The organism is Listeria goaensis (genome assembly GCF_900186125.1).
In the GTDB taxonomy this organism is placed as follows: Bacteria; Bacillota; Bacilli; order Lactobacillales; family Listeriaceae; genus Listeria; species Listeria goaensis.
Genome location: NZ_FYBQ01000003.1, coordinates 171,011 through 228,681, shown reverse-complemented (window position 1 = coordinate 228,681; position 57,671 = coordinate 171,011). Strand labels below are relative to the sequence as shown.

Annotated in this window: 62 protein-coding genes and 1 riboswitch (2 of these 63 running past the window's edge); of the genes, 54 read left to right on the top strand and 8 right to left on the bottom strand. The window is 39.8% G+C overall.

The genetic code is table 11. The features are described 5' to 3' along the window. From CFT42_RS05820 to CFT42_RS05730, 19 genes are all read left to right on the top strand, one after another. Window positions 1-4,442: the 3' portion of a DNRLRE domain-containing protein gene (locus tag CFT42_RS05820; protein WP_088815637.1), read on the top strand. 2,122 nt of this gene lie to the left of the window's left edge; 4,442 of the gene's 6,564 nt are visible here — the last part of the coding sequence; its start codon lies beyond the left edge, outside the window; the stop codon is at window positions 4,440-4,442. Window positions 4,443-4,476: 34 nt separating this feature from the next. Beyond that, window positions 4,477-4,746, top strand: coding sequence for a hypothetical protein (locus tag CFT42_RS05815; protein ID WP_159458149.1), 270 nt, complete (start codon window positions 4,477-4,479; stop codon window positions 4,744-4,746). 560 nt (window positions 4,747-5,306) lie between these two features. Then, on the top strand, window positions 5,307-5,483 hold the full coding sequence (locus tag CFT42_RS14955) for a hypothetical protein (protein ID WP_244169935.1): 177 nt from the start codon (window positions 5,307-5,309) through the stop codon (window positions 5,481-5,483). Continuing rightward, a complete protein-coding gene (locus tag CFT42_RS14740; protein ID WP_159458148.1) occupies window positions 5,417-5,836 on the top strand; it encodes a hypothetical protein in 420 nt (139 codons plus the stop codon). Before CFT42_RS14955 ends, CFT42_RS14740 begins: the two co-directional genes overlap by 67 nt. Before the next feature lies 1 nt (window position 5,837). Further along, entirely contained in the window at window positions 5,838-6,047 is a 210-nt protein-coding gene (locus CFT42_RS05800; RefSeq protein ID WP_088810278.1) for a hypothetical protein, read from the top strand. A 154-nt stretch (window positions 6,048-6,201) separates the two neighbouring features. Next, window positions 6,202-6,390: a hypothetical protein gene (locus CFT42_RS05795; protein ID WP_088810279.1), complete on the top strand. Its 189-nt coding sequence runs from the start codon at window positions 6,202-6,204 to the stop codon at window positions 6,388-6,390. 189 nt (window positions 6,391-6,579) lie between these two features. After that, entirely contained in the window at window positions 6,580-7,062 is a 483-nt protein-coding gene (locus tag CFT42_RS05790; protein WP_088815629.1) for a hypothetical protein, read from the top strand. Next, window positions 7,055-8,062, top strand: a complete 1,008-nt coding sequence (locus CFT42_RS05785; protein ID WP_088815627.1) for a hypothetical protein — start codon at window positions 7,055-7,057, stop codon at window positions 8,060-8,062. The genes CFT42_RS05790 and CFT42_RS05785 overlap by 8 nt, the downstream gene beginning before the upstream one ends. A gap of 146 nt (window positions 8,063-8,208) precedes the next feature. Further along, entirely contained in the window at window positions 8,209-8,985 is a 777-nt protein-coding gene (locus CFT42_RS05780; RefSeq protein WP_244169934.1) for a Crp/Fnr family transcriptional regulator, read from the top strand. 77 nt (window positions 8,986-9,062) lie between these two features. Further along, complete coding sequence (locus CFT42_RS05775; protein ID WP_159458147.1) at window positions 9,063-11,843, top strand: immunoglobulin-like domain-containing protein; 2,781 nt, start codon at window positions 9,063-9,065, stop codon at window positions 11,841-11,843. Between the two features lie 610 nt (window positions 11,844-12,453). After that, window positions 12,454-13,176 (top strand): Crp/Fnr family transcriptional regulator, encoded by a 723-nt coding sequence (locus CFT42_RS05770; protein WP_179946385.1) that lies wholly within the window; start codon window positions 12,454-12,456, stop codon window positions 13,174-13,176. Between the two features lie 205 nt (window positions 13,177-13,381). Continuing rightward, window positions 13,382-13,879 (top strand): DUF4352 domain-containing protein, encoded by a 498-nt coding sequence (locus CFT42_RS05765; RefSeq protein WP_088815624.1) that lies wholly within the window; start codon window positions 13,382-13,384, stop codon window positions 13,877-13,879. Window positions 13,880-13,905: 26 nt separating this feature from the next. Continuing rightward, window positions 13,906-15,192 (top strand): nucleotide sugar dehydrogenase, encoded by a 1,287-nt coding sequence (locus CFT42_RS05760; RefSeq protein WP_088815623.1) that lies wholly within the window; start codon window positions 13,906-13,908, stop codon window positions 15,190-15,192. Between the two features lie 15 nt (window positions 15,193-15,207). Next, a complete protein-coding gene (locus tag CFT42_RS05755; protein WP_088810288.1) occupies window positions 15,208-15,936 on the top strand; it encodes a YveK family protein in 729 nt (242 codons plus the stop codon). Window positions 15,937-15,942: 6 nt separating this feature from the next. Then, window positions 15,943-16,620, top strand: coding sequence for a CpsD/CapB family tyrosine-protein kinase (locus CFT42_RS05750; RefSeq protein WP_088810290.1), 678 nt, complete (start codon window positions 15,943-15,945; stop codon window positions 16,618-16,620). Between the two features lie 14 nt (window positions 16,621-16,634). After that, window positions 16,635-17,288 (top strand): sugar transferase, encoded by a 654-nt coding sequence (locus CFT42_RS05745; RefSeq protein ID WP_088810292.1) that lies wholly within the window; start codon window positions 16,635-16,637, stop codon window positions 17,286-17,288. Window positions 17,289-17,311: 23 nt separating this feature from the next. Then, window positions 17,312-18,046 (top strand): WecB/TagA/CpsF family glycosyltransferase, encoded by a 735-nt coding sequence (locus CFT42_RS05740; protein ID WP_088810294.1) that lies wholly within the window; start codon window positions 17,312-17,314, stop codon window positions 18,044-18,046. Continuing rightward, complete coding sequence (locus tag CFT42_RS05735; protein WP_088815621.1) at window positions 18,046-18,555, top strand: acyltransferase; 510 nt, start codon at window positions 18,046-18,048, stop codon at window positions 18,553-18,555. Before CFT42_RS05740 ends, CFT42_RS05735 begins: the two co-directional genes overlap by 1 nt. Window positions 18,556-18,686: 131 nt before the next feature. After that, window positions 18,687-19,763 (top strand): glycosyltransferase, encoded by a 1,077-nt coding sequence (locus CFT42_RS05730; protein WP_088810297.1) that lies wholly within the window; start codon window positions 18,687-18,689, stop codon window positions 19,761-19,763. Window positions 19,764-19,847: 84 nt separating this feature from the next. Here the strand turns inward: CFT42_RS05730 and CFT42_RS05725 are convergent, their stop codons facing one another. The 3 genes from CFT42_RS05725 to CFT42_RS05715 form a co-directional block, all read right to left on the bottom strand. Next, window positions 19,848-20,066 carry a helix-turn-helix domain-containing protein gene (locus CFT42_RS05725; RefSeq protein WP_088810299.1) on the bottom strand — a complete coding sequence of 73 codons (219 nt, stop codon included), beginning with the start codon at window positions 20,064-20,066 and terminating at the stop codon, window positions 19,848-19,850. 9 nt (window positions 20,067-20,075) lie between these two features. Next, window positions 20,076-20,555: a DUF2975 domain-containing protein gene (locus tag CFT42_RS05720; RefSeq protein ID WP_088810301.1), complete on the bottom strand. Its 480-nt coding sequence runs from the start codon at window positions 20,553-20,555 to the stop codon at window positions 20,076-20,078. A 69-nt stretch (window positions 20,556-20,624) separates the two neighbouring features. Next, a complete protein-coding gene (locus CFT42_RS05715) occupies window positions 20,625-20,936 on the bottom strand; it encodes an SdpI family protein (protein WP_088810303.1) in 312 nt (103 codons plus the stop codon). Between the two features lie 101 nt (window positions 20,937-21,037). Here CFT42_RS05715 and CFT42_RS05710 point away from each other — a divergent pair, with 101 nt between their 5' ends. The 22 genes from CFT42_RS05710 (at window position 21,038) to CFT42_RS05610 (ending at window position 38,983) form a co-directional block, all read left to right on the top strand. Beyond that, complete coding sequence (locus tag CFT42_RS05710; RefSeq protein WP_088815620.1) at window positions 21,038-22,006, top strand: ABC transporter substrate-binding protein; 969 nt, start codon at window positions 21,038-21,040, stop codon at window positions 22,004-22,006. After that, window positions 22,003-23,007 (top strand): FecCD family ABC transporter permease, encoded by a 1,005-nt coding sequence (locus tag CFT42_RS05705; protein ID WP_088810307.1) that lies wholly within the window; start codon window positions 22,003-22,005, stop codon window positions 23,005-23,007. Before CFT42_RS05710 ends, CFT42_RS05705 begins: the two co-directional genes overlap by 4 nt. After that, on the top strand, window positions 23,004-23,792 hold the full coding sequence (locus CFT42_RS05700) for an ABC transporter ATP-binding protein (RefSeq protein ID WP_088810308.1): 789 nt from the start codon (window positions 23,004-23,006) through the stop codon (window positions 23,790-23,792). The genes CFT42_RS05705 and CFT42_RS05700 overlap by 4 nt, the downstream gene beginning before the upstream one ends. A 160-nt stretch (window positions 23,793-23,952) precedes the next feature. After that, a complete protein-coding gene (rodA, locus tag CFT42_RS05695; protein ID WP_088810310.1) occupies window positions 23,953-25,125 on the top strand; it encodes a rod shape-determining protein RodA in 1,173 nt (390 codons plus the stop codon). Window positions 25,126-25,185: 60 nt separating this feature from the next. Next, the gene (locus CFT42_RS05690) at window positions 25,186-25,584 is read left to right on the top strand and encodes a GFA family protein (RefSeq protein ID WP_088815619.1); all 399 of its coding nucleotides are present in this window, start codon (window positions 25,186-25,188) and stop codon (window positions 25,582-25,584) included. 137 nt (window positions 25,585-25,721) lie between these two features. Further along, on the top strand, window positions 25,722-26,075 hold the full coding sequence (locus CFT42_RS05685; protein ID WP_088810388.1) for an arsenate reductase family protein: 354 nt from the start codon (window positions 25,722-25,724) through the stop codon (window positions 26,073-26,075). Window positions 26,076-26,111: 36 nt separating this feature from the next. Next, entirely contained in the window at window positions 26,112-26,492 is a 381-nt protein-coding gene (gcvH, locus tag CFT42_RS05680) for a glycine cleavage system protein GcvH (RefSeq protein ID WP_088810314.1), read from the top strand. A gap of 46 nt (window positions 26,493-26,538) precedes the next feature. Next, entirely contained in the window at window positions 26,539-26,847 is a 309-nt protein-coding gene (locus CFT42_RS05675; protein WP_088815618.1) for a thioredoxin family protein, read from the top strand. Window positions 26,848-26,968: 121 nt separating this feature from the next. Further along, the gene (locus CFT42_RS05670; RefSeq protein WP_088815616.1) at window positions 26,969-27,847 is read left to right on the top strand and encodes a cation diffusion facilitator family transporter; all 879 of its coding nucleotides are present in this window, start codon (window positions 26,969-26,971) and stop codon (window positions 27,845-27,847) included. A gap of 78 nt (window positions 27,848-27,925) precedes the next feature. After that, the gene (locus tag CFT42_RS05665; RefSeq protein WP_088810319.1) at window positions 27,926-28,618 is read left to right on the top strand and encodes a response regulator transcription factor; all 693 of its coding nucleotides are present in this window, start codon (window positions 27,926-27,928) and stop codon (window positions 28,616-28,618) included. Then, window positions 28,602-29,744, top strand: a complete 1,143-nt coding sequence (locus tag CFT42_RS05660) for a sensor histidine kinase (protein ID WP_240310311.1) — start codon at window positions 28,602-28,604, stop codon at window positions 29,742-29,744. The genes CFT42_RS05665 and CFT42_RS05660 overlap by 17 nt, the downstream gene beginning before the upstream one ends. 106 nt (window positions 29,745-29,850) lie before the next feature. Beyond that, window positions 29,851-29,985 (top strand): hypothetical protein, encoded by a 135-nt coding sequence (locus tag CFT42_RS15050; RefSeq protein ID WP_255377318.1) that lies wholly within the window; start codon window positions 29,851-29,853, stop codon window positions 29,983-29,985. Between the two features lie 67 nt (window positions 29,986-30,052). Beyond that, window positions 30,053-30,158: riboswitch (SAM riboswitch) on the top strand. Window positions 30,159-30,237: 79 nt separating this feature from the next. Continuing rightward, on the top strand, window positions 30,238-31,260 hold the full coding sequence (locus CFT42_RS05655) for a methionine ABC transporter ATP-binding protein (protein WP_088810323.1): 1,023 nt from the start codon (window positions 30,238-30,240) through the stop codon (window positions 31,258-31,260). Beyond that, the gene (locus tag CFT42_RS05650; protein WP_088810325.1) at window positions 31,257-31,922 is read left to right on the top strand and encodes a methionine ABC transporter permease; all 666 of its coding nucleotides are present in this window, start codon (window positions 31,257-31,259) and stop codon (window positions 31,920-31,922) included. The genes CFT42_RS05655 and CFT42_RS05650 overlap by 4 nt, the downstream gene beginning before the upstream one ends. A gap of 17 nt (window positions 31,923-31,939) precedes the next feature. After that, window positions 31,940-32,773 carry a MetQ/NlpA family ABC transporter substrate-binding protein gene (locus CFT42_RS05645; RefSeq protein ID WP_088810326.1) on the top strand — a complete coding sequence of 278 codons (834 nt, stop codon included), beginning with the start codon at window positions 31,940-31,942 and terminating at the stop codon, window positions 32,771-32,773. Between the two features lie 208 nt (window positions 32,774-32,981). Continuing rightward, window positions 32,982-33,692 carry an N-acetylmannosamine-6-phosphate 2-epimerase gene (locus CFT42_RS05640; protein ID WP_088815614.1) on the top strand — a complete coding sequence of 237 codons (711 nt, stop codon included), beginning with the start codon at window positions 32,982-32,984 and terminating at the stop codon, window positions 33,690-33,692. Between the two features lies 1 nt (window position 33,693). Then, the gene (locus tag CFT42_RS05635) at window positions 33,694-34,695 is read left to right on the top strand and encodes a Gfo/Idh/MocA family protein (RefSeq protein WP_088810330.1); all 1,002 of its coding nucleotides are present in this window, start codon (window positions 33,694-33,696) and stop codon (window positions 34,693-34,695) included. A 29-nt stretch (window positions 34,696-34,724) separates the two neighbouring features. Then, window positions 34,725-36,131: a PTS mannitol transporter subunit IIBC gene (locus CFT42_RS05630; protein WP_088810332.1), complete on the top strand. Its 1,407-nt coding sequence runs from the start codon at window positions 34,725-34,727 to the stop codon at window positions 36,129-36,131. Between the two features lie 60 nt (window positions 36,132-36,191). Beyond that, complete coding sequence (locus tag CFT42_RS05625; protein ID WP_088815612.1) at window positions 36,192-36,860, top strand: HAD family hydrolase; 669 nt, start codon at window positions 36,192-36,194, stop codon at window positions 36,858-36,860. Next, complete coding sequence (locus CFT42_RS05620; protein WP_088815610.1) at window positions 36,847-37,290, top strand: PTS sugar transporter subunit IIA; 444 nt, start codon at window positions 36,847-36,849, stop codon at window positions 37,288-37,290. Before CFT42_RS05625 ends, CFT42_RS05620 begins: the two co-directional genes overlap by 14 nt. Before the next feature lie 5 nt (window positions 37,291-37,295). Further along, a complete protein-coding gene (locus CFT42_RS05615; RefSeq protein WP_088810389.1) occupies window positions 37,296-38,177 on the top strand; it encodes an ROK family protein in 882 nt (293 codons plus the stop codon). Beyond that, window positions 38,177-38,983 (top strand): MurR/RpiR family transcriptional regulator, encoded by an 807-nt coding sequence (locus tag CFT42_RS05610; protein WP_088810336.1) that lies wholly within the window; start codon window positions 38,177-38,179, stop codon window positions 38,981-38,983. Before CFT42_RS05615 ends, CFT42_RS05610 begins: the two co-directional genes overlap by 1 nt. 42 nt (window positions 38,984-39,025) lie before the next feature. Here CFT42_RS05610 and CFT42_RS05605 read toward each other — a convergent pair whose 3' ends face one another. After that, window positions 39,026-40,084, bottom strand: a complete 1,059-nt coding sequence (locus CFT42_RS05605) for an Lmo2079 family surface lipoprotein (RefSeq protein ID WP_088815608.1) — start codon at window positions 40,082-40,084, stop codon at window positions 39,026-39,028. A gap of 349 nt (window positions 40,085-40,433) precedes the next feature. Here CFT42_RS05605 and sufC point away from each other — a divergent pair, with 349 nt between their 5' ends. The 11 genes from sufC (at window position 40,434) to CFT42_RS05550 (ending at window position 53,184) form a co-directional block, all read left to right on the top strand. Next, a complete protein-coding gene (gene sufC, locus CFT42_RS05600; protein ID WP_088815607.1) occupies window positions 40,434-41,219 on the top strand; it encodes a Fe-S cluster assembly ATPase SufC in 786 nt (261 codons plus the stop codon). Between the two features lie 19 nt (window positions 41,220-41,238). After that, window positions 41,239-42,540, top strand: coding sequence for a Fe-S cluster assembly protein SufD (gene sufD, locus CFT42_RS05595; protein WP_088810339.1), 1,302 nt, complete (start codon window positions 41,239-41,241; stop codon window positions 42,538-42,540). Next, window positions 42,541-43,767: a cysteine desulfurase gene (locus CFT42_RS05590; protein ID WP_088810340.1), complete on the top strand. Its 1,227-nt coding sequence runs from the start codon at window positions 42,541-42,543 to the stop codon at window positions 43,765-43,767. Further along, the gene (sufU, locus tag CFT42_RS05585; protein ID WP_088810341.1) at window positions 43,764-44,204 is read left to right on the top strand and encodes a Fe-S cluster assembly sulfur transfer protein SufU; all 441 of its coding nucleotides are present in this window, start codon (window positions 43,764-43,766) and stop codon (window positions 44,202-44,204) included. The genes CFT42_RS05590 and sufU overlap by 4 nt, the downstream gene beginning before the upstream one ends. 14 nt (window positions 44,205-44,218) lie before the next feature. Further along, the gene (gene sufB / locus CFT42_RS05580; RefSeq protein ID WP_088810342.1) at window positions 44,219-45,613 is read left to right on the top strand and encodes a Fe-S cluster assembly protein SufB; all 1,395 of its coding nucleotides are present in this window, start codon (window positions 44,219-44,221) and stop codon (window positions 45,611-45,613) included. Window positions 45,614-45,779: 166 nt separating this feature from the next. Next, window positions 45,780-47,891, top strand: coding sequence for a DUF262 domain-containing protein (locus CFT42_RS05575; protein WP_088815605.1), 2,112 nt, complete (start codon window positions 45,780-45,782; stop codon window positions 47,889-47,891). Window positions 47,892-48,033: 142 nt separating this feature from the next. Continuing rightward, window positions 48,034-49,956: a glycosyl hydrolase family 28-related protein gene (locus CFT42_RS05570; RefSeq protein ID WP_088815603.1), complete on the top strand. Its 1,923-nt coding sequence runs from the start codon at window positions 48,034-48,036 to the stop codon at window positions 49,954-49,956. 114 nt (window positions 49,957-50,070) lie between these two features. Further along, window positions 50,071-50,829 carry a polysaccharide deacetylase family protein gene (locus CFT42_RS05565; protein ID WP_088810345.1) on the top strand — a complete coding sequence of 253 codons (759 nt, stop codon included), beginning with the start codon at window positions 50,071-50,073 and terminating at the stop codon, window positions 50,827-50,829. After that, the gene (locus CFT42_RS05560) at window positions 50,826-51,779 is read left to right on the top strand and encodes an ABC transporter substrate-binding protein (protein WP_088815602.1); all 954 of its coding nucleotides are present in this window, start codon (window positions 50,826-50,828) and stop codon (window positions 51,777-51,779) included. Before CFT42_RS05565 ends, CFT42_RS05560 begins: the two co-directional genes overlap by 4 nt. 79 nt (window positions 51,780-51,858) lie before the next feature. Further along, a complete protein-coding gene (locus tag CFT42_RS05555; protein ID WP_088810347.1) occupies window positions 51,859-52,668 on the top strand; it encodes a Cof-type HAD-IIB family hydrolase in 810 nt (269 codons plus the stop codon). A 12-nt stretch (window positions 52,669-52,680) separates the two neighbouring features. After that, window positions 52,681-53,184, top strand: a complete 504-nt coding sequence (locus CFT42_RS05550) for a hypothetical protein (RefSeq protein ID WP_088810348.1) — start codon at window positions 52,681-52,683, stop codon at window positions 53,182-53,184. Between the two features lie 7 nt (window positions 53,185-53,191). Here the strand turns inward: CFT42_RS05550 and CFT42_RS05545 are convergent, their stop codons facing one another. From CFT42_RS05545 to CFT42_RS05535, 3 genes are all read right to left on the bottom strand, one after another. After that, on the bottom strand, window positions 53,192-53,917 hold the full coding sequence (locus CFT42_RS05545) for an ABC transporter permease (protein WP_088810349.1): 726 nt from the start codon (window positions 53,915-53,917) through the stop codon (window positions 53,192-53,194). Next, window positions 53,914-54,654, bottom strand: a complete 741-nt coding sequence (locus tag CFT42_RS05540) for an ABC transporter ATP-binding protein (RefSeq protein ID WP_088815601.1) — start codon at window positions 54,652-54,654, stop codon at window positions 53,914-53,916. Before CFT42_RS05540 ends, CFT42_RS05545 begins: the two co-directional genes overlap by 4 nt. An 84-nt stretch (window positions 54,655-54,738) precedes the next feature. Beyond that, window positions 54,739-55,377, bottom strand: a complete 639-nt coding sequence (locus CFT42_RS05535; protein WP_088810351.1) for a lytic polysaccharide monooxygenase — start codon at window positions 55,375-55,377, stop codon at window positions 54,739-54,741. 313 nt (window positions 55,378-55,690) lie between these two features. Between CFT42_RS05535 and CFT42_RS05530 the strand changes: the two genes are divergently transcribed. Continuing rightward, on the top strand, window positions 55,691-56,242 hold the full coding sequence (locus CFT42_RS05530; RefSeq protein ID WP_088815600.1) for a bifunctional transcriptional activator/DNA repair enzyme AdaA: 552 nt from the start codon (window positions 55,691-55,693) through the stop codon (window positions 56,240-56,242). After that, window positions 56,239-56,721: a methylated-DNA--[protein]-cysteine S-methyltransferase gene (locus tag CFT42_RS05525; RefSeq protein ID WP_088810353.1), complete on the top strand. Its 483-nt coding sequence runs from the start codon at window positions 56,239-56,241 to the stop codon at window positions 56,719-56,721. The genes CFT42_RS05530 and CFT42_RS05525 overlap by 4 nt, the downstream gene beginning before the upstream one ends. Window positions 56,722-56,751: 30 nt before the next feature. Here CFT42_RS05525 and CFT42_RS05520 read toward each other — a convergent pair whose 3' ends face one another. Continuing rightward, on the bottom strand, window positions 56,752-57,671 hold the 3' portion of the coding sequence (locus CFT42_RS05520) for a C1 family peptidase (protein ID WP_088810354.1). 562 nt of this gene lie beyond the right edge of the window; 920 of the gene's 1,482 nt are visible here — the last part of the coding sequence; its start codon lies beyond the right edge, outside the window; its stop codon occupies window positions 56,752-56,754.

The following is a 57,671-nucleotide window of genomic DNA, read 5'->3' as shown; positions in this document are numbered from 1 at the left end:
CTTATCAAAAGGCGGGCAACAATGCGGAAAGTGCGCAATCTGATCCTGCTACGCCAGTCATTCCAGAGGCTGTGAATAAACAGCTTGGTATGGCGGATTACTGGACGAGCGTACCTGTACGCGGCGGGGAAGTTAATGCGACAAATGGGAATTTCTTGTTCCATGAAACGGATTTCGAACTCGCAGGACGCGGACCAAGCATTAATGTGGACCGAACGTTTAATAGTCAAGACGAGGCAATTGGGATTTTTGGGAAAGGCTGGACAAGTACGTTAGAGGAAAAACTTGTAGAAGAAGCGAATGGCGATATTATTTGGGTTGAATCGGACAAGAAAATCCATCGTTTTACTAAAAAAGGGGATTCTTATACGGCGCCATCTGGTATTTATTCGGAAGTTTCTAAAACGGCGGACGGCTTTTTGAAAGTGGAAGAAGATAAATCTGAAACACGTTTTCTTCCAGATGGTCGTTTAGTTTCTGAGAAAGATACGAAAGGGAATCAGCTGACATATGTGTATGCAGATGGCAAGCTTACGAGTTTACGTGATGCGTCTGGTCGGACGGTGACGCTCACTTATGACGGCGATTTAGTGACGAAACTTGTTGGTCCTTTGGGGCGGACGATTAGTTATACGTATAATGGGAATCAGGAGCTTGTAAGTTCCTCTACGGCGCGTGGTAAAGTCTACCGATACGGCTATAAAGATGGGTTGCTAACGGCGATTTATGATCCGAAACATACGGATGCTAAACCTTATGAAACGACATTTGTTTATGAGGATGAAAAGCTGACGGAGATTACGGATCCGGTCGGGAAAAAGACGACGCTTTCTTATGATAAGGAAAAACATCAAACGACTTTAACAAATGAGAAAAAGAAAAAAACGATTTATGAGTATAACGATGCAGGAAATCCGAAAAAGGAAATTGTGGATGCGGATGGATTGAAGCTGACAACAACCTACACGTATGAATCAAATAATTTAACAAAAGAAGTAAATCCAAAAGGGCAGGAAGAAACGTATACGTATGATGCAGATGGAAATGTGACGCAGATGACGGATGCTTATGGTACGGAATCTTATACGTATAATGATAACAATGATGTGACGAGTGCAACGGATACGGAAGGCCGTAAGACGACGGTGGCGTATGACGGAGCGGATGCGGTGTCGGAAACATTGGCGACGGAAGCACAAGTCTCTTCTGTTACTCAATACGATGCATATGGAAATCCGATTCGCGGTAGCGGAGAGCTCTCTTCTGGCGGAAATTTAGTTCAAAATAGTGGGTTTGAAAAAGGAACGAGTCTTTCGAACTGGACACTCATACAATCGAATGCAAAGGGTGGCATTACATTTGATAACACGCAAATGGCACCTGGTGCGCTTGGTGGCAGTGGTTCAGTGAAGGTGACTAGCGAGGCGCTTACAACGGATAAAGGCTATTCGGCGGCAACACAGCGCGTTGATGTGGATCCAGAAACAACGTATACATTTAGTGCATGGACTAAAACATCGGGAATGACAAACGCGGATGGTCTTTTGATTGCTAGATTACAAGATGCGAATGCGAAAGATGTAACGGATGGAAGTGTCTGGCAGTCGAATCGTCCAACTTCGATTAAAAATAATAGCGGCTGGGTAAAACGCCAACTGACATTTAAAACATCAAAAAATACGCGTCAAGTGTTGCTTTACCTAGACAACGAGCAAGCTGCACCAAATAAAGGAAAAGGCACGATTTGGTATGATAATGTTCAACTCGAAAAAGGTAGCGTAGCATCTAGCTACAATCCAGTCGTAAACAACAGTTTTGAAGACCATAATGGTACGCTTCCAGCAGGATGGGCTCGTACGGGAAATACAGCTTTATCCCAAGCTAAAGTGGTTGATAATGAAAGCTTTAGTGGCGACAGCGCGGTTTATTTTGAACGGAAGGCGACGAGCGAAGCGCATACACACATGCTTCAAGATGTCGCTATTAATCAAAAAGAAGCAAAGGCACTCACGTTAACCGCATTATCTAAGTCAGAAAATGCCAAAGTAAACGGCGCAACTACAGTGATGTCCAATGATTATTCCATTTGTGGGACGATTTATTATCAAGATGGAACGGCTTCCTATGTACAAGGGCAATTCCCGCTCGGTACAAACGACTGGAACCGAAGCGCTGTAGTTATAAAACCTGCAAAACCAATTCAATCCATTAAAATCTACACATTATTCCGTAATGGCTTAACCGGAAAAGCTTGGTTTGACGATGTTCGCGTCATAGAAGGCGAAGTGCTAACACGCGAAGAGTATGATGCATCAGGCAACTACGTGACGGCAAGTTACGACGAAGAAGGCCGTAAAATTAGCTGTACCTATGATGCATACGGCAACAAAACTTCAGAAACGGACGAAAAAGGCAACAAAAAAACGCTCACCTACGATGCCGACAACGCTCTAACGAACACAACACTCGCAAACGGCACATCAGTCGCGTACAAATATGACGACAACGGCAACACCACAGAGAAAAATGTTACCGCTTCTGGGAAAACGCAAAAGAATAGTTATGCCTACGACGTAGACAACAAGATTACAGCGTTCACCGATGCACTTGGGCGGACAATTCAGTACGAATATGATGCAAGCGGCAATGAGACAAAGGCTATCATGCCAAATGGGCGCGTAACCGAAAGTACGTACGATTCAGCGGACCGCACGAGCGGCATCAAGTGGAACAACGAACCAGCGTTTAAATTCCAGTACGATCCAAACGGCAACCAAACAAAAGTCACCGACGAAATTAATGGTATCGTGACGGACAAAACATACGACGACGCAGACCGTATCACAAAAGTGGCCGAACGCGGCGGTCAGATCAGCTATTCCTACAAAGACAAGCCAACACAAGACAACAAAGGCAAAACCGACAAAGTGGCCGACGTTTCCATTAGCCACGGCGACTATACCGCCAAAACAAGCTACACGTACAACGATTTAGACCAAAACACCCGCGTGAACGACGGCAGTAAAAACGCCTATTTTGAGTTCGATGAGTTCGGCAACATTGGCTTATACACAGCAGGTAACGGCACAGCCGCAAACTATGTGTATGATAGCACCCAAAAAGTAACGAATGTGGCAATTGGCGATGCAGAAGGCGACCTCATTTTAGACGAGAGCTATACGTACGATGCAGCAAGCAACCGTACAAGTATCGACAACAAAAAAAGTGGAAAAACTACCTATGAATACGATGCTGTTAATCAATTGACGAAAGAAAGCTTGCCAGACGGCACCGTCAAATCCTACACGTATGATGGTTTTGGAAACCGCACGCAAGTTCAAATAACTGGTTCAGAATCGAAGACCACTGCCGCCACGTTCAATGACGGCAACCAGCTTGTGCAATTTGGTGGCGATAGACTGACTTATGATACGAATGGCAACCGAACGAGTGACGGAAAATTCAATTATACGTGGGACACAGGCGACCGTTTAATCAGCATTACAAAAAAAGATGAAAATAGTCCATTTGTCCGTTATACTTATGATGATGACAACCGCCGTCTTTCCAAAACAGTGGACGGTGTGACAACCAATTATCATTATGATGGTGACAGCATCGATGTGCTGTATGAAACGGATAGCGCAGGAAAAGTGCTCCGCCAATATGTCTATTCCGACAGCAATATCCGCCTAGCCATGAAAATGAATGGCAAAACACTGTACTATCACTACAATGCACATGGTGACGTCATTGCCATGACCGATGAAAACGGCAAAGTGGTCGCGGAATACGCCTACGATGCATGGGGCGTTGTTCTTAAAAACACAACCACAACAACCGAGACAAAAGCCAATCCATATCTATATGCAGGTTATACGTATGACAAAGAAATCGAACAATATTATTTAATGGCACGCTACTATGAGCCAGAACAAGGTGTGTTCACCGCCTACGACCCAGACCCAGGCGACGAAGACGACCCACAGACGATGAATGGGTATAATTATGTGGGAAATAACCCAGTAAATAAAATCGATCCTGATGGACATTTCTGGCAGTATGTTGCAGCAGCAGGTATTGGGGCAGTATTTGGTGTTGCAAAATACTATATAGGGAATAAGATTAGGGGTAGAAAATCAACTTGGAAAGGAGCAGGATGGGCAGCGTTAAAAGGAGCCGGATCAGGATTAATGTGGACTGGTGTAGGACGAGTGTTTGGCGTGGGTTCAAAAATGCGAATAGGCAGCAAAATCTATAAAAATAAAGGGTTTGAAAAAATTGCAAGTACTGCAAAAAAGAACTGGTCAAGACTAAAAGGAAACCCTAGAAAGCATCTAAGTAAAACCCCTGGTAAGAGAGCTGTAAATATAAAAAAAGCTAGGAAAAATACTTTGAAAGCTAAATTATTCCGATCTTCAAATGCAATATCAAGACGCTAAAAAAATAAAGCAAGATAAAAGGGAGGTAGTTTTATTGACTTGGTTAAAGAAAAGAAGTGTTGTTTTGACAGTATCAGTTCTTATCTTTATTTGCATAGTAATAAATTTCTTTTTCTTAAATGTTATTACAGATACTATTATTACAGTATTTGTAGGGCTTGAGACACTATGGATAATTATTATTTTCAATGAGATTGCAAACAAAGATGCCGAGGAACCAAGAAAAAAGGCAGTGAATTTTATAAGTATATATAGCAGCCTTGCTTTTATTATTACATTGTTAGTATCATATTTATTATATTAGGAGGTTAAAATAATAGTGCTTATTTCTATAGTTGCAATTGCAAACCTGATAGTAATTTCATTACTGTACTCAATACAAAAAAATAAATTTATTAAGAATCAAAAAGTGGCTAAAATATTTGCTTTTCTACTATGTTTAGCTTCTTTTGGAGTTTATATATTTCTCTCGATATATGTAGGCCTCCTTGGAGAGAGGAATTGAAGCAGTGCTCCTTTAATAAAGTTGTATCAAACAATTTGTTTATAATTCCATTAGCAGAAGAGAGCGCACAAACAGGGGTATTAAGGCAGTTGAATAAATAATGCTTAGTTTAGAAGCTAATGAGGATGCTAGTATCCTAGATAAGGTATTTAGGTTTAGATAAGCACCTGTACGACATTGTATAGGTGCTTGTTTTTTGAAATAGCTATATTTTTGTAATGATAAGGAACGGAAAAACGTTGTAACATCACTACAATGCATGGGGCGTTGTTCTTAAAAACACAGCAGGAACAACTGAAGCCAATCCATAACTATATGCAGGTTACACGTATGACAAAGAAATCAAACAGTATTACTTGATGGCACGCTACTATGATCCAGACCAAGGCGACGAAGACGCCCCACAGAAGATGAATGGGTACGATTATGGTCAAAATAATCCCGTAATGCATGTTGACCCTGATGGACATTGGGTTTTGCCGCTTATGATGGCTATAAAGCTTATAAAAAAACGAAGAGTTGGAAAAAAGCATTAATTGCGGGTGGAAAAGGTGCGCTTGGTGGTGGTAAGTTTAAGCTAGCTAAGAAAGCTATTACAGCTACTAAATATGTTGGGAAAATAAATAAGCCGTTAACCAAACGAGTCACTGGATATACTAAACATGGGATAAACCAAGCTATTTCTAGAAACAATAGAGGGGTAAAACCCTCTGCTATTTTGCATACTATTAAATATCCTAAAAAAACTTCTGTAAGGCGAGGGGGGAAAGGGATGGCATATAAGTTAAGTGGCAAGAAAAGTACAGTAGTGGTTAGCAAACGAGGAAAGATAATAACAACATATGGAAAGGGAAAGGGAAATACAAGGTTAAGGAAGGCGAAAAAATAATATGAAAATAGAAGACCGAGAATTGTTAGATTTAATTCTATCTGAGTATCATGTGAGATTGAAGTGGGGAGAGATTGAGAGGTTAAATGAAAAGGAAAAAGAACAAATAAAAGAAATCCTTTTAGAGTATTTTATCAAGTATGGTTTAGACGAAAATGATGAGGCAACTAAGTATGGAAAGCAAATAGATAATTTGATTGATTATTTTTAAATTTGGACGAAATCATTCAGTAGGAACAGATTCTTAAAAATTATTTGAGTGTAAATAATAAATCCTAGTTTTTTTATTTATACAGTTTTTCTTTTTGGAATCATGAATAGAATATAAAAAAAGCCTATACTCAAGTTGATGGGGGACGCAAGCTGTGAAACTTGGTTTAGTAGTAATTGACAAAAAAGGAGATTTTCTATTAAAAGAAAGTATCCCAGTAAAGCAACCGGGAAGTATGGGGTTAGATATACTAGAAAATATTAACTATTATGTTGAGGACTATGAATCTCAATCCATTAGATTTTATTGCAGGGAAATTGAAGTTATGGGATCGGTTGGATAAATAATGCCCAGCTTAGAAGCTAATACGAGTAACTATATCTAATGAACGTAGCTATCTTTTTCAGACAAGAAAAAGTAGATTCTAATTTAAAAGTTGTAGTCCATTATGCGTACTTTTACTCAAAGTTTTAGATGCACTTGTTATCCCATGTATCTAAAACTTCAGATTAACAATTAAAAAGGAGAAGTTATGAAAAAATATCCGCACATTCATTTGTCATTTGCACATGTTTTTACAGCTGATGAGTATTACCGGGTTTATTTTTACGAAAATACACTTGTTTTTGTAAAACTAGGCGGGCAGTTTCATCATGAAAATTTGCTTGACCAGGCAGGGCTTTTTGGCGCCATTTTATTCTATATTCCGTACAAAATAGCTAGAAGGCGACAGGAAAAACGAGAGGCTCATGTGGATGCTGTTTTAGTAAAAAAAGGAATGAAAGCTTTACTTAGCGAACGGAAAAGTTTTCAGTTGAAGCAATCTGAAATCAACAAAATTATTTTCCGAACAAATTGGAAGACGCAAATTTTTTCAAACTACGACAAGCACTTACTACTTTTAAAAAATGATGGAACTTGCCTAAAGGCAGCCATTTCATTTGGGCAATCGAAGAATTATGTTATCGGAAAATTGATGAAAAACGGCTTTTTAGTGGAGGAAGAAGATGAATAAAGAGGAGTTTTTGGAATACCAACCAATTCAAAATCAAGGTTTCGTAGGAGATATTTCGTTTGAAGACTGGGAATATGGTCAGGACGTTTTTAGTGATATGCAAAAAATCGTTGCCAGTGACGCGGCAACCATAATTTTTCCAGAGAAAAGAAGTGTGAAACAATTTTTGCGAGAGGAAAATATTCCTTTTAAAGTGCATATGGCAGAAGTTTATTTACACTCGCCAAGCCCTTTTCATGTGGTTAAAATCCTTGAAGAGTATTGCGTTTACGGCTTTTGTAAATATATGACACTATTTTTAGGTAACCCATGTGAATTTCGTTTAGAGCAATTTGGGAAAAAAGGAGGATGGGACATTGGCCGATATTTAAACGGCCATTCAGTTGGGCTAACGTTACTTGAAAATGAGCCAACACTTTATGTGTCCGCCCAAAATGAACAGGACTGCGAAAACTTTATTCAGCTAATCGAACAACGTTTAGATGATAAAATCGTTCCGTTTATGGACTATAAGGAAACTAATTTAGGCGGCATTTTAGTCCCGCCGGCATTTTTAAAAGAGTTTAATTTGCCGGTTGAAAAATTTCGTATTTCTGCGCGGCTTTTAAATAGCCCCAATGCAGGAAATGATGATGCGCTTTCCCAATTGTTTGCAGGCGATAATCTTCAAATGATTGCGATTGCTAGTTCGTACGATGACACATTGGATGAGTTGGGAATTGATTATCATTTGGATAATAGAATGTTACTTTCGGAACCTATAGCGGCTGAAAGGCGTGAAGCAACAATTAATCAGCTGCATAAAGAAAGCTTTTTAGAGCGGGTTTATCTTTTTTATGGGAATAATCCGGATGTTAAAGTAAGGAAAAATCAAACGAATTCTTTTTTGAAAAAATTGTTTTCATATAAATCGTTTTTGGATTTTAATTTAGAAGAAGGCGGGAAAGCCGTTATTCTTTTGTTTGATGGTGAACTTGCGGTTATGTTTGAAAATGTATAAAAAGGAGTCTAACCTCACCTTGAAAGTGGGGTTTTTTTGTTTCTTTCGGGTTTTCGTAACAGAAAGTACACAAAAAAAGAATAAAAAGTTACAAAATTGACCACTTTTTCAGTCGCAACCTGATATGATATTAAGTGAAAATAGGCTTGTTTGCAGCATATATTGACTTTTTCTATATAAAAAAAGAAGATGGAAAGAAGGGAAAAAGTCAAAAAAATACACCAAAGGAAGGAACGGGGCATATGTCTTCAGAGATAAAGGAGTTTTATTCTAATGAAACTGTAGAGTTGGAGTTTAGTCATGAAAACTTGATTGAATTGCTTATTCATTCACCGCGAGTTAGTTGCGAGTATCGGAAGCTCAGAAAAAGAAATATAGTCAATCCGATTGCAAACAACGAAGTGTATTTTTTATCGTCAGGCATAATGGTTTTAACAAAAACAGATTTTCCCATTAATATTAGAAAAGCTAGTGAATTTGTTGGGTTAGAGAGAATCATTTTACAAGAGGACGGTATAAGTGAATACAGGGCAATTGTAGATTGTGAAGTTATCGTTTTTCAAGTTGGAGAAGTTTTGATGGAATTGTTTAGCCATCAGGAAGGTTGGTTATTTTTAGCAGTAGAAATGCAGAAACAAATTAAGTTTCTAACGAATCGGTATTTACTAATGCAGGAAGATAGTTTTTCAAGGTTAAAAGCAACCTTTTTTGATTTGGCTTCAAGATTTGGAACAAAGCAAGATGAAACCTACATACTACCAAAACAATTTAATAAAAAATTTATTGCAGAATATGCTGGCCTCAGCCCTAGTTCAGTCAAAAATGTAGAAGTTAGTTTGAAATCAGAGGGATTTATTGAAATTGCAGACAAATTTTATATTGTCAACTTAGAAAAATACTGCTCAAAAAATGTGTTTTCTTAGGGGGATATAAATGGCTGATGTAAGCAAATTGATTGATTCGAGTTGAGTCAATCAGAAATAAAAAATAGGGAGGAAAAATGTTAATGGTAGTAAAGGGATTTTTAAAAAGAAGTGGGAAAATTGTTTTAGCGACGGTGTTAATTGGGAGCTCGTTAATTGCTTTTTCGCCTGTTTCAGCGTTTGCTGATGAAGCAGTAGCGAATAGAGTGGCATTGACAGCAATACCGGCTGATGCAACTGAGGTAGCGACATTTGGGGAATTAAGAGCAGCGCTACTAGATGCAAATGTTACAAATATCAAGCTTACAGCAGATATTAAAGTAACTTCAAGCTTTAACTTTTCTTCACAAAAGAATTTGTATGGTGACGGGCATACGATCGACATGAACAACTACCGAATTGGAATTTCCAAAACTAAATTACTGAATCGTGTTGAAGGGATAACGATTACAAATCAAAACATCTATCCGCTATTTTGGTCCGAAAGTTCTGAAGTAACTGTGACGTATAAAGACGTCAACTCTTCAGGGGCGCAATTTATTTATAATGCGCATGGAACAACCATTTTGGAGGGGAAAATTACGGCAAATTCTACGAGGGAAGAAGTATATCAAGGGGATAAACTTCTTGTTAAATCAGGAGCGACTGTTAATTTCACTTCCCAAACGAGTTCTCCAGCATTACGAGTATACGATAGCGTAAATCAAGAGGCAAATTCTGATTTTAAAGTGACTTCAAAAGATATTTCGCTTTACGGACATGACAGCGATACAAAAATCATCGTTGCTGGAAACATGGTATTAAAATCCACAGATGAACAAGCGATTTATACAGCATGGTCAAATGCCGAAATGACGGTTGTAACAGGTGGTAAATTTCAGGCTACATCAGGGGAATTAACTGAAGAAGGAATTTCACTTACAAATGGAAACTTAACTGTACAGACAGGTGCAGACTTTGTTGTAACCTCTCCGGGTAGGCAAGGGACCGTACAAACAAGTGGTAAATTAGTATTTGAGAATGGTTCTAACTTTCTAATCACAAATACAAATGCTGTAGGGTCTGTTTTTGCCAACTATTCTAGAAGTTCGACAAATATCAACATTAATTCCGATAACGGATTATCAACTTGGGATGCGGGATTAATTAATAGTGCAAAACCGACTCATAATTACTATGATTTTAAAACAGCAACTTTTGATTTGTCTGGATGGGATCGAAGTAATCTTAACCAGAAGAATTTGACTTCGAACAGCTCGGACTTCAAGGCGCAATTTGTCAGTAAGACAACCGCTAAAATTAGTGGTGGTAGTTATGCTTTAACAAATATCGCAGCAACGACTATTGACAGACTGACAACGGATTCTACAAATATATCAGGCACAGCAGAGCCAAATGCAACTATTGAAATTAGAGTAAACGGTGAAGTAATTGGAACAGGAAACTCTGACTCAGAAGGAAAATATAATCTTGTAATTCCTAGACAAGTTATTGGAACTGAAGTTACAGTAGAGGCTGTGGCAAAAGGTAAAACATCTAGTGCTTCAACAAATGTTCAGCAAGGTAGAGTGTTAGCAGAAACAACCATTGATGATGTGACAAATAAATCTACAGTTGTTTCTGGAACAGCAGAACCAAATGCAACTATTGAAGCAAAAGTAGGCGCGGAAGTAATTGCTACAGGAACAGTTAATGCGGATGGACAATATAGTTTAACTATTCCAGCGCAAAAAGTAGGCGTTGTTGTTACGGTAACCGCTATGGTTGACTGGCTTACATCTTCTGCATCTACAACAGTAACGAAAGAAACAGAAGGGACGATAACCATTACAGATCCTTTCTATATTGGTTATGATGAGGCTATTAAATCCACAGTTAGTGGTGATGTAGCGAAAGTGTATCTTCAAGTTGATGGTACAGACTACAAAGCCATTTCAGCTGAAGGAAGTTTTGAATACTTGGTCGAACATGAAATTACAAGTTTGTCACAAGAAGTATACCTTGTGGCAGTAGATGAGTCAGGCAAAGAGTTATCTCGTGCAAAAGTAGAGCTTAAAGATGGCGATTTATTAAGGGGCTCTGTTTCAGCTGATGCATTTATTGTTGGAGTGAGCAATTATGTAGCGGGTACTTACGAAGGTTCAATCGCAAAAGTGGCGCTTGTTGTTAATGGAATGGTTTATCCAGCGGTAGGTGTAGTCGGAGAAGATACTTTCCAATATTATGCAAAAGACAAAATTACAAGTCTCACTGATAATGTGGAGGTACTCGGCTATAATCCAGAAGGGAAATTAATTTACAGGACAGCTGTTTTAATAAACGGTCCCGGTAGCATTCAAGGGACAATCACAGCAGATTCTAGTGATTACATTATGATAACAGATTCCTATATTAGGGGAACTTTCACAGGAGGAGTTAAATATATTTCGCTTGTTGTGAACAATATGGAATATGCAAAAGTGGGAGTAATTGATAGCATAAACTGGCAATACTATGCAAAAGACAAAATTACAAGCCCAAATGATACTGTTGTTATAAGAGCATATAATGCGGCGGGGGCGCTCGTTGATGAGGAAAGAATCAATGTTTTACAAGAACCAAGAAAAGAAACAACGATTACTCCAGATGCTTTTACACTAAAAATTGATAGCTATGTGAAGGGGAAATTTACTGGAGATGTAAAATATGTTGCACTCAAAGTTGGCGACAAAACATATAGTAAAATTGGTGTCATGGATGATTCTAACTGGAGATATTATGCGAAAGATAAGATTCTAAGTACAGATGACCAAGTTACTATTATAGGTTACGGTTTGATGGGGGAAATAATCGTACAAAATGATGTGGAAGTAGAATAAAAATTAGTAAGAGAAGCATAAATTGTACAGGATTTATGCTTCTTTTTATCTGTAATTTGCTTTATATACACATCCGATGTAATTATGGACATTTGTAACGAATTTGTGAACTCAAGAAATTTCGAATAATCAAAAACCGGATTATTCGTAGAGGATTTTACGAAAAAAATAAAAAGGCACAATTTTCCGTGCAAAGCAAGAAAATACGCCGAAAGATCAAGGTTGAAAAAACAATTAGAAGCGGTTTTTAGCAGATGATTTTCAATATAAATATTGCTTTTTAGTAATTAGTAGATAAGAAAACTTGTAACAGAAAATACACAAAAAACAAAGGTTAATCGATAAAAATAGCTTTTTTTCTGATTTTAAACTGATATGATAATTAGTGAATTAAGAATTGCTAAAAGAAGTACTCGATTTTAGGAAAAGTATTAGCTTAGTTTTGAGTATGTTAATTCAGAAAGGATTTGAGTTGTACGATTTTCATTTAGGTAGCTTTGTTAAAGTAAGAACATGTCGATTAAAGCACTTTCACTAATAGATGATAACGTTCAAGTTACTGAAAAAAACGAAAATTCTGAAAAGCGTTCTGGTTAGGAGGGTGAGAAAAATGCTTACTGAGATTAAAGAACTGTACTCCAATGATGCTGTAGAATCAAATTTTAATCAACAAAATTTGATGAAATTGCTCATTCAATCTCCACAAGTGAAACATGAATATCGGAAAATGAAGAAGAACCATGTGATTAATCCAATAAAGAGCAATGAAATTTATTTTTTAACATCAGGGATTATAGTTTCACAACATCAGGATTTCCCCATTAGTTTACAGCAGACAAATGAGTTTATTGGGTTGGATACTATTATTTTGCAAGGGGATTACGTCGATAATTATCGACCAATTATAGATTGTGAGGTAATTGTCTTTCAAAAGTCTGAAGTACTACTGGAATTGTTAAGTCATCAAGAAGGTTGGCTCTTCCTAGCATTAGAAATGCAAAAGCAGAATAATGTTTTAACGAATCGATATCTATTAATGAACGAAAATAGCTTTTCAAGACTTTCAGCTACTTTTTTTGAATTAGCTTCAAAATTTGGTGTTAAGCAAGATGATGCTTATATTCTTCCAAAGTATTTTAGCAAAAAATTCATTTCGGAATACGCAGGTCTAAGTCCCAGTTCTTTAAAGAAAATGGAAAGCCTTTTAAAAGAGGAAGGGATAGTAGACTTTGTAGACAAAATTTACATTGTTTATTTAGAGAGATATGCGAACTCCGAAAAAGCGATTTACAACCCAAAGGTTTTACAAAAGTGGTTGGAAAAAGAACAGTAGAATGCAGTTGCGTAAGCAGTTTTTTTATTTTAGTTATGAGTTTTAAATGTTTTGTGCAAGTGGGCTACTAATCAAATAGTTGCCGCTTGCAAACAATCTATCAAAATTTTTGATGGATTCTACAAGTCACTAGAGTATTTGGATGATGAAGTTTTCATCACTCGTTTTAGGAAATAATTTAGAATTGAAGGAGTTAATTTAAACTATGAAAAAAGTTTTACTAGCAGTTTTATCAGGCACATGTGCGTTATCTTTGGTAGCTTGTAGTGCACCTGCAAAAGATGAAGGTAAGGAAAATAACAAACAAGAGTCAGTGGAAAAGAAAGCTTCTGCAACTTATCCAGTGAAAACAGTAGATAATGTAGAAATGAAAATTGAAAGTATTGAAACAACAGAGAACGGTAAGGGCGATAAAAATATTGTTCAAATCAATATGAACTTTAAAAATGAAAATGCTACGCCGTGGGGTGTTGGTGGTAGCGAATTTATTATAAAAGACGGCGATAAAACTTACACAGTTATTCCTGATGCAAATAATATCGGAACAGATATCGAAGCGAATAAATCTGTTAGTGGTGCAATAAATTTTGAATTGCCAAAAAGTGTGAAATCAGGCGATTTATCCTATAAACCAGTTACTTTTGGCAAAGAAAAGCCTAAAGTACTTGCAACTTGGGAAATTTCCATTCCAGACAACAAATGAGATTAAATCTATGAGGAGATGATCGTTTGAAAATCGCAGTAATTGGTCTTGGCTATATTGGTTTGCCCACCGCGATAATGTTTGCTAATCACGGACAAGAAGTGGTTGGAGTAGATGTTAAAAAAGAAGCTGTAGATATGTTAAATGAAGGGCGTCTTCACCTTGAAGAACCAGGGCTTCAAGAAGAGCTAGATAAGGCATTATTATCCAAGCGTTTTAAGGCTAAGCTGGAACCAGAGGCAGCAGATGTTTTCATCATTTCAGTTCCAACACCGAATATTCCTGATGAATATCTTTCTTGTGATTTAACACATGTGAAAGACGCGGTAAATAATATTCTTCCTTTTCTTGAAAAAGGAAATGTGGTTATTTTAGAATCTACAATTGCCCCGCGTACGACAGAAGATGTAGTAAAGCCGATGCTAGAGGAGGCTGGATTCATTGTTGGTGCAGATGTGTTTTTAGTTCACTGCCCAGAACGCGTTTTACCAGGGAAAATTATTCATGAATTGGTATATAACAATCGTATTATTGGTGGGCTTACACCTGCTTGCATAGAAGCAGGAAAACACGTGTATGGTTTGTTTGTTCAAGGGGAACTTATCGAGGCTACAGCAGGTGCTGCGGAGCTCTCGAAACTCATGGAAAACACGTATCGTGATGTAAATATTGCTCTTGCTAATGAACTTGCAAAAATTGGTGATGCACTTCAAATAGATGCGCTTGAAGTTATTCAAATGGCGAATAAGCACCCGCGTGTTAATCTACATTCACCAGGTCCAGGCGTCGGAGGGCATTGCTTAGCGGTGGATCCATACTTTATTGTAGCGGCAACACCTGAAAACACACCACTTATTCAAAAGGCGCGCGAAATTAATAATCAGATGCCGCACTTTATTTTAGAAAAAGTGAAAGAGTTTATGAACTTAATTGACGGTCGAAAAATAGTCGTATGTGGAGTCACTTATAAAGGTGATGTGGACGATATTCGTGAAAGTCCAGCTATTGAAATTGTTCAATTATTAAAAGATGAAACCGATTTTGAAATGACTATTTTTGATCCACATGTGCATAAGCCGTGGATTGAACCAAACTTTGAGGAAGCTATTTCAGGAGCTGATTTAATGCTTGTTTTAGCCGATCATAGTGAGTTTAGAATGATAGTAGCTGAACAGCTTGACGGAATGAATCAGAAAAATATTTTTGATACGAAAAACATCATTTCAGAGATGGCTGATGCAAGGGTTTATAACATGGGAAGCTTATATAAGATGAAAAGGGATAATAAAAAGTTAGTTTCAATTGTTGAATAAAGACAGGAGGAAACAATGGAAGATACATTAAGCCTAAAGCAGCTATGGGACCTTTTGAAAAAAAATAAGTGGCAAATTTTTATTAGTACTTGCGTATGCACACTTTTGATGACAGGCTACCTTTACTTTTTAGCAATCCCAGTCTATAAGAGCGAAACAGAAATATTAATTAATCAATCAGTTCCGGAAAACTCACTTGTAGAGTCGAAAGACGTTCAGGCAAACTTGCAACTTGTAAATACGTATGCCTCGATTATAACGAGTCCACGTATTTTATCAGAGGTTTCTCAAAAAATGGACGGAAAATATTCGGAAAAAAAATTGGAACAAATGATTACAGTTAACAGCACGGCGGAGTCACAAGTTATTCAAATTAATGTCGAAGGAGAAAATGCAAAAGATAACGTCAAAATTGCAAATGCGACAGTTCAAATTGTCAATAAGGAAATCCCTGAAATAATGAATATTGACAATACTTATATTTTGTCACCTGCCGTTTACGATTCAGACGCTGCTCCTATAAAACCGCATAAGAGTTTATTAATTGCTATTTCAGCTGCTGTTGGAATGATTATTGGTGTCATTATTATGTTTGTCCGCAATCTCTTTGATCGTTCTATTAAAACAACTGAAGATGTAGAGCAAATTTTGGAGCTTTCAGTTTTAACTGTTATCACTGAAATGAAAGAAGAAGATTTACGAGAACGAAGCAATACTAGAAATAGACGCAAGAGGAAAGGATAATGTCTGATGCACAATAATCAAATGAACAGAAGAAAATTGATTGTTGAAACAAATCCTAATTCGCCGATTACGGAACAATTTAAAACTCTTCGTACGGGTATTCATTTTTCATCTGTAGATAAAGAATATAAGTCGATTTTAGTTACTTCTCCTGAGCCTGAAAGTGGAAAATCTACCATATCTGCTAACCTAGCTATTTGTTATGCGAAGCAAGGAAGTAAAACGCTTTTAATTGATGCAGATATGCGGAAACCAACGGGACATAAAACGTTTGGAATTAGATTTAATATTGGCTTATCGGACTTGTTAACGGATAACGAAATCCAGCCAGAGAATGTTTTTCATGAAACTGAAATTGAAAATTTAATGATTTTAACGAGCGGAACGATACCGCCGAACCCAAATGAATTACTAGCTTCTAAAAAAATGGGGCAATTATTAGCAAGTTTTGCTGAGGAATTCGATCAAATTATTATTGATACACCTCCAATTTTAGCTTCATCGGACGCGTTAGTTTTAACCCCTTATGTAGATGGCGCAATTCTTGTTCTTCGTAGTGACAAAACGCTTAAAGAACATGCGAAATTGGCGGTACAACAGCTTAAAAACACCCAAGTATCAATTATTGGATCGGTCTTAAATTATGTGAAAAGCAACAAGAATAATTATTACTATTATAGTTAATGAAAGGAATCGAGATGGAGTCAATTAAAACAGTGGCAAAGCCCACTACAAAAACAACTATGAGATTTTATCCAATTGCCAAGCGAGTTATAGATTTTCTTGGTGCAAGCTGCGGTCTGTTTCTGTTAACACCACTCTTTATTTTATTATTTATCCTCATTAAACTAAGCGATTTAAGAGCACCTGTTTTTTTTAAGCAAGAACGTATTGGTAAAGATGGTAATCGCTTCATGATGTATAAATTTCGTACGATGATTCCGAATGCCGAAGAAAAATTAGCCGAGTTACTTGAACATAACGAGGTTGAAGGCGCGATGTTTAAAATGAAACATGATCCGCGAATCACTAAATTAGGAAGATTTTTACGTAAAACAAGCATTGATGAATTACCACAATTAGTAAATGTTTTAAAAGGCGACATGTCTTTAGTTGGACCACGTCCGCCGCTTGAACGAGAGGTTGAGGAGTATTCAAAAAGGGATTTAGGACGTTTAGCGATCACGCCAGGTTGTACAGGATTATGGCAGGTCAGTGGACGTAATGATGTTAGCTTTTCTGAAATGGTGAATTTAGATTTGCACTACATTCAACATGTCAGTTTTTCACTAGATATGAAGATTTTGCTGAAAACGGTACGCGTGATTTTTGTGCCGAATAGTGCTTATTAATTCAAGAGGAGAAGCAGAAATTTATGACTCGTATGTTTTTATTAGGAAGCTACGTGGATGCTCTAACAATGCAAGAAACTTTGGATAAAATTGAAGAGATTGTCCACGAAAAAAGACCAGTGCAGCATGTTGTTATTAATGCCAGTAAAATTAATTTAATGGCGGAAAATAGCGAACTTGCAAAAATTATAAATGATTCGCCGCTTATCAATGCAGACGGACAGTCAATTGTCTGGGCGGCAAACTTTTTAGGAAAACATATACCTGAAAGAGTTACGGGTATCGATTTATTTGAAAAATTAGTTGAGAAAAGCGCAGAAAAGGGATACCGAGTTTTTTACTTTGGTGCAACCGAAGAAGTGGTGCAAAACGTTGTGCGGATTCATCAAGAGAAGTTTCCAGCACTACAAATTGCGGGGTGCCGAAATGGTTATTTTGATGATGCTGAGTCGGAACAAATTGCGCTTGATATTCAAAAATCACAAGCAGATATTGTATTTGTTGCTTTTTCAAGTCCAAAAAAAGAATTTTGGATTCGGGAGCATATTGATACGATGAAGGCTCCTTTTGTTATGGGCGTGGGAGGAAGTTTTGACGTTATTTCGGGTTTGACAAAGCGGGCACCGGAGTGGATGCAGAAAACTGGCTTGGAATGGTTTTACCGTTTTGCTCAGGAACCGCGTCGCATGTTTAAGCGTTATTTTGTGGGAAATTTAAGCTTCATGAAGAAAGTGCTGAAAGAAAGGCGGCATAAGTAATGCTTGCAATTGTATTTTCAATACTTAACTGCCTTCCGATGCCTAATCGACTTGCAGCTGGACGCTTATTGCGCAAGCTTAAGAACAAAGTTGCTAAATCGCTATTTGGAAGTTGTGCAGAAAATAGTAACTTACGACCAAATTTAAAATTAAGATATACGAAAAATATTCATATTGGAACGCGTTCATCAATTGGTGATAACTCGCGAATCATTGCTGCGGCACCAGTTTATATTGGTGATGATGTTTTAATGGCACCTGAAGTAGTCATTTTAACGGAAACGCATTGTATTGACGGGACGCAGAAAATTCTAGATAGTGGAACAGAAAAAAAATCTGTTTCTATCGGCAATGATGTTTGGATTGGGACTCGTGTCACGATTTTAGCGGGTGCAGAAATTCCGAATGGTTGTGTTGTAGCCGCTGGGGCAGTGGTTCCGGCGAAGAAATATCCACCATATAGTATTATTGGCGGAGTTCCGGCGAGAGTGATTCGTGAAGAGAGATAAAAAGGGAGTGAGGCACATTGAAAGTGATTCGAAAAATCGATGTGCCTTCTTGTTAGTGTGCAGTTTTCTAAAATTTAAAATAAAAAAGTTTACTAAGTTGTTGCAAAAATATTTTGAAAAGGAAATTAGACATGAAAATACTTGTTATCGCCAACATGTTTCCATCTAAAGAATACCCGTCATACGGCATTTTTGTGAAAAATCATGTGCATATACTTGAAAATGCATCAAGTGAAATTGATACGGTTACAATGAATAAAGAGTTAAACAAGTGGAAAAAGCTTTGGAATTATATTGTTTTTTACTTCCGTATTTTCTTTACTTTATTGTTTAAAAAATATGATGTAGTTTACTTGCATTACGCTTCTCATAGTGCGATTCCCATTTTATGTGCGAAAGCTTTAAACCGTAAAATTAATCTTACTGTGAATGTTCATGGTAGTGATGTGTTTCCGGAAACCCGGATTCAAGAACGGTTGCAATCATGGGTGGCAAGGTTATTAAAACAGGCGAATCATGTTGTTGTGCCGTCTGATTATTTCAAACAAGTGGTTATAAAACGATACAAAATTGTATCTAGTGATATTTTGATTTCGCCGTCTGGTGGAGTGAATCGCACGCTTTTTGCACCTCAAAAAATAGATAAGGACGCGGACGTTTGTTGTGTTGGCTACGTGGGACGTATTGATATTGATAAAGGATGGGACGATGCTCTTCGAGGTTTTGCGCAATTTAAGCGCGTATCGAATCGGCCTGTGCGGCTTATTATGGTGGGGAATGGTAAGGAAAACGAGCAAAAAGAAGCGCTTATTCAGGAGCTCGGGCTTCAAGATGATGTGCGTTGCTATACTTTACTGCCGCAAGAGGACTTGGCCGCACTTTATAACGAAATGGATGTTTTTGTATTTCCTAGTCGGAGAAAAGGGGAGAGCTTGGGACTTGTTGGCATCGAAGCGATGGCGTGTGGAGTTCCGGTGATTGGTAGTCGTATTGCGGGAATTCAAGGGTATTTGATTGAGGGAGAAAACGGTTATTTCACGGAGGTTGGTAGTGCTAGTTCGATTGCTGAAAAATTGGTGCAATTTAGTTCAATCAGTGAAGCAGAAAAACAGGTATTGAAGCGCAATGCCTTTCATTCTGCGACAGCATATGATCAACAACTGGTTCAAGAGGAAATGGTGAAATTGTTGCCAATCCTAGCGAATTAACGGTCAGGCGGATGACAAAGGTAATCTTTGCTATCCGCCTGATTTTTTATTTCGTGTAAGTTCATAATTTGCTACAGTTACCTGCTAAAGTGTTTCGTCGTCTTTTTGATACTCTAAAATGTCGCCGGGTTGGCAGTCGAGTGCTTTACATATAGCTTCTAAGGTTGAGAAGCGGACGGCTTTTGCTTTGCCGTTTTTTAGAATGGATAAATTTGCCATTGTAATGCCGACTTTTTCGGATAGTTCTGTAACGGACATTTTTCGTTTGGCGAGCATAACATCTACATTTATAATAATGGCCATAAAATCACCTCATATCGTTAAATCATTTTCAGATTTGATGGAAATCGCGTTTTGTAGTAGCTTCTCAAGAACAGCCGAAAAAATGGCGATAATAAATGCGGCGAAAATGACCACGATTCCGATGAAAATAATTCCGGGCGCATCTGTGATGTTGGCTGCCATGTAGAATAGTGGTAAGGTGAGTAAATATAGGCCACTAATTAGGAAAGCAGAAAACTTGATTTTAGTTAGATTTTTAACTGCAAGGGTTGAAAAAGCCTTGTTTTTATCAATTAAAAGTAGCAGTTTGAATGCTTGAACTACGGCAATGAAAAATGGAATGGCACTCAAATAAATGCTGATGAAAGCCATATAAACAAAAATTTGATTGTTTGGAAAGGTCTGAAGTGCCCCGATAATCAGGCGAGGCAGACCGACAAATGCAAGCGCCAATACTGGAATACAGAGAACAATAATGACGAGCTTTAAAAGTAAAGTTTCTCTTTTCATACTAAATACCTCACTACTTTTAGGATTAGTTTTAGTATAAAATAAAATTTGTTGTTTTTCAACAAAAAATTATTGTTTTATTTTACGTTCGGTTAATAAAATGGATAGGCATAATAAAATTAAAAGGATGACGAAAAACAAGCTACTGCGTATGAAAAATTGGATGGGGACAAAACTTAGTGCAACGTAAAGGAAAAATGTGGCGGTACCGAGTATTAGCCAAAGCTTGCCTAAGTAGCGATGCGCTCGTTTGAAGGCTTCTGGTGATTTTAAACTCGCTTTTGTCCGGTAGCTGAGGGCTTGGTTTTGATTGGTTGGGGTGAAAAAATAAAAATAGGCGCCTAAACCGATGAGTAGCAAGGGGACTACAAAGTCTAACATGTGATCGCTCCGTTCTTAATGAAAATGATTCTCAATTAACCTTTGAATTAAAAGGGATTTTCTAGTACAATAAATATACCAGAAAACACGGGGAGGAAACTATGAAAAAGGCATATTTTGGACTGGTTTTTATCGCGATTTTATTTCTTTCTGCTTGTTCGGGGGCTCCTGAGTCGGCGGAAAAAGAGACTCCTAGCGAGGCGAAAGCGGAAAAAGCAGTTTTAACGATACATGATATGGCGGGGCGGACTGTCACGTTTGATACATTACCGAAGCGAATTATTACGCTCACAAATTCAGATATGAACATTGTTTATGCGCTTGGCGGGAAAGTGGTTGGGCGGCAAACGCAAGATGCGAGTGGTGTGGAATCGGACGAAGCGAAAAGCGCTACGGAAGTTGGGAATACACATGATTTAAATTTGGAAAAAATTGCGGCGCTTGCGCCTGATGTGATTGTGGCGAGTTCGGAGCAAAATTTGAAGGATGTACCAGCGCTTGAGGCAATTGGGGCGAAGGTTATTTTGACGGGCGCGAATTCGGTTGATGAAATTAAAACGCAAACGGAAGTGCTGGGGAAATTGCTTTCTGCGGAGGCGAAAGCGAAGGAATTGAATCAGATGCTAACCGAGAAGGAAGAGGCAATTCAAACGGCGCAAGCGGGGAAGAGTGTCCGGGCGCTTATGATTTTAGGGGCACCGGGAAGCAATTATGCGGCTTTGCCGACATCGCTTAGCGGAGATACTTTGCGAATTGCTGGCGGAATTAATGTTGCGGAAAACTTAAAGGGCGTGGAGAATTTTCCACAGTACGCGGCACTTAATATTGAAAAAATTGTTGCGGAAGATCCGGAAGTGATTTTCTTAATGATTCACGGTGGGGATGAAAAAGAAACGGAAGCGGCTTTTCGAAAAGAAATGGAACAAAATGACGCTTGGAATTCGACTACGGCGGTAAAAAACGGCCACGTCATGGTGCTCCCGGCTGATTTGTTTGGAACGAATCCGGGTGTCCGAATTGACGAGGCGCTTGATTATATGACTCAGAAATTAAATCAGGTGGCGAAATGAGTGCGGCGCATGATCCTAGACGAAGACGCCGTTTGATTTCGCTTGCTGTTGTTCTAGTCCTTCTAATTGTGGTTTTCTTTTACGGTTTGACGACTGGTTCGGTGGGTCTTTCGTATTCGCAAGTTTGGCATGTTTTAACGGGTGACGGCGACACGCTTTCCAACCAGCTCGTATGGAATTTACGCTTGCCACGAATGCTAATTGCCTTTTTAGTTGGGGCGGCGCTTGCGATTTCAGGCTGCCTACTTCAAGGCGTTATGCGAAACCCGCTTGCTGATCCAGGCGTTATCGGTGTATCGGCGGGCGGAGGCCTTGTTGCCATCATCTTGACAATCGTTTTCCCTACCTTATCGGGTTTCGTCCCGCTTGGTGCATTTTTAGGCGCATTTGGAACAGCCCTTTTAATCTACATCGTGGCTTGGGATAAAGGGGTTTCACCGCTGCGCGTGATTCTATCTGGTGTGGCGATTAATGCGTTTATTACGGCGATGACCTCTGGCATTATGGTGCTTTACTCGAATCGTGTGCAGAGTGTGATTTCATGGATGACGGGCACACTTTCGGGGAAAAGTTGGTATCACTTGGAGATGATATTTCCCTACATGGTGGTCGGATTTATCCTTAGCATTTTTGCCATCCGCTCATCCAATGTGCTCATGCTCGGCGACGACGCGGCGAAATTGTTAGGCTATGCGGTTGAAAAGCATCGTTTCTTCATTATCATGTTGGCGGCATTTTTGAGCGGCGTGGCAGTCAGTGTGGCGGGCCTAATTGGCTTTGTCGGCCTAGTTGTCCCACACATTTTTAGATTGATTATTGGGAATGATTATAAATATTTACTGCCGATGTCGGCGCTAGGCGGTGCCGTTTTGGTGGGCTTTGCGGATACGGCGGCGCGAAGCTGGTTTGGCTCGATTGAGCTCCCAGTGGGGATTTTACTTGCGATGATTGGCGCGCCGTTCTTCCTCATTCTATTACAGAGAGGGCGTGTCACTTCATGAAAATAGACATTGAAAACCTTTCTTTTTCGAGAAAAAAGGATTTTGCGATTCGCGATTTGTCGCTGCAAATTGAAGAAGGAAAAATAACGACGCTTGTTGGACCGAATGGGTCGGGAAAATCGACTATCCTTCGACTAATGATGCGCCTTCTCGAACCTAAAAGCGGCTGTGTTATGCTTGATGGAACTGATTTGGCGTCGATTAGCGCGAAAAAATTGGCGAAGGAAATGACGATGCTTTCGCAGGCACCAGACGGCCTTTTAGATGTGGTGGTGCACGATTTAATTGCCTACGGGCGGATGCCGCATAAAGCGTGGCTGAGTACTGGGCTTACTACGGAAGATGAAACGGTAATTCGTTGGGCGCTTCAGGTATGCAATTTGGAACACCTCGCTTATCGGCCGCTTCACACATTGTCAGGCGGCGAGCGGCAGCGAGCGTGGCTTGGTATGGCTTTGGCGCAAAAGACGCCAATTTTATTGTTAGATGAGCCGACGACATATCTTGATATCGCGCATCAATTGGAACTTTTGGATTTGCTTACGAAATTAAATCGCGAGTACGGAATGACGATAGTGCTTGTTTTGCATGATTTGAATCAAGCCGCACTTTATAGTGATCAAATTTTTGCTTGTACAGATGGTGCGATTGCTAAAACTGGTACGCCTCATGAGGTGTTTACGACGGCACTTTTGGAAGAAATTTTTCACATAAAAGCAGATGTTTCAGAAGTTGGTGATAAACTATCGATTCGGCCGGTTTCGTCTACGCGTTTCTCATCATAATTTTAGATTAGAATTTCGTGAAAAAGCTTCCTATCTGTTAAAAACTTGATATAATGAAGAGAGAAATTTTATGTTATAATATATAAATTGGGTTTTACGGGAGTGTTTGGGGGCAAAGTAAGGGATTGTTTTGTTAACCAACCAGTTAGGAGCGTAAAGAATGAACCAGCAAAATAAAATGGCAGGGCGAATTGACTACGGTATTATTTTAACTTTAATGTTGCTCTGCTTAATTAGTTTAATATCGATTTATAGTGCGCAAATTACGAATGAGCAGTATGATACGAACTTTGTGATGAAGCAAATCGTTTGGTACGCGGTGACAACATTTGCGATTGTTGTGATGATGCAACTTGATTATGATAGGCTGACAAAATGGGCGTATTATTATTATGCGCTTGGTATTTTCCTGCTTGTGTTTGTGCTTGTTTTTGGTAAAGAAGTAAAAGGTGCGAAAAGTTGGATTATCATTCCGTTTTTGGGAAGCTTACAGCCGTCGGAAGTTGTTAAAGTTATTATTATTATCGTTTTAGCGAAGGTTATTATGGATCATAACAACAAGTTTAAGGTACATACGATTAAGTATGATTTTTGGTTGATTGTGAAGATAGGACTTTTTGCAGCGGTCCCGCTAGTGCTTATTATGATGCAACCGGATTTAGGGACGACACTTGTTTTTATTGCGATTATTGCAGGAATGATTCTCGTTTCGGGGATTAGTTGGAAGATTATCGTACCACTGTATGGTGGGATTATCGCGCTTGGAACAGCTGCGATTTGGATGGTTATTTATCATCAAAATTGGCTCGTTAAGATTGGCTTTAAGCCATACCAATTTGATCGTATTACAACATGGATTAATCCAGAAACTGATCCGCAAGGTGGCGGTTATCAAGTGCTGCGTGCGATGACGGCCATTGGTTCTGGGCAGATTACCGGGAACGGCGCGGGATATGATGCGATTGCGATTCCAGAAAACCATAATGATTTTATTTTTACGATTATCGGTGGTGACTATGGTTTTGTAGGCGCCAGCATTTTACTTGCGCTATATTTCCTGCTCATTTATCAAATTATTCGGGTGGCACTTGATATTAATGTTCCTTACTATTCTTATATTTGTACGGGTGTTGTCATGATGATTATGTTCCACGTTCTTGAAAATGTTGGAATGAATATCGGTTTACTGCCTATTACAGGGATTCCGTTACCATTTATAAGTTACGGAGGAAGTGCACTACTCGGAAATATGATGGCAATAGGTCTCATTTTATCCATTCGTTTTAACTATCAAAAATCGATGTTTGAAATCGAAAGTAAGATGGTAAATTAAGCTGAATCATTTAGATTCAGCTTTTTTCTTAAATATATATAGTAAAAAGGAGCGGTTTTGATGGGGGAATTAGATGGGAGATGTCTTTGTGGGGCTGTGAATGTGTCAGTGAATTCTAAGGATCATGACATTCATGCGTGTCATTGCGAAATGTGTCGGAAATGGACAGCTGGACCGTTTTTGAGCATTAGTGGTGGTTTGGACGTGATTTTTTCGGGGGAGGAAAATATGACGCGCTTTTCTTCGTCGAAACTTGGTGAACGTGGGTTTTGCAAGACGTGCGGTTCGACTTTGTTTTGGCATAATGTGAAATCAGGCGAGTATTTTATGAACTCGGAACTTTTTGTTTTGGAGGACTTTAGGCTTGTAAGTGAGATTTATATTGACTGTAAGCAGGATTATTATAGCTTTAGCGAGGACACGAAAAAGTGGACGGAAGAAGAGGTACTAAAAAGTTAAGGGGATTTCTCTGTATACGCTTTCTTTTTTTGCGCTGCTTTTAGCCAAAAGTTGTGTTGGACTTGCTTTTTTATTTGTGCTTTTGGGGAAAATGGACTATGATAGAAGTAGATTTAGGTGGGAAGGGAGTAGCGATTGTGATAGATTTTTATTGGTACCCGAAGTGTTCGACATGCAGAAAAGCAAAGGCTTGGATTGAGGAAAACAAGGTGGAGGTTAACCAAATTGATTTAATCGAAAATCCGCCGACAGCGAATGAATTAAAAGCGCTGTTTGAAAAAAGTGGTTTGCCGCTTCGCCGTTTCTTTAATACAAGTGGAATCAAATACCGTGAACTCGGTTTGAAAGATAAGTTAGATGAGATGTCTGAAGAGGAAGCGTTCAAATTGCTTGCTTCTGATGGAAAATTAATTAAGCGTCCGCTTACGACGGACGGGAATAAGGTAACACTCGGCTTTAAAGAAGAAGAATTTGAAGCTGCTTGGAAATAAAATTGCGCTGTTTTATTAAAAGGAGGAGTTTTTAAAATGAGTTTACCAAAAGATTTATTGTATACGGAAGAACATGAATGGGTGAAACAAGACGGTGATACGTATATCATTGGCATTACAGACTTTGCGCAAGACCAATTGGGCGATATTGTTTTTGTTGAATTGCCAGAAGTTGGCGATAAAATAGAGCAAGGTGACTCTATTGGAAGTATTGAGTCTGTTAAAACGGTTTCTGATTTTTATGCACCGGTAACGGGGGAAGTTGTAGAGGTTAACGAAGGCTTAGAAGATGAACCAGAACTTTTAAACAGTGATACATATGAAAAAGGTTGGATTTTGAAAGTGAAAAATGTATCTGCTGAACAAATTGATGCGCTATTATCAAGCGAAGATTATGAAAAAGTGATTGAGGATTAAATTTTCGAGCCAACCTTGTATGAGGTTGGCTTTTTAGGAGGTAAATATGATTCAGTTTGATAAGAACGACTTGGCGCGCTTTTTGGAGGAAAAGGAAAGTGGCTTTTTTTATTTTTATACGCCTTTATGTGGTTCTTGCGGGCTTGCTGGGCAGATGATTGAGCTTGCGGAAAAAAGTGCGGGTATCGAAACGTATGCGTTAGATTTAAATCTTTCGAAAGAATATGCGCCATGCTTTGAAATTGAAGCGGTACCGGTTTTAGTGCGGATTGAACGTGGTGAATTTGTGGATAAAACGTATACTTTGCATAGTGTTGTCCCAGTTTTTAACTTTTTAGAAAGTTTCCCAGAGTAAAAAAAGTTTCATCTCTGATATAGAACTGGTTAACACTAAAAAGGTTGCTGTAGACCCATTTAACTTCGATATGATACACTTATTCAGGTGTTTGATAAGTGAGTGTTTGGGGGCAGATAAGATGAGTCACAATAATTTAACAATTTTATCCGTTATAAGTAATTTTATTATTGTTGTTTTAAAATTAATCGTTGGTTTTTTGACGGGATCGGTGGCTGTTATTTCGGAGGCGGTCCATTCATCGATGGATCTTTTTGCTTCTGTCATTACATTTTTCTCAATTCGGATTGCGGGGAGACCTGCTGATGATGACCATCCGTATGGGCACGGCAAAGCGGAAAATATTGCGGGTACAATTGAAACGCTGCTAATTTTTGTTGCGGGGATTTGGATTATTATAGAATCGATTAATAAATTTACGAATCCGCATGAAATTCGTCTTCCTGCACTCGGAATTGCTGTAATGCTTTTCGGTGCAGCGATAAATATGATTATTTCTCGGGTGATTAAACGCGCGGCTGATAAGGCGAATTCTGTAGCAATGAAATCAAACGCGCTACATCTTTATACGGACGTTTTTACATCGCTTGGTATTGCAGGAAGTCTGCTACTCGTTTATTTGACTGGCTGGACTTGGCTCGATCCAACGATTGCGATTATAACCGCAATTTACATTATGTATGAGGCTTGGAAGTTGCTCAAAGAATCGTTTCCACCACTTATGGATCAACGTTTGAATAAAAAAGAGGAAGAAGAAATCAAACGTATTATTTTAGCTCACAAAGAGGATTTTATTGAGTTTCATGATTTTCGTTCACGAAGAGCGGGTGCGGAGGAGTACATTGATTTTCATCTTGTTGTGTCGAGTGAGATGACGGTGACGGAGGCTCATGCGCTTTGTGACACGATTGAACGGGAAATTGGTGAGTTTTATTCGAAGGCACAGGTGTTGATTCATTTGGAACCGGAGGAAGAGCGACAAATGTTTAATATTTATTAAAGAAATCTCAACTGATTTCTTTTTTTTTCGTTGTGATGGTACAATGAGGGTAATAAAAATGAGAAGAGGTAAGGGACGATGACATCTATTTTAATTGCAGATGATGATAAGGAAATTGTCGACTTGGTCAAGCTTTACCTGCAAAATGAAGGATATGATATCCATCAGGCTTATGACGGGGCTGAGGTTTGGAGTTTGGTGAATAAAATTGATTTTTCACTGATTATTTTAGATATTATGATGCCGGAAATGGACGGCTTAGAAGTTTGTCGCATGATGCGCAGTGAGGGGATTTTAACGCCAATTTTAATGTTGAGTGCGAAAGCGGAGGACAACGATAAAATTATGGGGCTTTTAACAGGTGCGGATGATTATATGATTAAACCGTTTAATCCGCTCGAACTTTCTGTGCGCGTGAAGGCGATTTTAAGGCGGATTCAAAATATGCAGTCGGTTGCAGCGGACGAAACGAATAATTTAGTCATTGGTCCAATTGAAATTAATCGGGATCAGCATATTGTGACGGTTAACCAAAAGGAACTTCATTTGACGACGTCGGAGTTTGATATTTTACATTTACTTGCGAGTGAACCAGGCCGGGTTTTTAGTTCAGAATATATCTTTGAAAAAATTTGGCAGGAGCAGGCATTTGGCGCGAGTAAAACGGTCATGGTGCATATTAGTAACTTACGCGATAAATTGCGGGAAGCGCTAGACGGGGAGAACGTGATTAAAACGATTTGGGGAGTAGGGTATAAAATTGAAATTTAAACAAATGATTGAGCGGCTCGCGCATGTAATGGGTCCTTGGCAAGTTGCTTTTTTTGCGATAATTTCATGGCTTCTAGCGGGCGTTGCGCTCCAGACGATTTTTTTGTGGGTGCAGTCGATTCGCGATGAGTCGGTGGTGCTTCGTGGTTTAAGCGATTCATTTATGGATTTATTTGGACGAGGAAAGTATAACAATGTGGTGGAGTCGCCGGTGGTGCTTTTGGCGAAATATATCATTACGCTCATCATGGCGTTACTTATTTTCTATATTTTTTACCGGTTAATGCGTCAACGGAAATTAAAGAAGCAACTGCGCACAATTAACTATGCGCTCGGGCTTGACCGTCCAGTTGATACGAAGAGTCTTGTTCCAGAAATTCGCGAGTTGGAAATGAACATTGAGAAAATGCGCTCACGTCAAGAAAATTTAATGAAACAGGAGCAAGAAGCGCAGCAAGCGAAAAACGATTTGATCACGAATGTATCACATGATTTGAGGACGCCACTCACTTCAATTTTAGGCTATTTAAGTTATATTCACGATGATCGTTACCGTGATGAAGTCGAACTCAAATACTATACCGAGCTCGTTTATGATAAAGCAAAGCACTTGCATAAGCTTATCGATGATTTATTTTCTTATACACGCTTAGAAAGTGCTGAATATACGCTGGAAAATGATCGGTTAGATATGGTCGAGCTGCTCCGTCAACTTGTCGCAGAATTTGATGGACTTGCACGTGATAAGGGCATGGAAATCATTGAAACTTATGAGGCGGACAATTTAGTTGTGAGCGGTGACGGCAATCAGATTATGCGCCTCTTTGAAAACTTGTTTTCAAATGCCCTTAGATACGGGGAAGGCAATCAACATATCGATTTAGTTGCCCGAAAAGAAGAAGACTTTGCGGTGATTGATGTCATTAATTACGGTGAGGAAATTCCCGCGCTTGATTTGCCACATTTGTTCGACCGCTTTTATAAAGTCGATAAAAATCGCACGACGACAGGCACGGGTCTTGGCCTTGCGATTGCAAAATCAATCGTGGAACGCCACGGCGGCCTTGTGATGGCGACAAGTAAACATCATAAGACAACATTTACCGTGAAATTACCATTAATTTAAACGAGCAATTTCAAGCTCATATTGATTCAATCTTTAGCTTTTCTTTCCCATTTCTTTCCCGCGTTTTTAGCTTAAGGAAGTAAAATTTAAGCTAGGAGGGGAAAAAATGACAAAGAAAAGCTTTTTTATTATGTCGATTGCTATTTTAACGGTCATTGCTGTCTTTTATTATACTTATCAAACGAGCCCCGGATTATCCGAAAGCATTTCCTCGATACATAAATCTGAAATTTACTGTTGACAAAACAGCGTTCTAAATGTAATATGAAAAAACAGGACGCGTTTCAAGCGCGCCAATTATAATTTAATTCTTATCCAGAGTGGTGGAGGGATATGCCCGACGAAGCCCAGCAACCTAAGTAAACACTTAAGGTGCTAATTCATACAGAACAGATTGGTTCTGAAAGATGAGAAGAAAGTCGTACAACGCTAAATTCGTGCCTTTCTGCTCATGCAGGAAGGCTTTTTACATTGAGAGAAAAAGGTGAAGCGAATGATAACACTCCAAAATGTGGTAAAAGATTATGCGACAAGAAAAAATAAAGTGCGGGCGGTCGATGACGTTAGCTTGGAAATTGCAGAAGGCGAGATTTTCGGTGTCATCGGTTACTCTGGCGCGGGGAAAAGTAGTCTGATTCGACTGTTCAATGGTTTGGAACTTCCAACAGCAGGACAAGTTGACGTAAACGGCAAGGTAGTAAGCCAAATCCGCGGGAGAGAACTTCGGAAGGCTCGGCAAAAAATTGGGATGATTTTTCAGCATTTCAATTTGCTATGGTCGCGAACCGTTTTTGACAACATTGCGTTCCCACTAGAAATTGCAGGCGTACGCGGACAAAAACGAAAAAATCGTGTGAACGAACTTATCCGTTTAGTCGGACTTGAGGGTAAAGAAGATGCTTACCCGTCGGAACTGAGCGGTGGACAAAAACAGCGCGTTGGAATTGCGAGGGCACTGGCTAACGACCCAACTGTACTACTTTGTGATGAAGCGACAAGCGCACTTGATCCGCAAACGACTGATGAAGTCTTAGAGCTCCTACTAGATATTAACAAGCGTTTAAATTTGACGATTATCGTTATTACACATGAAATGCACGTTATTCGTAAAATTTGTAACCGAGTTGCCGTTATGGAGGCTGGGAAAGTGGTTGAGTTAGGCGACGTTTTAGACGTTTTCAAACATCCGAAACAGCCTGTGACGAAGCGGTTCATTGAACAAGTCACAGAATCAGATGAAACGGAAGAATTAATTCACCTACTGCTTGAAAACTATTCAGAAGGCAAGCTCGTTAAACTGCTCTTCATGAGTGAAAATGCGACAAGGCCGGTCATTTCGGAAGTCGCAAAACAACATGATGTGTCGCTAAACGTGCTTCACGGAAGCTTAACGCAAACGCAAAACGGCGCTTACGGGACGCTTTACGTGCAAATTGAAGGTAGCGACGCGGAAATTGAAAATACGATTCAGCATTTACGCGACTTGAAGATTGAAACAGAGGTGATTGAAGGATGAAGGAACTCTTCCCAGACGTTGACTGGCAACTGATGTGGGGCTACACGCAAGAAACGCTCTACATGACACTTTATTCTTTAGTTGCTGTTTTCATACTTGGTATTTTACTCGGCTTATTGCTCTTTTTAACGAATCGAAATGAAGGAATGCCTGCCAAAATTTTATATTGGATTACAGCAATACTCGTAAACGTATTCCGATCGATTCCATTCATTATCCTAATCGTGCTACTTTTACCAATGACAAAAACGCTCGTTGGAACGATTATTGGACCAAAAGCCGCACTACCCGCTTTAATTATTTCTGCTGCACCATTCTATGCCCGCATGGTAGAAATTGCTTTTAGAGAAGTAGATAAAGGTGTAATTGAGGCAGCTAAAGCGATGGGCGCAAATCTTTTCACCATCATCGGTAAAGTTTTAATTCCGGAAGCTTTGCCAGCTATCGTTTCAGGTATTACCGTCACAGCGATTTCGCTTGTTGGTTTTACGGCGATGGCAGGTGTAATCGGAGCAGGCGGACTTGGAAACGCCGCATACTTAGAAGGTTTCCAGCGAAATCAACCTGATGTCACGATAGTTGCGACAATTATCATTTTAATCATCGTATTCATCTTCCAAATCATCGGCGATTTACTCACGAAGGCAGTCGATAAAAGATAAAAAAAGGAGAGTTTAACATGAAAAAAATCTTTGGTGCAATTTTTGTTTTTAGCTTAGTTTTAGTTTTAGCCGCTTGCGGCAGTGGTTCTTCTGATAAAAAGTCATCTAGTTCTGATGGTAAGGAGTTAATCGTTGGTGCTTCCAACACGCCTCATGCGCAAATTTTGGAGCAAGCGAAGCCAATTTTGAAGAAAGAAGGAATTGAGCTTAAAATCGTCAAGTATACCGACTACGTAATGCCAAATAAAGCACTCGATGAAGGTGAACTTGATGCCAATTATTTCCAACATAAACCTTATTTAGAACTTGAAGAAAAAGAAAAAGGTTATAAATTTGCTGATGTTGGTGCAATTCATATTGAGCCGATGGGCATTTATTCCAAAAAAGTAAAAGACTTAAAAGATTTAAAAGACGGCGCGCAAATTTTACTTTCTAACAGTCAATCTGACTGGCCACGTGTTATCGGCATTTTTGTTGATGAAGGCTTGTTGACGTTAAAAGATGGCGTAAAAGCGCAAGATGCAACATTTGATGATATTAAGGACAATCCGAAAAACTTGAAATTCAAATATGATTTAGATCCAGCTTACTTGATGACTGCGTATAACAATGAGGAAGGCGATGCGGTTGCAATCAACTCAAACTTTGTAGTTGACCAAGGCTTAAACCCTACAAAAGATGCGATTGCAATTGAAAGCAAAGATTCGCCTTATGCAAATATCGTGGTAACACAAGAAAAAAATAAAGACAACAAAAACGTGAAAAAACTTGTTGAAGTTCTCCACTCAAAAGAAATCCAAGATTGGATTACAAAAGAATGGGACGGCGCTGTAGTTCCTGTTGATAAATAAACGTTAAAAGGCATTGCCAATTTGGCAATGCCTTTTTTATAAAAAATTTAAAATTTTTTTAGCCCAACTAGGGCCATTCTTTTTAAAGTGAAATGAAAATTATTTTCGTTTTATGATATTGATAAAATTATTTTTCTATAGTATATTCTATTTGAAAGCGCATACTTTATATAAAAAGAAGCAGAAGACCGAGAAGGAGGAGAATACCATGATGAATGATTTTTTACAACAAGTTAAAGGAGGATTGATTGTTTCCTGTCAAGCTCTAAAAGGAGAGCCCCTTTATAGCTCATATATCATGTCAAAAATGGCACAAGCCGCGTTAGAAGGTGGAGCAGTAGGGATTCGAGCAAACACAGTATCAGACATTAAAGCGATTCAGAAAGAAGTAGACTTACCAATTATCGGTATTTTTAAACAAGATTATCCAAATTCTGAAGTTTTTATTACACCAACTTTAAAAGAAGCACGCGCGATTTGTGAACTCGGCGTAGCAGTTCTTGCCCTAGATGCAACCACGCGAAAACGCCCACAAAGCGAAACCCTTAAAGACATCATTCAGGTGGTTAAAAGGGAGTTTCCAGACGTACTTATTATGGGCGATACCGCAAGCTTGCAAGATGTTGCTTTTGCAGAACAAGCAGGTGTAGACATCATTGGGACTACGCTGCATGGCTATACGCAAGAAACAGCAGGCTGTAACATTAGCCACAATGAATTTGCCTATTTAAAAAGCGTCTTGTCGCATACCCAATTGCCTGTTATCGCAGAAGGGAAGATAGACACGCCAGAAAAAGCGGAAAAAGTGCTCGAACTTGGCGCAAGAGCAGTCGTTGTCGGCGGGGCCATCACGCGTCCAAAAGAAATTACAGAACGATTCATTGCATCCATTAAACAAGTAAAAGGAGAGGAAGTTTAAAATGGAACAAAAAGTAAAAGTTGCCGTAATCGGGATTGGTCAAATGGGAAGTTATCACGCGGAAATTTACCAGAAGTTACCACAAGTCGAATTGGTTGCCATCTGCGAGTATAACGATGAGAAACGCGCTGAAGCTGAAAAGAAATTCAACTGTAAAGGCTACAAAGAATACCGCGATTTATTAGAAAACCCGGAAATTGATGCAGTGAGTATCGTCCTACCAGATAACATGCACCGCGAATGTGTTGAATTAGCAGTTAAAAACAACAAACATATTTTGCTTGAGAAGCCAATTGCAAAAGAACTCGAAGACGGGGAAGCCATTTATGAAATTACGAAAGATTACGATAAAGTATTTACAGTTGGTTTCTTACTAAGATTTGATCCACGCTTCAATATGGTCAAGCAGCGCCTAGATAGCGGGGAACTAGGCGATATTATCCATCTTTATTGTCGCCGTAACAGTCCGATAACGGGACCTAAACGTTACATAGGTGCATCTGACCTTAGTATGCATGTTATGATTCATGACATTGACTATATTAACTGGTATATGAATGCTAATCCGGTCAAAGTTTTTGCCAAAAGTCGTAGTGTGCTTTTAAAAGAAAGTGGTATGAATGATGTTATTTATGCGATTGTCACGTATGAAAATGGCGCCATTGCGTGTCTAGAAGCCTGTTGGGTGTTGCCAGAAAACTCGCCAACGATTATTGATGATAAATTAGAGTTAGTTGGGACAAAAGGAGTTGCTTACATCGATTCTTGTGATCAAGGTGTGAAATTTGTAAGCGGTGAAGGTGTTTCCTATCCTGATTCAAGACATTGGTACTACACGAACGGAGAAGTTAGCGGCGATTTGGCAGAGGAAGTCATGGCTTTTGTAAACAATGTTGTTAGCGGTACAAAATCCATTATTACACCAAAAGAAGCGCTTGACTCACTGCGCGTAGTAGATGCAATCGAAAGGTCTATCAAAGAAGGAAAAGAAGTAGAACTTTAAGAAAGGTACGTTTGGAAAGGGGGATTTAAATGTCCATTCATATGAAAGTTCAAAAGTTTGGAAGTAAGCTGAGCGGCATGGTGATTCCGAATCTCGGGGCATTTATGGCTTGGGGGATTTTAACCGCTATCGGCGTTGCAACCGGAAGTGAAATGCTCAAAAGCTTTATCGCACCAATGCTTAATTTCTTGCTACCATTACTCATTGCTTTCGCAGGTGGTCGTGCTGTTCATGGCTACCGTGGTGGTGTTATCGCAACTGTAGCAACGATGGGAGCAATTATTAGTTCAGATATTACAATGTTCATTGGCGCAATGATTATGGGACCACTTTCAGCTTGGATTCTCAAAAAATTTGATGAAAAAATTGACGGAAAAATTCCAACCGGTTTTGAACTATTAATCAATAACTTTTCAATTGGAATTATCGGAGCCGCTCTTGCTTTATTTGCATACGTGGCGGTGGCGCCAGCCGTAGCAAGCGTGACAACAGTTTTAGCAGAAGGTGTGGATTACCTTATCAACTATCACCTCTTGCCACTAACCGCACTCATTATCGAGCCGGCCAAAATATTATTCTTAAACAACGCCATCGGTCAAGGTATATTAAGTCCACTCGCAACCTTACAATTAGCCGAAACAGGAAAATCAGTCTTATATCTACTGGAGTCTAATCCAGGACCAGGTTTAGGCATTTTACTAGGCTATATGTTTTTTGGAAAAGGGAGTTCGCGAGCATCGTCTTACGGGGCAAGTGTCATCCACTTCTTCGGCGGGATTCACGAAATTTATTTCCCGTTCGTCCTAATGAATCCCGTTCTTATCCTGCCGCTCATTTTAGGTGGCATGACGGGGACTTTCATTTTAACGATGACAAATGCTGGCCTTGTTGGTGTCGCTTCGCCTGGAAGTATCATCACCATCATGATGATGGCAGCGCCTGGTGACCATATTAAAATCATTATTGCGGTTCTAGCGGCGGCGCTTGTCACATTCTTAACTGCTATTCCGTTCATCAAACGCGCGAAAAACAGTGAAGAAGCCTTGCAAGAAGCAGCTGTACAAATGGAAAGCTTGAAAGGTAAAAAAAGCAGTATTTCATCCGTGTTTGCCGAAAAAGAACCAGCAAGTTTTGATTTTAGTAAGGTGAAAAGGATCGCTTATGCATGTGATGCCGGCTTGGGTTCTAGCGCAATGGGAGCCTCTGTTCTACAGAAAAAAGTGAAAAATGCAGGTTTAGATGACATCAAAGTATTCCATATTGCGGTAAATGAATTGCCGACAGAGTGTGATATCATCGTGACACATAAATCACTGATGGAACGAGTGCGCGAGAAACAGCCGGGCGTTTATTATGTGGAAATAGTGGACTACTTGAACGCGCCAGAATATGCGGAACTCATTCAAAACTTAGTAGATAGTCGCAAAGAAAAATAACTGATTTGGGAGGAAAATACGTTTTCCTTCCAAATTTTATCTGTTTCTAGGAGGGAAATTATGCTAAAAGCGGTCATTATGGATTTTGACGGGGTAATCGTTGATACAGAAGTAATCTGGTATGAGATTTTTCAAGAATGGTTCAAAAAAGAGCTCGATTATGATGTATCTGTTGAGGAATTTTTAATTTGTGTAGGCGCAAATGATCAAGCGTTCTTTCAAAAACTTGCACATGAAAAAAATATGACGGTAAATCAAGAGGTATTCGCCAAAGAAACAAGCGCGCTTTTTTTGGAAAGAAGTAAAGCATTGCCGCCTAAAGAAGGGGTGGGTGCTTTTATTGAAGCGGTGAAAGAGTACGGCTTGAAATTGGCTTTAGCTACATCATCTAAGCGGGCAAAGCCGACTTCGCATTTGACGCGTTTAGGCTTAATCGATTATTTTGATGTCATTGTTACGGCGGAGGATGTGGAGCGAATTAAGCCGGCGCCTGACTTGTTTTTAGAGGCGGCTAGGCAGCTCGCGGTTGAACCTGGCGAGGCGGTTATCATTGAGGATTCGAAAAATGGACTTATTGCGGGAAATCAGGCGGGTATGCCGGTCATTGTTGTGCCAAATGAGGTGACCAAATACAGTGATTTAACTCCCCATTATCAAATCATTGATTCTTTAGCACAATTACATGTAGGTCAGTTGAAAAAAGAGGTGGATAAAATTGTTAATGGATAATGTAAAGCTTGAGGATATTGAAATTGGTGTTTCGGCAGAAAACTTTGAAGAGGCAATCCGAAAATCTGCTGAAAAACTTTTAGCAAGAGGCGCCATTGAAGCTTCGTACGTCGAAGCAATGATTCGTTCAATGCACGAAAACGGACCTTATATTGTGATTGCCAAAAATGTCGCTCTCGCACATGCTAGGCCGGAATTTGGGGTGAATGAAGCAGGACTCACTTTTTCTACAATGAAAGAAGGGGTTGTGTTTGGCAGTGAAATGTTTGATCCGGTAAAACTTGTGATCACGCTTGCGGCAACGAGTGCGGACGATCATTTGGAGCTGCTCGGGGAACTTGCGGAGGTGCTTATGGAGGAAGAGCGTGTTTTGCGGTTAATTGATGCCAAAACGGAAGCGGCCTTTTATGAGGTGCTTACAGAGGGGTGACGATTGTGGCGGAATATTTGTGTATGGATATTGGTGGTACGGCTATTAAGTTTGCGAAGTTTAGTGAGTCGGGTGAGCGTCTTACGCCGGTTCAAATGGTGCAAACGAGACTGACGAAGACGGAAAATTTTATTATGGAAGCTGTGCTAGACATTGTGGCTAAAAATAAGGTCGGGATTTCGGGCGTTGCGGTTTCGTCTGCAGGCGTTGTGGATACGGAGCGCGGCGAAATTAGTTATGCGGGCTACACGATTCCGGGGTATACGGGGACGAAAATAAAAGAGCGAATTGAAGAGGCGTATCAATTGTCATGCCAAGTTGAAAATGATGTGAATTGTGCGGCGCTTGGTGAGTTTTATTTAGGGGGCGCTAAAAATTTCAAGTCCGTTTTATGTTTGACGATTGGCACGGGTATTGGCGGCGCCTTTTTAGCAGACGGCAAATTGCTTCGCGGCGCTTCAAACCGTGCTCTCGAAATTGGATATATGGGCGTTAATGGCAAGCATTTCCAAGAACTTGCGGCAACAAGCGAACTCATTCGGCAAGCGAGTTTGGTAACGGGTGAGGTTAATTTGACGGGGAAATCAATTATGAAACGCGCGCTAAACGGCGATAGTGAAATTCAAAAGATTGTCGATGTTTGGATTTGCAATCTGGCAGCGGGTCTTGTAAATTTAATTTATGTTTTAAATCCTGAAGTTATCATTTTAGGCGGTGGCATTATGGAACAAAAAACATATTTTAAACCTCGAATTGAAACGGCCGTTTTAGACCAGTTAGTGTCTGATTCATTTAACACGGCAAAAATCGAGTTTGCAACGCTTGGGAATGAAGCGGGCATGGTCGGGGCGCTTTACCATTTTTTAAGTAGAGAAGGTCGTGTGTGATGAATATTTTGCAGAAAATCCAGCAAATGTATAATGTTTTACCTTTAAAAGAGCGGAAAATTGCTAAATATATTTTGGAGGAAAGCAACTCGATTAAAAATATTACGATTACGAATTTGTCGAAGAAAACGGGGGCGTCAAGCGCGACAATTACACGCTTTTGTAAGCGGCTTGGCTGTGAAAGTTTTGTTGATTTGAAAATAAAAATCAACACGGCAACAACAGATTTGCCACCAGCGGGTTATGAAGATATTTTTGAAGATGTGTATTCGTTTTATCATAAAGTAATTGACAATACAGTGAAAATGATTGATAAAGCTGAAATTCGCAAAGTCGTTAATTTAATTCGTGAAGCTGGACGTGTCTATATTTGTGGCTTAGGCAGCTCCGGACTTACGGCCATCGAAATGTCGCAACGCTTCATTCGCATGGGATTAAACGCAACAGGTCTCAATGAGTCACACATGATGATTATTACGGGCGCGATTACGAAGCCTTCCGATATTGTAATCGGGATTTCAAATTCCGGCAACACGAGCGAACTCATTAGCACACTAAAAAAAGCAAAAGAAAACGGTAGCAAGATCATTACGTTCACGAGTTTTGAAAAAAATGAAATGGTCGAGCTTAGCGACATTAACATTCCAGTCTACAACAGCCTTTTTGTGAGCAACCAATATTTTGTCAATAGTCAGTTTTCGCTTATGTATGTGATGGACATTATTTCCCTTATGCTACTCGAAGACCATAAAATGCATGAAAATATGGAAAAAACAATCCATACCGTCAACAAAGAGTTCTATTAAAAAAAACGCGCTTTCGTAAAATCGAAAGCGCGTTTTTTAGTGCTATTTATTATTTTCAATTTGCAAATACGATTTTAATCCATCTGAGATGACTTTATCAAGCTCTTTCTTTGTGACGATTTCATCGCTTGACGGAATGGCAGGTACTTTTTCGTATGGTAACCAATTTAATTCAGTCGTTATATTAAAATGATCATTGTTCGCTTTGTTTTCATAATCCGTGTCGAGCGTTAGTTTGCTAATCCCATAGTCCGAGTCGGGTACAAGTTTCATACGAATGTCTAGTTTGCGATTTTTGTCAGCATTTAGCTTTTTAAAATAAGCGCGCACGCTATTTTGATAGTTTTGCCATTCTTTTTTTGCAGTGATTGTCGACTCATCGTTTTGTCCCGAGAGAAGGTTTACAATGGCGTTGTTTTTATCCCAAGCTGTAAGTAGCTTATCGGATAAGGTGACGAAATCTTCTTTATGGATAGAAATTTCAACCGTACCATCTTCATTTGTTTTAAAGCGATCATCATCCAGTTGGTTCATAAATTCATATAAAGCAATACCGGTTTCTTTTTCCAACTCATTGATTTGTTTCGCTTGTTTTTGAACCGTTTTTTTATCAATTGGTTGGTTGGAAATATTTTGTAGAGCAGAGTAAAAATCAAGATATTTTCCTTGCAAATCTTCATTTTTATCCAAAACAGTGTGATAGACTTGTTTAGACGTTTGGCCTAGCGCATCTTCAATATTTGGGTCGATTGTGTAGAAAATATCAACTGGAATATAAATGAGTCCGTTACGGTTATTTTGGAGCGACTGAACATGCAGTGAATAATTGCTCCAGTGCACATTGGCGTCCATTCCAGAAGTTTGAAGCATTGTATCAGCAGAAATTTTTAAGTCTACTTCTGTTGTATTTAAGTCGTTTATCCCAAGCTTCTCCGTGTAGTTGGAAGATACTTCATTAACTTTGACCTTGGTATCTATTGTAAATTGTTTATTTGCACTTAGTTTTTTCATGGCATTTGTAAAGTCTGACTTGGGAGAGCTGCACCCTTGTAACGAGAGAAATAGCAATAGTAGGCCGATACCTATTATTACTTTTTTCATAAAAAATCTCCTCCGATGAATAATATTACAGAATTAAAGTATTGTTTCAAAAATATTACGTTAGCTTAACGATAACATATCACACCCTATTAGACAACCTCTTTTTTCTGATGAAATTGAAATTTTGTGTAGGTAGAATGAATTTTCGACTAAAAGATAAGGAATAAATTCTCAAATAAGAAGTAAAAAATGATAATTTAAACCGAGGTGGAAAAATTGCCTTGTTCATAGTAAAATGAAGGATAGAAGATAAATTGTGCAGTTTTTTATAGTTGTAATCAAATTAGAATTATACTAAACTAGGACTATGCGAGATTGCATGTAAAACAAACTGGGGAGGGTATTTTGAATGTCAACACTTAAGATTGAAGATTTATACGTTGAAATAGAAGGAAAAGAAATTTTAAAAGGTGTTAACCTTGAAATTTCAACTGGAGAAATTCATGCCATAATGGGGCCAAACGGTACAGGGAAGTCGACACTTTCGGCTGCGATTATGGGGCATCCTAAATATGAAGTAACAAAAGGACGTATTACGCTAGACGGAGAAGATGTGCTCGAAATGGAAGTCGATGAGCGCGCACGTGCTGGTCTGTTTTTAGCGATGCAATACCCAAGTGAAATTAGCGGCGTTACAAATGCTGAATTTATTCGCGCAGCGATTAACAGCAGACGTGAAGAAGGAAAAGAAATTCCACTTATGCAGTTTATTCGTAAACTAGATGAGAAGATGGAACTTTTAGATATGGACGAAGAAATGGCTGAACGCTATTTAAATGAAGGATTTTCTGGCGGTGAAAAGAAACGCAATGAAATTCTCCAACTCCTTATGATTGAACCTGAAATTGCGATTTTAGATGAGATTGACTCGGGCCTTGATATTGATGCACTTAAAGTCGTTTCAAAAGGCGTCAATGCAATGCGCGGCGAAGGTTTTGGCTGCCTGATTATCACGCATTATCAGCGTTTACTAAACTATATCGAGCCTGATTTTGTGCATGTAATGATGCAAGGAAAAGTCGTGAAAGAAGGCGGCGCTGAACTTGCTAAACGTTTAGAAGCAGAGGGTTATGATTGGATTAAGCAAGAGCTTGGCATTGAATTCGAAGAGGAAGAAGACGTAGTCGAAAAATAAGGAAAGTGGGGTTAAAATCATGACAGAAAATGTAATTGTAAAGGATGATTTTATCCGCGCCTTTTCTGAACATGCTAGCGAACCAGCTTTTTTAACCGAAAGTCGCTTGGCAGCTTGGAAATTAGCAAGTGAACTTGACTTGCCATTTGTGGATAAAACGAAGATTGAACGCTGGAATTTTACGGAGTTTGATACGTTTGAAGGAGCTAGTACGGGGCTTTCAAACGAAGCTTTAGCTGAAAAGGTAACCAACTTGGTTGATTTAAATAAAGCGGATGCGAACTATTATGTGCAAGTGGATGCGCGTCCGGCAAGATTACAACTTAGCAAGGAGCTGCAAGAACAAGGCGTTATTTTAACGGACATTGTGACGGCAGCCAAAGAACACCCAGATCTTTTTAAACAATATTTTATGAACGAAGCGGTTCAAGTAGACGAACATAAGTTGACGGCGTTTCATGCGGCACTTGTGAATGGCGGTGTATTTTTATACGTGCCGAAGAACGTGGAAATCAGTGAGCCAATTCAAACGATTTTTGTGCAACAAGATGCGAAAAAACCGCTCGTTAATCACGTTTTAGTTGTGGCGGACGACAATAGTTCGGTGACTTACGTGGAAAACTATGTTTCGCTTGACGCGGAAGGCACTGGAATTGCAAATATTGTGGAGGAAGTCATCGCGAATCGCAATGCGCGAATTACATTTGGTGCGGTAGACAACCTTTCAAAAGGCGTTACGACGTATATGAATCGTCGCGGTCATATTGGTGCGGATTCAACCATTGAATGGGCACTTGGTCTAATGAATGACGGCGACACCATCAATGAAAATATCACGAATTTAATGGGTGATGGCTCAACTGGCGATGTGAAGACGGTGACGGTTGGTCGTTTCAAGCAGACCCAAAACGTGACGACAAGAGTGACTCATTACGGGAAAGCCTCCACTGGGACTATTTTATCCCACGGTGTCATGAAAGATAAGGCGACGACGATTTTTAACGGTATTGGACATATTAAGCACGGCGCTTCGAAGTCTGATGCGCAGCAAGAGTCGCGTGTTCTGATGCTGAGTAAAGGTGCGCGTGGTGACGCGAATCCGATTCTCCTAATTGATGAGAATGACGTTGTCGCGGGGCACGCTGCTTCGGTTGGTCGTGTTGACCCAGTTCAACTGTTCTATTTGATGAGCCGCGGCATTTCGAAGCAGGAAGCGGAGCGCCTTGTAATTCACGGGTTCCTTGATCCTGTTGTGAAACAATTGCCAATTGAAGGCGTGAAAGTGATGCTGAAGGAAGTTATCGAAGGGAAAGTGCGCTAAATGAAAGATTTCGCCAAAATTCGTTCTGACTTTAAAATTCTTGAGCAGGAAGTGAATGGGAAACCGCTTGTTTACTTTGATAATGCGGCGACTGCGCAAAAGCCGAAACAGGTTGTTGACGCGCTCACGCATTATTATGAAGCAGACAATGCGAACGTTCATCGCGGTGTGCATACGCTTGCTGGCCGGGCAACGGATGCTTACGAGGGTGCGCGTGAGAAAGTGCGGGCATTCATTGGGGCGAGCCATGTGCAGGAAATTATTTTTACGCGTGGTACGACGACGGCACTTAATTTGGTAGCGGATAGCTACGGGGCGGCGAATGTTTCTAGCGGGGACGAGATTGTTATTTCACATCTTGAACACCACAGCAACTTCATTCCGTGGCAGCAGCTTGCAAAGCGCACAGGTGCGACACTGAAATTTATCGAACTCGAACAAGATGGAACCATTTCTGTTGAAAAAGCGGCTTCCGTGATTGGCGCTAAAACGAAAATTGTCGCCTTGGCGCATGTTTCAAACGTGCTCGGTACGGTGACGCCGATTTCTGAAATCGCTCAAATCGCGCATCGCCACGGGGCAGTCATCGTGGTTGACGGGGCGCAAGCCGTTCCGCACATGGCCGTCGATGTAGGTGCGCTCGATGTGGATTTCTATGCGTTCTCAGGGCATAAAATGATGGCGCCAACTGGAACCGGCGTTTTATACGGGAAAAAAGCACTTTTAGAAAAAATGGCGCCGACTGAATTTGGTGGCGAAATGATTGATTTCGTTGAACTGTATGATTCGACGTGGAAAGAGTTGCCGTGGAAATTTGAAGCCGGCACACCAACGATTGGCGGACAAATTGCGCTTGGTGCGGCGGTGGATTATTTGACAGAAATCGGCATGGATGCGGTTCATGCATATGAGCAGGAGCTTGTCAGCTATGCGCTCGCCGAAATGCAAAAAATTTCTGGCATTACCATTTACGGCTCGCTAGATGCGCATAAGCGCGCAGGTCTTGTGACGTTCAATTTGGACGGCGTTCATCCACACGACCTTGCCACAGTCCTTGACGAAGAAGGTATCGCCGTTCGGGCCGGGCACCACTGTGCGCAACCACTCATGAAATGGCTTGGCGTGAACTCAACGGCTCGCGCAAGTTTCTATATTTATAACACAAAAGAAGAAATTGATCTTTTCATTCAAGGATTAAAGTTAACGAAGGAGTATTTTGGCTTATGAGCAGTCGCAAATTAGACGGTCTATACAGACAAGTGATTATGGATCACTACAAGAACCCTCGGAATAAAGGGGAGTTAGCCGGGTCAAACGTCACAATAGACTTAAACAACCCGACATGTGGTGATGAAATTCATTTGCACTTGAAAATAGATGACAATAAAATTACAGCTGCCAGCTTTACGGGAAGTGGATGTTCCATTTCGATGGCAAGTGCTTCCATGATGACAGAAAGTGTCATTGGGCATACGGAAGACGAAGCGCTTGAAATGTCTCACCAGTTTTCCGAAATGGTCCAAGGACACGAACATGAAGCGATAGATGAATTTGGTGACGTGGAAGCCCTAGCAGGCGTCGCAAAATTTCCAGCGCGAATTAAATGTGCAACCCTAGCATGGAAAGCCATGGAGCGGGCCATTCACGAAAGCGAAAATCGTTAAAGGAGGAACTTAATATGACTGAAATTCCAGATATTGGCGAATACCAATACGGATTCCATGATAAAGATACGTCCGTTTTCCGTACAGAACGCGGTTTAACGGAAGATGTTGTACGTGAAATTTCCAAAATTAAAGAAGAGCCCGAATGGATGCTCGACTTCCGTTTGAAATCGCTCGAACAGTTTTACAAAATGCCGATGCCAACTTGGGGCGGAGACCTTTCAGAACTAGACTTCGAGGACATCACGTATTACGTGAAACCTTCTGAACAAACCGTTCAATCTTGGGACGAGGTTCCAGAAGAAATTAAACGTACATTCGACAAACTTGGCATTCCAGAAGCCGAACAGAAATATTTGGCAGGTGCATCCGCACAGTATGAATCCGAAGTTGTTTACCACAATATGAAAAAAGATTTGGAAGAACTCGGCATCGTCTTTAAAGATACTGATACCGCGCTAAAAGAAAACGAAGACATCTTCAAGGAATACTTCGCGAAAGTCATTCCACCATCTGACAATAAATTTGCTGCATTAAACTCCGCCGTTTGGTCGGGAGGTTCGTTCATCTATGTACCACCTGGCGTTAAAATCGACACGCCACTACAAGCCTACTTCCGAATTAATTCCCCGAACATGGGACAATTCGAGCGGACGCTTATAATCGTCGACGAAAACGCAAGCGTCAACTACGTGGAAGGCTGTACAGCCCCCGTTTATACGACCAACTCGCTTCACTCGGCCGTTGTTGAAATCGTCGTAAAACCAGGTGCTTATTGCCGTTACACTACCATTCAAAACTGGGCAAATAACGTCTACAACCTCGTAACGAAACGGACGTTTGTTGAAGAAAATGGCACGATGGAATGGATTGATGGCAACATCGGTTCCAAGCTGACAATGAAATACCCGTCTTGTTACCTTAGAGGAGAAGGCGCACGTGGTATGACACTTTCCATCGCCATCGCCGGTCGTGGCCAACGCCAAGATGCCGGTGCAAAAATGATGCACATGGCACCAAACACATCGAGCACAATCGTTTCAAAATCCATCTCGAAACACGGTGGTAATGTAACGTATCGCGGCATCGTCCATTTTGGCCGTAACGCGGACGGCGCTCGTTCAAACATCGAATGTGACACGCTCATCATGGACAACGCATCGACATCCGATACGATTCCATACAACGAAATTTTAAACAATAATATTTCCCTTGAGCACGAAGCAAAAGTATCCAAAGTATCCGAAGAACAACTTTTCTATCTCATGAGCCGCGGCGTTTCAGAAGTCGAAGCAACCGAAATGATCGTCATGGGCTTCATCGAACCATTCACAAAAGAACTGCCAATGGAATACGCAGTTGAAATGAACCGTTTGATTAAGTTTGAGATGGAAGGATCGATTGGTTAAGGTAATATTGAAACGGAAATGAAGCGACTTTCGCTTTATTTCCGTTTTTTTTCATAGATAGAATTCTTATTTCACTTGAAATATACTTCATGCTATACTTTTATCATATAGACAATTAAACAACAGCTTCGCGAAACCTAGCGAAAGCGGAGGAGGACATGAAAATATGGAAGGTAATGTAAGGCATCTGACAGAATATTTGCGCGGTGCCTCAAAACTGATAATTCCAGTATATCAGCGGAATTATGATTGGAAGATAGAAAACTGCAAACGGCTCATGGAAGATTTAATGATGTTAGAGAAAGAACATAGACAGACGCATTTTTTTGGAAGTATGGTCGTAAAACCGGGAAATTTATCACAGGAAATTATTGTTATCGACGGGCAACAGCGACTTACAACCATATCACTGCTTCTTTTGGCGTTGAAAAACTGGATGGAAGCACACCAATTGACAGGGGAACGGGTGAACCCGGCCAATATTGAAAATGCATTTTTGATGGACGCGTTCAGTCGCGATGTAGATAAATATAAATTGATACCGAATTCTAGAGATTTTCATACATATAAAAAGTTATTTGGTGACGAAAAATTCTTTGTGAAGCATTCAAATTTAACGATAAACTATGAATATTTTTATCATGAGCTGGAAAAGGAAAGCATTTCTCTCGACGAACTTATGAATGCGATAGAAAAATTACAAGTGATGATTGTCAATTTGAATTCACCAGATGATGACCCGCAACTCATTTTTGAAAGTTTAAATTCGACAGGTGTGGATTTGACCGATGCCGATAAAATTCGGAATTTTCTTTTGATGAATGAAAAGCAAGAACTGCAATTGGCGCATTTCCAAAATTACTGGGAACCAATTGAAGAGCGGACACAATTTCAGCTAAGCTCGTTTTTTCGAGACTACTTAACCGTTAAGAATAGCAAATATCCGAATATCTCGAAGGTATATGAAACGTTTACGGAATTTTATAGTAGCAAATTTAATAATAAGGCGGTCTTTTTCGATGAGCTTTCAGAATATTCGCTAGCCTATCAGCAAATTTTGGAAGGCAACACGGAAAACAAAGAAATCAATGCCATTTTGAGACGCTTCAATGAATTGCAATCAACCGTTGTACGCCCGTTCCTAATGGCGGTTCTTTACGATTACAACCAAAATGACTTGCAAGATTTTGAAGTTGTCGATGTTTTCACCATTTTAGAAAACTACATCGCAAGAAGAATGATTGCTAAAATACCGTCTAATTCTCTTAACAAAGTTATTGAAACTTTGTACCGCGACTTAAAACGGTTGAGAGCAGAGTCAAATGACACGCCCACGCTAAAAGATTTATTTAGTTACCTAATTTTAACCAAAACGAGTACTGCAAAAATTCCGGACGATTTCGTTATCAACGACCATTTACGCGCAAATGATTTTTACAATATGAACGCTGCTTTTAGAACTTATTTTTTTGAGCGGTTGGAAAATTTTGGGCATGCCGAAGAACTGCAGATTTATGAAGGCGTTAGCGCGCGAAAATATTCGATTGAGCACATTATGCCGCGGCGGCTGACGCTCGCATGGCAACAAGAGTTAGGGCAAGATTACAAGCAAATCCACGAAATGTACTTAAACAGGCTCGGAAATTTAACACTGACGGGCTATAACTCAAAATACAGCAACAAATCTTTTTTAGAAAAACAAAATATGGAAAAAGGATTTAAAGAGAGCCATTTCGTCAATCTAAATAAACTTCCCGCTCACGCTGAAAATTGGGGCGAGGAAGAAATCAATCAACGAACAGAAGAACTAATTGAAATCGCGCTTAAAATTTGGACGTACCCGCAAACAGAATTTTTGCCAACCATTCCAGAAAATGAAATGATCGTTTATAACGGCGAACAAACTTTCACTGGTTATAAAATAAAAGGCTATCGTTTCAAGGATGAAGACTATCAATTTGTGACAACATGGAAAGAGTTCTATGTCCATTTCGTAAAAGAGTTAACGGAAATATCCAGCATGCCCATTATCGAGCTAATGAAAGCAGAAGGCCAAACTGGCTTAGAGTCAATGTTTTCAGGCGAAGCAACGGTAACAAATAGCGAGGTAATGTCTGGCGTATATGTGTATATTCATCTTTCGAACTCAAGAAAGATGAACTATATTAAGGAACTGATGGATTTATATAATTTGGATTATGATACTCTGCTAGTAGATGTGGTTAAGTACGAAGGCAAAAATGTTGAGGATAGAAAGTTAAGTAATGTAAGTTATTAAATTGAAAATCCCCGCTGCGGAATGTGGCGGGGATTTTCATTTTTAGATGAGTGTATACCTTTCTTGAGAGAATGTTGAACATGTGCTAAATTTTAGGTGCTAATAGAAATATTAGCAAATTTGAATAAAGGAGAGGATTAAAATGACTTATGCAACTATTGTCGATGACATTATTGATATCCGTGATTATAATGTTGCGCTAGATGGTGTGACGGATGACTCAGCAGGAATTAATAGAGCTTTTGAAGAAGCTGCGAGACGTGGTGGGGCGAGTGTTTATTTTCCAAAAGCAAAAGGAATTGCTATTAAATCTCCAATTATTGTTCAAACAACAGCGATTAAAATTTTAACAGAAACATCATATAAAACAAGAATTACAGCATTAACGGGATTTGAAGGAGCGGCGTTACTTTATTTTAAGCAATCTACCGCAGATCCGAATACAATATTTAATACAGGGATAAATATTGATGGAGGGATTGATATTAATTGTAATAACGCGAATGCTGACGGTATTTTAGTGGAAAACGGATATGACAAAGTTTCGTTTCGCAATGTCAGCATTATGAACCTTCATTACAATCATAGTGGATTTAATTTTGTAACAGAGCCTAATAAATTAGGGCAAACTATTTTGCTAGAAAATAGTACCGTTACCCGTGTGAAAAAAGAAACGGCACTAAAGGAAAGCCATGTAAGCGAGAATGACTTGCTTGGAAAAGCTTGTTACTACTTTAAGAAGTATCAGGAAATTAATTTAATTGGCTGCAAGGGGTTTGCTAATCATCCAAATGATACGATTGAACCTAACATACCTCGAATTGGAACTGCATTTGAATATGAAGATTGCCGAGGTGTGAATATGGCAGGCTGTTCGGCTGCATTTGCTAATACGGCAATTTCATTTAAAGCGGTTACTAGAGAGGCAATCGGATTAACTGTTTCCGCTCAAACGAATGAACGGATTACAGGGAATGCACTTATCACAGAAGGAAGCGGTAACCTTAAATGTAAAGAAATTATGGTGTTGCCGATTCGCGGGGAAGCTGCTATGAATGACGGAGGTTCAGGAGAGTTCCATTTGAAAAATACGATAATGTCAACCATTTATAGCTTAACTCAAAAAGTAGCTTTGGAAGAAATGGCTATACAAAATTTAGTTATTTCTGATGATATGACAAAAGTATCGATGGTAGAGAACAATAATAGTGTTCTTGGCGTTTCAAGTTATCCAGATTATATTTTTAAAATCCGTGATGCGGCTCAAATTGAGGGGAATTTAAATCCAAAACTAGCTTTAAAAAGTGATAAACAAAAGTATCGGATGGCTTTGGAGGATTCTACCAACGCACTGAATTTGGATAGACATACGGAAGGTACGGCTTGGAAAACACACTTGTCAATCAATTCAGTAGAAACAAAGCTTAATAATGAGAATATTACTTTGACAGCGGACGGCATTATGCGAATTAAACGTGCAACTAATCCCGATTTAACTTTAGAAAGCAATAGGCAGCAGTATCGCATGATGCTAATGGATGATGCTGAGAAGTTTAAATTGGAAAAATTAAACGAGGAGAGCGGAGGGCGATGGGACGAGTATTTGTCTGTTGCGCCAAATGACACAACGCTTACTAATGCCGAACTTGTTTTAAATGGACATGTTCAAGCGAAGGAAGGTATCGCTATAAATGCCGACCAAGCGAAGGGAAAAGGGGTAGTCTTAGAAGGTGAGGATCATAAATATCGCTTATCTGTCTCAAAAGATGGCTTAAATGTTGAACAGCAAGTCCCAATAGGTGACCAATTATTTAGCTGGAAACCAATTTTTGAGCTCAATGATAAAAATATAAAAATTATTAATCAGACTGTTAAAACAACTGATTTTAATTTACAAAGTGTTGATGGCGAGTATTTAGCACGTCTACTTTCAAATCCAGCGAACAGCTATACGGGACTAGCAATTCGTTACCGCGCAGATGGACAATCGGGATTTGCTCAAGTGCAGGTTGGGCAGAGAGATTCAGCAGGGCTCGGGAAACGTGCTTTGTATATTCCAAACTAAACGCTCCTATAAAATATAAGCGTTAAAATTCACATCACGCATTTACAAACCCCTTTCATTCCGCTAAAATGAAAGGGGTTCTTGTGAGTGTTTTCACGAAAGGGAGAGGGGAAAATGAGTTTTCATGTTTTAATGTATCACGAACTGCGCGAGCGGGGAGCAATTGGGGAGAGCGCGCCTTCGGTGGTTGAAGTGGCGACAAATTGTGATGCCGCACTTCCAAAAATGCTTTTTGCTTATGTGGATGACTTCGAAAAGCAAATGGATATGTTGCAAAGCGGGGGATTTAATGTAATTTCGATGCAGGATGTTCGGGATTTTTATGAAAAAGGTAAAACTTTGCCTGAAAATGCCGTACTAATTACATTTGATGATGCATTCCAATCCGTTTTACGGTACGCTTACCCGGTGTTAAAAAAACGTGGTTTACACGCGACTTTATTTGTTGTGCGTGGCTGGCTAGCTAAAACCGCCAAGCGCTTTAATCCAGAAAAATCAGTGGTTATGAGTGTGAGCGAGGTGAACGAAATGCGTGACGTGTTCACGTTTGCCAACCATACGACCGATTTGCATGATCAAGATGGTGCGAAAAGCACATTTCAAACGGCGACGACAGCCGAACTTTTGGCGGATTTAAAAACGTGTGCGGAATTTGTCGATGAGCCGGATATTTTCGCGTACCCATTTGGGGCTTACGGCGAGGCTGATTTGGAACGCCTGCAACAAGCAGGAATTAAACTAGCTTTTACGACAAAACCAGGGCGAAATGAGCGCGAAACGCCTCCACTCGAACTTCACCGCCAAGTTGTTGCACTCGGCATGACAGCGGAAGAATTGAAACAAATTTTACATAAGGATGGTAAGGAAAATTGAAAAAATGGCTTGGAATTTTAATGTTGCTTTTAGTTGGTGTAGTGGTTGTAGGGTGTTCAAATTCGGAACCAGAAAAGGCTGCGGAGACAAAAACGGAAACGACGAACAAACCGTTGCGTTTTGGGACGCTGCCAGCAGAATCTGCTATTCCGATTATTTTAGCCAAAGAAAAAGGCTTTTTTGAGGAAGAAAAAGTGAATGTGGAGATTACCCCGTTTAATGCGCCGAACGACCGCAATGTCGCGGCTCAAGCTGGGAAAATCGACGGTATGATTGGCGATGTGATGACGGCACTTTCGATGCGTGACGGTGGTATGGATTTCACGATTACGTCCGATATTAATGAAGATTTCAAATTGCTCTCCTCGCCTGATTCAGGGATTACGGATATCAAACAGCTTGATGGCAAGGAATTTTCGCTCGTGCCGAAGTTTTTACTAGAATACATCATGGACGAAATGGCCGCGGAAAATGATATTAGCTACAAAATCGTACAAATTCCGTCGATTTCTGCGCGATATGAAGCGCTTTTGAATAATCAAGTGGATTCTGTGATTTTTACAGAACCTCAAGCCACTCTTCTTGAAAAAAATGGCGCCCATGTTCTCGGAAGCTCCGCAGAATACGGGATTAAAGGTGGCACAATTAGTTTTGCAAGCGATGTTGTGAAATCCCGCGAAGCGGATATTTCTGCGTTTTACCGGGCGTATAACAAAGGTGTTGCGTATATGAATGAGCATGATGCGGCTGATTACGCGGATATTTTAAAGACGTATAAATTCCCAGATGCGATGACAAGTTACTTAGAAAATAAAGAAGAAGACTATACAAAAGCTCAAAAAGTCAGCAAAAAACAATTTGATAGCATTGAAAAATGGACGAAAGAAAAAGAAATGATTCAAAAGGATTATTCTTATGACGAAATGACCGATTTTTCGATGTTGGATTGACTTAAAACCGCAAGTTCATCTTGCGGTTTTTATGGACTTCGCTATAATTAAAGGTAAAGGTTTGGAAAGGGAGAAAGTTGTGGAGAAATACTTGATTTGTACCGATTTAGATGGTACGTTGCTTGGGAAAAATCATAAGGTGCCGAGAAAAACACGGCGACTTTTGAGGAAATTAATAAAAGAAGGCCATTATTTTTCGGTGGCAACTGGGCGGATGTTTCATGCGGCGAATGAATTTGCGAAAAATATTCATGAAGAAGCATTTGTAATCGCTTCAAATGGCTCAATTGCGGCGAACAAAGAGGGGATTTTCCACCACGTGAAAACGGATAATGATGCGCTTACAAAAATTTACGAGATTTGCCAGGCTGAAAAGGTAAGGGCGTTCTTTTTTTCGACGGATACGGTGTTCTATATTGGTGAAGTCCCGTCCCATTTTAAACAAGAAGATGATAAAGAGCGCGTTCAGGCGGTGAAACATGTTTCGGTGAATGAGCGAGATGTATTCGAGCGGTTTGTCGATGAGATGGTGAACGGTTTAATTGTAGAGGAGCAAGATTTTTCGCGGATTCAGGAGTTGCGTACGGAGCTTGAAGTGCTCCCAAATGTGCACTTTTTGTCCTCTCATATGAACAATATTGAGATTTTGCCGGAGCAAATTGATAAGGCGGTGGCCGTGCGGAATTTGGCTGAGCGCCTTTCTGTGAAGCAAGAAAATGTGATTGCTTTTGGTGATGGTGAAAATGATTTAGGGATGATTGAATTTGCTGGAATCGGTGTCGCGATGGGGAATGCGAACAATGAATTGAAAGAAAAAGCTGATTTTGTGACGGAAACGAATGAAAGAGAAGGCATTTATAAGTTTTTAAAGCAGAGAAAATTACGATAAGGGGTTATTTTTATGAGTATTGACGCAAAAATGAATATTGCTATCCTGCTTACCATTTTTTCTTTTATAGGTGGTATACTGTCACTAAATATACAAACTGAGCCTTACTGGAAGGTATTATTAGCAATAAGTGCCATTATTTTTGTCAGTATGATTATTGTGATTATCATTTTAAATAAGCAAGCAAATAAATCAATTGAAGCTTGTACAATTCCGATAGAAGCCACATTGAAATGGTTTGAAACAGGAAGTGGTAAATCTATCATGCTGTTTTTAGTGTTAGAAATGGAACATAAAGGGCGAGTTATCCGAAAAGGTTACTCCCAAAGAGGTGGAGTGGGCGTTGTCGAGTTAACGCAGTTCTTTATTCAACATCCAGTTGGCTCCAAAATAAAGATTTTAACAAACGGTAAGAATTTTTCAGCCGTTAAAATTGCTGAGATTAATCTTTTTGTGACAGATACAGGGGAAAAACTAATTTTAAAAAGAGCTGCAAATAAAAAAACGTTCATTTGAACGTTTTTTATTTGATTAGCCTTTTTCCTAATAAATCGGTCAATTTAAATAAGAAAAAACCGAGAAATGCAAGTGCTAAAATACCGCAAAACATGTCAGGATAGTCAATTACTGACCACGCATTCATAATGTAGTAACCAAGTCCATATGTAGTTGCATAATTTTCCGCAAAAAAGAGTGAGGCGAGCGAAATGCCGATAGCGATGCGAAGCCCGCTAATGATGTGCGGTGAAATGGCTGGTAAAAGTAGGTGCTTAAACCTCATAAAAGGCGTAGCTTGGAAGGAAAACATGATTTTCTCCCAGTTTGGGTCCATTTGTTTCACACCATCACGCGCGGATAAAATAATTTGAAAAATGATAATCCAGATGACGAGCATGATTTTTGATAAATCGCCAAGCCCATATAAAATCATGAATACGGGTAAAAAGGCAACCTTTGGGATCGGATAGATGTAATAAAGTATCGGCGAGAGCCATTTGTCGGCCAGCTGGTTCGCGCCAATGAAAATGCCGAGTGGAATTCCGATGAGAAGCGAAACAAGAATGGCGACGACAATTCTGTACAGGCTCATTAGCGTATGCGGAATCAGTTCGGGGATTTTTTCGAAAAATAAGACGCACGTTGCAAGCGGTGCTGGTATGACGGGGCTACTAATAAAAAGGTAAAGCAACTCCCAAATGAGTAGCAAGCCTAAAATGCCGATGAGGCTGTTTGCGATTTTGATTTTCATTTCGCTACCTCATTTCCGAGCGCGGAACGAATTGTTCGGCACATGTCATAGAATTCTTTTCGCATACGGAGCTCGCTTTGTCCAAAAAAAGGGTTGGCGATTTCTTGTTTAATGTTGCCTGTGCCCATGACGATGATTTTCTGGCCGAGAAAAACGGCCTCTTCAATGGAGTGGGTGACCTGAACCATTGTGGTGGCGCGTTTTTGCTGGATTTCTAGCAGCCTATTTTGCAAACTTTCCTTCGTCATCGCGTCAAGCGCGCTCGTGGCCTCATCGAGCAATAAAATTTTCGGATTAAGCGCGAGGCTTCTCCCAATTGCGGTGCGCTGTTTTTGCCCACCACTAAGTTCTGGCGGATATTTATTTTGGCACGCCTCAAGGCCAAGTTCCGCTAAAAGTGTTTGCGTGCGGTCATTTATTTCGGCCTTAGATTGTTTTTTGATTTTTAAACCTAAAGCGATGTTTTCAAAAACAGTTTTCCAAGGAAATAACGCGTAATCTTGTAGGATTATCCCAGTTTCATCAGGAAAACCGATTTTTTGTTCCCCGAAAAAGCGAATTTCGCCTTCTGTTGGTGCGACAAAACCCGCCATTGCGTGGAGAAGTGTTGTTTTCCCGCAGCCAGATGGTCCAATAATGGCGCAAGTTGATTTTTCAGGCACTTCAAGCGAAATCTTATTTAAGGCGATAGTTTCTTGATATTTACATGTTACGTTTTTCACTTGTATGGCGTTCATTCGTTTACTCCTCTCCTAAAATCATTATAAACGAAGCCGTAACACAAGAAAAGAGCAGGAAATTTTTCCGCTCTCATTTTTTGTTTAAAACTGGATAGAAGTCGGTACAAATTGTAACGGGGAACTGCCCGATGTCCCGTTGTTCGATAAATTCACGTCAACCACTTGATAAAAGGCATTCCCAGTGTCTGCAATTTCCCACACGCCAAGAAGGACGTAATAGCCTGAACGATCAGTTGGGAGATTTACCGTTTGAGTGACTTTTGTCGTTGGAATCGTATTGCCGGCATCAATTGTTTGCAGATGCTCAAGCGATGCCCGTGTAATCGGCTCATTTGGATTCCAATCTTTTTTCGTCATATAATATTTCCATTCAGAAGTACGGTGCAGCGCCGTTAGCGTCCATTCAATTGTATTTGCGCCACCGGTTAAGTTTACTTTACTCCATCTCGAATCGGTTTGCACATCCATGTCACTAAATTTCCCCCCGCCAGCAATTTGGCCATCGGCTGGTCCGCCAGTTGGGAAGTTTCCCGTTGCTTCCACACTTTGCGGCTCATATTGAATTGGCCCCGCATTTTGATTTACGCCAAGTTTCGCTAAATAAGCGCGACTCTCAGGCTTTGAAATGTACCCGTGTGCGGATACGCCAACCGTTGCCCCCGAAACAGTTAGCGCAATAGCCCCTAAAAATACAGCCGACTTTCCAAAAAAATTCTTCATCTCTATTCCTCCTTTTTGGTACACATAAATAACATGCGCCCGCTTTTCTTTTCCCTAGCCCATCAAAGATAATCACGAAAATCAAAAAATGAGAGCTTCCTCCTGTAAACTAGACCATTCAAACGAGGAGTTTTCTGAAAAACCTCATGAAAAGAACTTTTTGGGAAGAAAATAGCTAGTCAAATTTTCATAGAAAGGGGAAAACCATACAATGACGAACGTTTAGCAAGCAATGTTTCAATTCTTGCTTTTTCATTCCTGAAACCGTTATTTTATGCCCGATTGCGTTATAATAAAAGTGGAGGTGGGCACGATGCAAAAACCAACGAAAAAAGAATGGACGGCTATTACCACTTGCGATGCTAATTTTGATGGCGTATTCTATTATGCTGTTCAAACGACAGGCATTTTTTGTCGGCCGTCTTGCAAATCAAAAGCGCCAAATTATGAGAATGTGGTCATTTTCAAATCAAGTGGTGCCGCGATAAAAGCGGGTTTTAGGCCATGCAAAAGATGTAAATCAGGCGGCGAGCGCGTGCCAGATGCCGAATGGGTGATGGACATTAAACGCTTTGTGGCGAGTAATTTAGCGGAATCGCTTTCGCTCGAACAAATTGCTGCTGCTTGCCACGGTAGTGAAAGTCATTTGCATCGCACGTTTAAAAAGGTGACGGGCGAAACGATTCATCATTATGTTATCCGCAAAAAGCTAATTTTAGCGCAGGAAATGCTGCGAAAGGAAAACTTGGAAATCAAACAAATTGCGCGCGCTGTCGGTTTTAATAACGCCGCACAATTTGCCACTCTTTTTAAGAAACAAATGGGCATGACGCCATCCAAATACCGAAATGAGGTGCTGAAATGATTTATGATTTTATTGACGATGTAGGTTTATATGTTGCGAAAACGAAACGCGGTGTTTGCTTTATTGGCGCCGACTACGACGAATTGATCGCGTTTTATGAAAAGAAGTACAAAAATGAGGAATTTAGGCGTTCTGCAGAATTTTCAAGGGAAGCGGAGGACTTAAAAGCCTATTTTAACGGCGAAAAAATATCTTTTGACTGGCCTTTAGATTTTTCTGTTGGCGATTTTACAGAAAGCGTGTTTAAAGCTTTGCGCGAAATCCCGTACGGTGTGACTTCTTCCTACTCAGAAATTGCCACACAAATTGGCAACCCAAAAGCAGTTAGAGCAGTAGGGCGAGCAATCGGATCCAACCCGATTTTAATCGCCATCCCGTGTCACCGAGTCATCGGTAAGTCCGGTAAACTAACGGGTTACCGAGGCGGATTACCATTAAAAGAACAGCTACTAAAACTAGAAAATCGCCAAAGAAGTTAGTTTCTTTGGCGATTTTTAGGAGTTAATGGTTTATAAATTTTTCGTATAAACATTGGTATAAAACTTATAAGCTACATTACTTGACCAGTTACTCGGTGTGGAAGCCTCCCGCCAAGACATGCTTGCTTGATTTGTGGAGGTGGAATAAAAACTTGTTCCAGATTTCACAGAATCACGCGGATAATTTACTTCTTCGTGTTTAAACATTGGGATTGGCATTTTTGAAACGCCGTTTGGTAACGAGAATTTAATTACAATCGCATACTTATCTGTACTTGTGATAGGGATAGATTCATTTAATTTAATCGTTTCATAACCAGCGTCCGTTTTTACCCCTCTTGCAACTAGTTTTAGGTTGGAAAAGGATTTATCAGAGCTGTTTGGATTAATATAAATTTCGTAAGGTGTGTCGTATTGTGTGGTATTAATTGCAATTGCTTCAATGCTTTCTTTTGAATCTTTTGGAGCATCAAAGATATTAGCAATATACGTATTCGCTGTTGCAGGATATGTGGATAAAGAAGCAAATGGTGCCATGGCATACATATTATCGTAGTTTTGGACGGTTTCCATTTGTTTCGCACCGTACATAGCAGAAGTTAGTATATATGCATCTTCATAAGACACATAGTAGTAGCCTTTATCACCCCAAGTTGATCCCCAACTATTTTTCACGATGAAAGCGCCGTCATTTTGGGGCTGGTACGCCAATCGGAAATTTTCTTTGCTGTATGTGTCATCATACCCAACAATGAGAGAAGAATGTGAAATGGTTGTATAGTTATCTTTCGGTACATACATCGCATTTGTTGTTGGATTCATATATGTGTTTCTGTAAGCAGAGCTTGCAGTCCATTGATATGTAAGACCACCATTTTTCACAAGATGCTCCTTTATTTTTTTCACTTTTTGTGCTTGCTCAGTCTCGCTTGCTGTTATTGGGAGCTTCA

Bases quoted from the DNA above. Each gene is read 5' to 3' on its own strand.
- CFT42_RS14955 (WP_244169935.1), top strand. From the start codon at position 5,307: ATGGCACGCTACTATGATCCAGACCAAGGCGACGAAGACGCCCCACAG.
- CFT42_RS05800 (WP_088810278.1), top strand. From the start codon at position 5,838: ATGAAAATAGAAGACCGAGAATTGTTAGATTTAATTCTATCTGAGTAT.
- CFT42_RS05790 (WP_088815629.1), top strand. From the start codon at position 6,580: ATGAAAAAATATCCGCACATTCATTTGTCATTTGCACATGTTTTTACA.
- CFT42_RS05785 (WP_088815627.1), top strand. From the start codon at position 7,055: ATGAATAAAGAGGAGTTTTTGGAATACCAACCAATTCAAAATCAAGGT.
- CFT42_RS05775 (WP_159458147.1), top strand. From the start codon at position 9,063: ATGTTAATGGTAGTAAAGGGATTTTTAAAAAGAAGTGGGAAAATTGTT.
- CFT42_RS05770 (WP_179946385.1), top strand. From the start codon at position 12,454: ATGCTTACTGAGATTAAAGAACTGTACTCCAATGATGCTGTAGAATCA.
- CFT42_RS05765 (WP_088815624.1), top strand. From the start codon at position 13,382: ATGAAAAAAGTTTTACTAGCAGTTTTATCAGGCACATGTGCGTTATCT.
- CFT42_RS05755 (WP_088810288.1), top strand. From the start codon at position 15,208: ATGGAAGATACATTAAGCCTAAAGCAGCTATGGGACCTTTTGAAAAAA.
- CFT42_RS05750 (WP_088810290.1), top strand. From the start codon at position 15,943: ATGCACAATAATCAAATGAACAGAAGAAAATTGATTGTTGAAACAAAT.
- CFT42_RS05745 (WP_088810292.1), top strand. From the start codon at position 16,635: ATGGAGTCAATTAAAACAGTGGCAAAGCCCACTACAAAAACAACTATG.
- CFT42_RS05740 (WP_088810294.1), top strand. From the start codon at position 17,312: ATGACTCGTATGTTTTTATTAGGAAGCTACGTGGATGCTCTAACAATG.
- CFT42_RS05735 (WP_088815621.1), top strand. From the start codon at position 18,046: ATGCTTGCAATTGTATTTTCAATACTTAACTGCCTTCCGATGCCTAAT.
- CFT42_RS05730 (WP_088810297.1), top strand. From the start codon at position 18,687: ATGAAAATACTTGTTATCGCCAACATGTTTCCATCTAAAGAATACCCG.
- CFT42_RS05725 (WP_088810299.1), bottom strand. From the start codon at position 20,066: ATGGCCATTATTATAAATGTAGATGTTATGCTCGCCAAACGAAAAATG.
- CFT42_RS05720 (WP_088810301.1), bottom strand. From the start codon at position 20,555: ATGAAAAGAGAAACTTTACTTTTAAAGCTCGTCATTATTGTTCTCTGT.
- CFT42_RS05715 (WP_088810303.1), bottom strand. From the start codon at position 20,936: ATGTTAGACTTTGTAGTCCCCTTGCTACTCATCGGTTTAGGCGCCTAT.
- CFT42_RS05710 (WP_088815620.1), top strand. From the start codon at position 21,038: ATGAAAAAGGCATATTTTGGACTGGTTTTTATCGCGATTTTATTTCTT.
- CFT42_RS05705 (WP_088810307.1), top strand. From the start codon at position 22,003: ATGAGTGCGGCGCATGATCCTAGACGAAGACGCCGTTTGATTTCGCTT.
- CFT42_RS05700 (WP_088810308.1), top strand. From the start codon at position 23,004: ATGAAAATAGACATTGAAAACCTTTCTTTTTCGAGAAAAAAGGATTTT.
- rodA (WP_088810310.1), top strand. From the start codon at position 23,953: ATGAACCAGCAAAATAAAATGGCAGGGCGAATTGACTACGGTATTATT.
- CFT42_RS05690 (WP_088815619.1), top strand. From the start codon at position 25,186: ATGGGGGAATTAGATGGGAGATGTCTTTGTGGGGCTGTGAATGTGTCA.
- gcvH (WP_088810314.1), top strand. From the start codon at position 26,112: ATGAGTTTACCAAAAGATTTATTGTATACGGAAGAACATGAATGGGTG.
- CFT42_RS05675 (WP_088815618.1), top strand. From the start codon at position 26,539: ATGATTCAGTTTGATAAGAACGACTTGGCGCGCTTTTTGGAGGAAAAG.
- CFT42_RS05670 (WP_088815616.1), top strand. From the start codon at position 26,969: ATGAGTCACAATAATTTAACAATTTTATCCGTTATAAGTAATTTTATT.
- CFT42_RS05665 (WP_088810319.1), top strand. From the start codon at position 27,926: ATGACATCTATTTTAATTGCAGATGATGATAAGGAAATTGTCGACTTG.
- CFT42_RS15050 (WP_255377318.1), top strand. From the start codon at position 29,851: ATGACAAAGAAAAGCTTTTTTATTATGTCGATTGCTATTTTAACGGTC.
- CFT42_RS05655 (WP_088810323.1), top strand. From the start codon at position 30,238: ATGATAACACTCCAAAATGTGGTAAAAGATTATGCGACAAGAAAAAAT.
- CFT42_RS05650 (WP_088810325.1), top strand. From the start codon at position 31,257: ATGAAGGAACTCTTCCCAGACGTTGACTGGCAACTGATGTGGGGCTAC.
- CFT42_RS05645 (WP_088810326.1), top strand. From the start codon at position 31,940: ATGAAAAAAATCTTTGGTGCAATTTTTGTTTTTAGCTTAGTTTTAGTT.
- CFT42_RS05640 (WP_088815614.1), top strand. From the start codon at position 32,982: ATGATGAATGATTTTTTACAACAAGTTAAAGGAGGATTGATTGTTTCC.
- CFT42_RS05635 (WP_088810330.1), top strand. From the start codon at position 33,694: ATGGAACAAAAAGTAAAAGTTGCCGTAATCGGGATTGGTCAAATGGGA.
- CFT42_RS05630 (WP_088810332.1), top strand. From the start codon at position 34,725: ATGTCCATTCATATGAAAGTTCAAAAGTTTGGAAGTAAGCTGAGCGGC.
- CFT42_RS05625 (WP_088815612.1), top strand. From the start codon at position 36,192: ATGCTAAAAGCGGTCATTATGGATTTTGACGGGGTAATCGTTGATACA.
- CFT42_RS05610 (WP_088810336.1), top strand. From the start codon at position 38,177: ATGAATATTTTGCAGAAAATCCAGCAAATGTATAATGTTTTACCTTTA.
- CFT42_RS05605 (WP_088815608.1), bottom strand. From the start codon at position 40,084: ATGAAAAAAGTAATAATAGGTATCGGCCTACTATTGCTATTTCTCTCG.
- sufC (WP_088815607.1), top strand. From the start codon at position 40,434: ATGTCAACACTTAAGATTGAAGATTTATACGTTGAAATAGAAGGAAAA.
- sufD (WP_088810339.1), top strand. From the start codon at position 41,239: ATGACAGAAAATGTAATTGTAAAGGATGATTTTATCCGCGCCTTTTCT.
- CFT42_RS05590 (WP_088810340.1), top strand. From the start codon at position 42,541: ATGAAAGATTTCGCCAAAATTCGTTCTGACTTTAAAATTCTTGAGCAG.
- sufU (WP_088810341.1), top strand. From the start codon at position 43,764: ATGAGCAGTCGCAAATTAGACGGTCTATACAGACAAGTGATTATGGAT.
- sufB (WP_088810342.1), top strand. From the start codon at position 44,219: ATGACTGAAATTCCAGATATTGGCGAATACCAATACGGATTCCATGAT.
- CFT42_RS05575 (WP_088815605.1), top strand. From the start codon at position 45,780: ATGGAAGGTAATGTAAGGCATCTGACAGAATATTTGCGCGGTGCCTCA.
- CFT42_RS05570 (WP_088815603.1), top strand. From the start codon at position 48,034: ATGACTTATGCAACTATTGTCGATGACATTATTGATATCCGTGATTAT.
- CFT42_RS05565 (WP_088810345.1), top strand. From the start codon at position 50,071: ATGAGTTTTCATGTTTTAATGTATCACGAACTGCGCGAGCGGGGAGCA.
- CFT42_RS05550 (WP_088810348.1), top strand. From the start codon at position 52,681: ATGAGTATTGACGCAAAAATGAATATTGCTATCCTGCTTACCATTTTT.
- CFT42_RS05545 (WP_088810349.1), bottom strand. From the start codon at position 53,917: ATGAAAATCAAAATCGCAAACAGCCTCATCGGCATTTTAGGCTTGCTA.
- CFT42_RS05540 (WP_088815601.1), bottom strand. From the start codon at position 54,654: ATGAACGCCATACAAGTGAAAAACGTAACATGTAAATATCAAGAAACT.
- CFT42_RS05535 (WP_088810351.1), bottom strand. From the start codon at position 55,377: ATGAAGAATTTTTTTGGAAAGTCGGCTGTATTTTTAGGGGCTATTGCG.
- CFT42_RS05530 (WP_088815600.1), top strand. From the start codon at position 55,691: ATGCAAAAACCAACGAAAAAAGAATGGACGGCTATTACCACTTGCGAT.
- CFT42_RS05525 (WP_088810353.1), top strand. From the start codon at position 56,239: ATGATTTATGATTTTATTGACGATGTAGGTTTATATGTTGCGAAAACG.